The 49954-nt window shown below is 71.0% G+C and carries 47 protein-coding genes; 25 read left to right on the top strand and 22 right to left on the bottom strand.

What is annotated here, in order from left to right; all coding sequences use genetic code 11:
* Window positions 1-402: 402 nt before the first annotated feature.
* Window positions 403-951, top strand: a complete 549-nt coding sequence (locus MKW14_RS38335; protein ID WP_240871065.1) for a TetR/AcrR family transcriptional regulator — start codon at window positions 403-405, stop codon at window positions 949-951.
* A 21-nt stretch (window positions 952-972) separates the two neighbouring features.
* Here MKW14_RS38335 and MKW14_RS38330 read toward each other — a convergent pair whose 3' ends face one another.
* Both MKW14_RS38330 and MKW14_RS38325 read right to left on the bottom strand, forming a co-directional pair.
* Window positions 973-1893, bottom strand: a complete 921-nt coding sequence (locus MKW14_RS38330; RefSeq protein ID WP_276623123.1) for a DeoR/GlpR family DNA-binding transcription regulator — start codon at window positions 1891-1893, stop codon at window positions 973-975.
* Between the two features lie 190 nt (window positions 1894-2083).
* Window positions 2084-3532, bottom strand: coding sequence for an NAD(P)H-quinone dehydrogenase (locus MKW14_RS38325; protein WP_240871058.1), 1449 nt, complete (start codon window positions 3530-3532; stop codon window positions 2084-2086).
* 107 nt (window positions 3533-3639) lie between these two features.
* On the opposite strand from MKW14_RS38325, the gene MKW14_RS38320 reads away from it, so the two are divergent.
* From MKW14_RS38320 to MKW14_RS38305, 4 genes are all read left to right on the top strand, one after another.
* Window positions 3640-4077: a gamma-glutamylcyclotransferase family protein gene (locus MKW14_RS38320; protein WP_240871057.1), complete on the top strand. Its 438-nt coding sequence runs from the start codon at window positions 3640-3642 to the stop codon at window positions 4075-4077.
* A 52-nt stretch (window positions 4078-4129) separates the two neighbouring features.
* Window positions 4130-4408 (top strand): type II toxin-antitoxin system RelE family toxin, encoded by a 279-nt coding sequence (locus MKW14_RS38315; protein WP_240871055.1) that lies wholly within the window; start codon window positions 4130-4132, stop codon window positions 4406-4408.
* A gap of 335 nt (window positions 4409-4743) precedes the next feature.
* Entirely contained in the window at window positions 4744-5568 is an 825-nt protein-coding gene (locus MKW14_RS38310; RefSeq protein WP_240871054.1) for a purine-nucleoside phosphorylase, read from the top strand.
* A 323-nt stretch (window positions 5569-5891) separates the two neighbouring features.
* Entirely contained in the window at window positions 5892-7559 is a 1668-nt protein-coding gene (locus MKW14_RS38305; RefSeq protein WP_240871053.1) for a phospho-sugar mutase, read from the top strand.
* A 57-nt stretch (window positions 7560-7616) separates the two neighbouring features.
* Here MKW14_RS38305 and MKW14_RS38300 read toward each other — a convergent pair whose 3' ends face one another.
* Entirely contained in the window at window positions 7617-8288 is a 672-nt protein-coding gene (locus MKW14_RS38300) for a PH domain-containing protein (protein ID WP_240871052.1), read from the bottom strand.
* Between the two features lie 223 nt (window positions 8289-8511).
* Here MKW14_RS38300 and deoC point away from each other — a divergent pair, with 223 nt between their 5' ends.
* The 5 genes from deoC (at window position 8512) to MKW14_RS38275 (ending at window position 12465) form a co-directional block, all read left to right on the top strand.
* Entirely contained in the window at window positions 8512-9504 is a 993-nt protein-coding gene (gene deoC, locus MKW14_RS38295) for a deoxyribose-phosphate aldolase (protein ID WP_240871064.1), read from the top strand.
* Between the two features lie 5 nt (window positions 9505-9509).
* A complete protein-coding gene (locus MKW14_RS38290) occupies window positions 9510-10982 on the top strand; it encodes an aldehyde dehydrogenase family protein (protein ID WP_240871051.1) in 1473 nt (490 codons plus the stop codon).
* Window positions 10975-11862, top strand: coding sequence for an aldehyde dehydrogenase family protein (locus MKW14_RS38285; RefSeq protein WP_240871050.1), 888 nt, complete (start codon window positions 10975-10977; stop codon window positions 11860-11862). The genes MKW14_RS38290 and MKW14_RS38285 overlap by 8 nt, the downstream gene beginning before the upstream one ends.
* Window positions 11863-11962: 100 nt before the next feature.
* Complete coding sequence (locus MKW14_RS38280; RefSeq protein ID WP_133049980.1) at window positions 11963-12217, top strand: type II toxin-antitoxin system prevent-host-death family antitoxin; 255 nt, start codon at window positions 11963-11965, stop codon at window positions 12215-12217.
* Window positions 12214-12465, top strand: coding sequence for a type II toxin-antitoxin system RelE family toxin (locus MKW14_RS38275; RefSeq protein WP_240871049.1), 252 nt, complete (start codon window positions 12214-12216; stop codon window positions 12463-12465). The genes MKW14_RS38280 and MKW14_RS38275 overlap by 4 nt, the downstream gene beginning before the upstream one ends.
* Before the next feature lie 61 nt (window positions 12466-12526).
* On the opposite strand, the gene MKW14_RS38270 is transcribed toward MKW14_RS38275, so the two are convergent.
* Window positions 12527-12934, bottom strand: a complete 408-nt coding sequence (locus MKW14_RS38270) for a hypothetical protein (protein WP_240871048.1) — start codon at window positions 12932-12934, stop codon at window positions 12527-12529.
* A 127-nt stretch (window positions 12935-13061) separates the two neighbouring features.
* On the opposite strand from MKW14_RS38270, the gene MKW14_RS38265 reads away from it, so the two are divergent.
* Complete coding sequence (locus MKW14_RS38265; RefSeq protein WP_240871047.1) at window positions 13062-13697, top strand: uridine kinase family protein; 636 nt, start codon at window positions 13062-13064, stop codon at window positions 13695-13697.
* Window positions 13698-13888: 191 nt separating this feature from the next.
* Here the strand turns inward: MKW14_RS38265 and MKW14_RS38260 are convergent, their stop codons facing one another.
* A complete protein-coding gene (locus MKW14_RS38260; protein ID WP_240871046.1) occupies window positions 13889-14668 on the bottom strand; it encodes a SigE family RNA polymerase sigma factor in 780 nt (259 codons plus the stop codon).
* A 255-nt stretch (window positions 14669-14923) separates the two neighbouring features.
* Between MKW14_RS38260 and afsQ1 the strand changes: the two genes are divergently transcribed.
* From afsQ1 to MKW14_RS38235, 5 genes are all read left to right on the top strand, one after another.
* Window positions 14924-15601, top strand: a complete 678-nt coding sequence (gene afsQ1, locus MKW14_RS38255; protein ID WP_013001223.1) for a two-component system response regulator AfsQ1 — start codon at window positions 14924-14926, stop codon at window positions 15599-15601.
* A complete protein-coding gene (locus tag MKW14_RS38250) occupies window positions 15598-17160 on the top strand; it encodes an ATP-binding protein (protein ID WP_240871043.1) in 1563 nt (520 codons plus the stop codon). Before afsQ1 ends, MKW14_RS38250 begins: the two co-directional genes overlap by 4 nt.
* On the top strand, window positions 17157-17762 hold the full coding sequence (locus tag MKW14_RS38245; RefSeq protein ID WP_240871039.1) for a hypothetical protein: 606 nt from the start codon (window positions 17157-17159) through the stop codon (window positions 17760-17762). The genes MKW14_RS38250 and MKW14_RS38245 overlap by 4 nt, the downstream gene beginning before the upstream one ends.
* Before the next feature lie 118 nt (window positions 17763-17880).
* The gene (locus MKW14_RS38240) at window positions 17881-18432 is read left to right on the top strand and encodes a VanZ family protein (RefSeq protein ID WP_240871037.1); all 552 of its coding nucleotides are present in this window, start codon (window positions 17881-17883) and stop codon (window positions 18430-18432) included.
* Between the two features lie 98 nt (window positions 18433-18530).
* Window positions 18531-18734: a PspC domain-containing protein gene (locus MKW14_RS38235; RefSeq protein ID WP_133049972.1), complete on the top strand. Its 204-nt coding sequence runs from the start codon at window positions 18531-18533 to the stop codon at window positions 18732-18734.
* A gap of 95 nt (window positions 18735-18829) precedes the next feature.
* Here the strand turns inward: MKW14_RS38235 and MKW14_RS38230 are convergent, their stop codons facing one another.
* Complete coding sequence (locus tag MKW14_RS38230; protein ID WP_240871034.1) at window positions 18830-19108, bottom strand: ATP-binding protein; 279 nt, start codon at window positions 19106-19108, stop codon at window positions 18830-18832.
* A 140-nt stretch (window positions 19109-19248) separates the two neighbouring features.
* Window positions 19249-20406: an adenosine deaminase gene (locus MKW14_RS38225; protein WP_240871032.1), complete on the bottom strand. Its 1158-nt coding sequence runs from the start codon at window positions 20404-20406 to the stop codon at window positions 19249-19251.
* 297 nt (window positions 20407-20703) lie between these two features.
* On the opposite strand from MKW14_RS38225, the gene MKW14_RS38220 reads away from it, so the two are divergent.
* Window positions 20704-21465 carry an alpha/beta hydrolase gene (locus MKW14_RS38220; protein ID WP_240871030.1) on the top strand — a complete coding sequence of 254 codons (762 nt, stop codon included), beginning with the start codon at window positions 20704-20706 and terminating at the stop codon, window positions 21463-21465.
* 21 nt (window positions 21466-21486) lie between these two features.
* Here the strand turns inward: MKW14_RS38220 and MKW14_RS38215 are convergent, their stop codons facing one another.
* Window positions 21487-22449, bottom strand: coding sequence for a LysR family transcriptional regulator (locus tag MKW14_RS38215; protein WP_240871029.1), 963 nt, complete (start codon window positions 22447-22449; stop codon window positions 21487-21489).
* Window positions 22450-22511: 62 nt separating this feature from the next.
* Here MKW14_RS38215 and MKW14_RS38210 point away from each other — a divergent pair, with 62 nt between their 5' ends.
* Window positions 22512-23783, top strand: coding sequence for an MFS transporter (locus MKW14_RS38210; protein WP_240871028.1), 1272 nt, complete (start codon window positions 22512-22514; stop codon window positions 23781-23783).
* A 130-nt stretch (window positions 23784-23913) separates the two neighbouring features.
* Window positions 23914-24942 (top strand): sigma-70 family RNA polymerase sigma factor, encoded by a 1029-nt coding sequence (locus MKW14_RS38205; protein ID WP_240871026.1) that lies wholly within the window; start codon window positions 23914-23916, stop codon window positions 24940-24942.
* Here the strand turns inward: MKW14_RS38205 and MKW14_RS38200 are convergent.
* On the bottom strand, window positions 24826-25170 hold the full coding sequence (locus tag MKW14_RS38200; protein WP_240871022.1) for an STAS domain-containing protein: 345 nt from the start codon (window positions 25168-25170) through the stop codon (window positions 24826-24828). The genes MKW14_RS38205 and MKW14_RS38200 overlap by 117 nt on opposite strands.
* A 235-nt stretch (window positions 25171-25405) precedes the next feature.
* Here MKW14_RS38200 and MKW14_RS38195 point away from each other — a divergent pair, with 235 nt between their 5' ends.
* Window positions 25406-26326 carry an AEC family transporter gene (locus MKW14_RS38195; protein WP_240871019.1) on the top strand — a complete coding sequence of 307 codons (921 nt, stop codon included), beginning with the start codon at window positions 25406-25408 and terminating at the stop codon, window positions 26324-26326.
* Between the two features lies 1 nt (window position 26327).
* Here MKW14_RS38195 and MKW14_RS38190 read toward each other — a convergent pair whose 3' ends face one another.
* From MKW14_RS38190 to MKW14_RS38155, 8 genes are all read right to left on the bottom strand, one after another.
* Window positions 26328-26912 (bottom strand): Uma2 family endonuclease, encoded by a 585-nt coding sequence (locus MKW14_RS38190; protein WP_240871017.1) that lies wholly within the window; start codon window positions 26910-26912, stop codon window positions 26328-26330.
* 120 nt (window positions 26913-27032) lie between these two features.
* Window positions 27033-28316 (bottom strand): thymidine phosphorylase, encoded by a 1284-nt coding sequence (locus MKW14_RS38185; RefSeq protein ID WP_240871015.1) that lies wholly within the window; start codon window positions 28314-28316, stop codon window positions 27033-27035.
* 75 nt (window positions 28317-28391) lie between these two features.
* Window positions 28392-28793: a cytidine deaminase gene (locus tag MKW14_RS38180; protein ID WP_240871013.1), complete on the bottom strand. Its 402-nt coding sequence runs from the start codon at window positions 28791-28793 to the stop codon at window positions 28392-28394.
* Window positions 28790-30076 (bottom strand): ABC transporter permease, encoded by a 1287-nt coding sequence (locus tag MKW14_RS38175; protein ID WP_240871011.1) that lies wholly within the window; start codon window positions 30074-30076, stop codon window positions 28790-28792. The genes MKW14_RS38180 and MKW14_RS38175 overlap by 4 nt, the downstream gene beginning before the upstream one ends.
* Window positions 30076-31203, bottom strand: a complete 1128-nt coding sequence (locus MKW14_RS38170; protein ID WP_240871008.1) for an ABC transporter permease — start codon at window positions 31201-31203, stop codon at window positions 30076-30078. The genes MKW14_RS38175 and MKW14_RS38170 overlap by 1 nt, the downstream gene beginning before the upstream one ends.
* Window positions 31200-32693 (bottom strand): ABC transporter ATP-binding protein, encoded by a 1494-nt coding sequence (locus tag MKW14_RS38165; protein ID WP_240871006.1) that lies wholly within the window; start codon window positions 32691-32693, stop codon window positions 31200-31202. The genes MKW14_RS38170 and MKW14_RS38165 overlap by 4 nt, the downstream gene beginning before the upstream one ends.
* Before the next feature lie 421 nt (window positions 32694-33114).
* Window positions 33115-34176, bottom strand: a complete 1062-nt coding sequence (locus MKW14_RS38160; protein WP_240871003.1) for a BMP family lipoprotein — start codon at window positions 34174-34176, stop codon at window positions 33115-33117.
* 289 nt (window positions 34177-34465) lie between these two features.
* On the bottom strand, window positions 34466-35686 hold the full coding sequence (locus tag MKW14_RS38155; RefSeq protein ID WP_240871063.1) for a M20 family metallopeptidase: 1221 nt from the start codon (window positions 35684-35686) through the stop codon (window positions 34466-34468).
* Between the two features lie 229 nt (window positions 35687-35915).
* Here MKW14_RS38155 and MKW14_RS38150 point away from each other — a divergent pair, with 229 nt between their 5' ends.
* Entirely contained in the window at window positions 35916-36572 is a 657-nt protein-coding gene (locus tag MKW14_RS38150) for a class I SAM-dependent DNA methyltransferase (RefSeq protein WP_240871062.1), read from the top strand.
* Window positions 36573-36784: 212 nt separating this feature from the next.
* Here the strand turns inward: MKW14_RS38150 and MKW14_RS38145 are convergent, their stop codons facing one another.
* From MKW14_RS38145 to MKW14_RS38130, 4 genes are all read right to left on the bottom strand, one after another.
* Entirely contained in the window at window positions 36785-37852 is a 1068-nt protein-coding gene (locus MKW14_RS38145; RefSeq protein WP_240871061.1) for a hypothetical protein, read from the bottom strand.
* Between the two features lie 130 nt (window positions 37853-37982).
* The gene (locus MKW14_RS38140; RefSeq protein WP_240871001.1) at window positions 37983-38921 is read right to left on the bottom strand and encodes an N-acetylneuraminate synthase family protein; all 939 of its coding nucleotides are present in this window, start codon (window positions 38919-38921) and stop codon (window positions 37983-37985) included.
* 14 nt (window positions 38922-38935) lie between these two features.
* A complete protein-coding gene (locus MKW14_RS38135) occupies window positions 38936-40201 on the bottom strand; it encodes a cytidylyltransferase domain-containing protein (protein WP_240870999.1) in 1266 nt (421 codons plus the stop codon).
* A gap of 161 nt (window positions 40202-40362) precedes the next feature.
* Window positions 40363-41709: a DUF6716 putative glycosyltransferase gene (locus MKW14_RS38130; protein ID WP_240870995.1), complete on the bottom strand. Its 1347-nt coding sequence runs from the start codon at window positions 41707-41709 to the stop codon at window positions 40363-40365.
* Window positions 41710-41907: 198 nt separating this feature from the next.
* Between MKW14_RS38130 and MKW14_RS38125 the strand changes: the two genes are divergently transcribed.
* From MKW14_RS38125 to MKW14_RS38115, 3 genes are all read left to right on the top strand, one after another.
* Window positions 41908-42894 carry a glycosyltransferase family 2 protein gene (locus tag MKW14_RS38125; protein WP_240870994.1) on the top strand — a complete coding sequence of 329 codons (987 nt, stop codon included), beginning with the start codon at window positions 41908-41910 and terminating at the stop codon, window positions 42892-42894.
* Window positions 42894-44240, top strand: a complete 1347-nt coding sequence (locus MKW14_RS38120; RefSeq protein ID WP_240870992.1) for an alpha-2,8-polysialyltransferase family protein — start codon at window positions 42894-42896, stop codon at window positions 44238-44240. Before MKW14_RS38125 ends, MKW14_RS38120 begins: the two co-directional genes overlap by 1 nt.
* 202 nt (window positions 44241-44442) lie before the next feature.
* Entirely contained in the window at window positions 44443-47106 is a 2664-nt protein-coding gene (locus tag MKW14_RS38115; protein ID WP_240870991.1) for a glycosyltransferase family 4 protein, read from the top strand.
* Window positions 47107-47231: 125 nt separating this feature from the next.
* Here MKW14_RS38115 and MKW14_RS38110 read toward each other — a convergent pair whose 3' ends face one another.
* Entirely contained in the window at window positions 47232-48812 is a 1581-nt protein-coding gene (locus tag MKW14_RS38110) for an acyl-CoA mutase large subunit family protein (RefSeq protein ID WP_240870988.1), read from the bottom strand.
* A 234-nt stretch (window positions 48813-49046) separates the two neighbouring features.
* Between MKW14_RS38110 and MKW14_RS38105 the strand changes: the two genes are divergently transcribed.
* Window positions 49047-49862 carry a L,D-transpeptidase family protein gene (locus MKW14_RS38105; RefSeq protein WP_240870986.1) on the top strand — a complete coding sequence of 272 codons (816 nt, stop codon included), beginning with the start codon at window positions 49047-49049 and terminating at the stop codon, window positions 49860-49862.
* Window positions 49863-49954: the final 92 nt, after the last annotated feature.

Genomic DNA, 49954 nt, shown 5'->3' with positions numbered 1-49954 from the left:
CGCGTCCATCAGCTCCGGCGCCGCGATCTGCGAGATCAAGGACTGACGCCTCGCGGTCCACACGAGGCGCCCGGCGGACTGGAACCCCAGCCCCCGGGCGCCTCGCCTTTCCCGAACCCCGCCCGCGCTCTCCTCTCCCCGCCCCCGGCCGACACACCTTTCCGAGCCCGGCCGCTCCCCCATCCCTGCTCCCGACCGGCGCACCCTTTCCCGATCCCCGCCGCTCCCCCATCCCTGCTCCCGGCCACTCCCCCATCCCCGCCCCCGACCGGCGTACCTCGGTGGCATGCTGGACGCACGAGGAAGCACCGCGGGGAGCACATGGAGGGCATGGTGACCACGACGTCGGCGCGGACAGCGGACACCGGCGGCACGGGAACGCCGCCCACCGCCCCGCGCCCCATGCGCGCCGACGCCCGCCGCAACTACGACCGCCTGCTCACCGAGGCCCGCGCGGCCTTCGCGACCCACGGCACGGACGCGTCCCTGGAGGACGTGGCCCGCCGCGCCGGAGTGGGCATCGGCACCCTCTACCGCCACTTCCCCAACCGCCACGCCCTGCTGAGCGCGGTCTTCGAGGACGCCGTCAACGACCTGCTCTCCCGGGCGAGGGAACTCCGGACGGCCCCGGAACCGTGCACGGCGCTGGTGACGTGGCTGCGGGAGGTCGTGGCGCACGCCGGTGAATACCGGGGACTGGCCAGGGCGTTGATGTCCGTGTCATCGGACCGGGCCTCTGCCCTCGCCCGTTGCAGCACCCCCATGCGCGAGGCGGGTGAGGCCTTGCTGACCCGGGCTCAGCAGGCGGGCAGAATCCGCGCGGACGTCGAGATGGGCGACCTGCTCCAGCTGACCCACGCGATCGCACTGGCGGCGGAGGAGTCACCGGCGGACCCACAACTGCCGGACAGGTTGCTCGATCTGACCCTGAGAGGCTTGAAAGACGCCTGAGGACAAGGGCCGCCGAGGGGCCTATCGCCGCCGCATGTCCGCGACGCGGGCCCGCTCAACCCCGGCGTCCCCCAGCACCGTCGCCGTCCTGAGACCGGACCCGGGAACCTGCCGCCGCTGTCCCGGCAGGGCCCGCGCCTGACGCGGGGGGACCGCATCGCCTCCCGGGTTCCCGGAACCTCCGGCCGCCCCCGCCACGGCGATCTGCACACCCTGGTCCGCCAAGGCCTGCAACTCCGTCGCCGCCCGGTCGTCGTGGGCCGGGGGCTCGTCCGTCACGAGCCGGGTGATCACGTCCGTAGGCACGGTCTGGAACATCGTGTCCGTACCGAGCTTGGTGTGATCGGCGAGCACCACGACCTCCGCGGCCGCCTGGACCAGCGCCCGGTCGACGGAGGCCGACAGCATGTTGGACGTGGACAGCCCGCGCTCGGCCGTGAGACCGCTGCCGGACAGGAAGGCACGGGAGACCCGCAGCCCCTGCAGGGACTGCTCCGCCCCACTGCCCACCAGGGCGTAGTTGGAGCCGCGCAGGGTCCCGCCGGTCATCACGACCTCCACCCGGTTGGCATGGGCCAAGGCCTGGGCGACCAGCAGGGAGTTGGTGACGACGGTCAGGCCGGGCACCCGGGCGAGCCGGCGGGCCAGCTCCTGGGTGGTCGTACCGGCCCCCACCACGATGGCCTCGCCTTCTTCGACGAAGCTCGCGGCGAGATCGGCGATGGCCGTCTTCTCGGCGGTCGCGAGATGGGATTTCTGCGGAAAGCCGGACTCCCGCGTGAACCCGCCCGGCAGTACCGCACCGCCGTGCCGGCGGTCGAGGAGTCCTTCTGCCTCCAGTGCGCGCACGTCCCGCCGTACGGTCACTTCAGAGGTCTGGACGACGCGGGCGAGCTCACGGAGCGACACGGCCCCGTTCGCTCGCACCATTTCGAGGATCAATTGGCGACGTTCTGCAGCGAACACGAAACTGACAGTAATGCCAACGACCGTCTGCTTTCAGCTGTTTGCGCCGAATAGCAGAAGTTGTTCGCACGCAGGCACGCCAAGTGGTATAGGGCCTACCCATCCCGCCTATGCCGCACGCACGCTCGACAACTCCCCGTGACCAGCGGGGAATCGCTTTCGGCCGTCAGACCTCGCCACCGCTCTTGCGGGTGTGGAGCTGACGGGCGACCTCCGCGATCGACCCCGAAAGGGAGGGGTACACGGTGAAGGCGTTCGCGATCTGTTCGACCGTCAGATTGTTGTCGACGGCGATCGAGATCGGATGGATCAGTTCCGAGGCGCGCGGAGAGACCACGACACCACCGACCACGATGCCCGTGCCCGGCCGGCAGAACAGCTTCACGAAGCCGTCCCGGATGCCCTGCATCTTGGCCCGCGGATTCCGCAGCAGCGGCAGCTTCACCACGCGCGCGTCGATCTTCCCACCGTCCACGTCCGCCTGGGTGTACCCCACCGTGGCGATCTCGGGGTCGGTGAAGACGTTCGACGACACGGTCTTCAGGTTCAGCGGGGCCACCGCGTCACCGAGGAAGTGGTACATCGCGATGCGCCCCTGCATGGCAGCGACGGAGGCGAGGGCGAACACGCCGGTCACGTCACCGGCGGCGTACACACCGGGAGCCGTGGTCCGCGACACCTTGTCGGTCCAGATGTGCCCGGACTCCCGCAGCCTGACCCCGGCCTCCTCGAGCCCCAGCCCGGCACTGTTCGGAATGGCTCCGACGGCCATCAGGCAGTGCGACCCGCTGATCACCCGCCCGTCCGACAGCGTGACCTCCACCCGGTCACCGACCCGCTTCGCGGCGGCGGCCCGGGAGCGGGCCATGACGTTCATGCCGCGGCGGCGGAACACGTCCTCCAGCACCGCGGCCGCGTCCGGGTCCTCGCCGGGCAGCACGCGGTCCCGCGAGGACACCAGGGTCACCTTGGACCCGAGCGCCTGGTAGGCGCCGGCGAACTCGGCGCCGGTGACACCCGAGCCGACCACGATGAGCTCTTCCGGCAGCTCGTCGAGGTCGTAGACCTGGGTCCAGTTCAGGATGCGCTCGCCGTCGGGCTGGGCGTCGGGCAGTTCACGGGGATGACCGCCGGTCGCGATGAGCACGGCGTCCGCCGTCAGCGTCTCCTCGCTGCCGTCGGCCGCGGAGACGACGACCTTCCGGGACCCGTCGAGGGCCTGCATGCCCTCCAGCCGCCCGCGCCCGCGCATGACCCGGGCCCCGGCGCGCGTCACGGAGGCGGTGATGTCGTGCGACTGGGCCAGCGCGAGCCGCTTCACACGCCGGTTGACCTTCCCGAGATCGACCCCGACCACCCGGGCGGCCTGCTCCAGGGGCGGGGTGTCGTCGGCGACGATGATCCCCAGCTCTTCGTATGAGGAATCGAAGGTGGTCATCACCTCGGCCGTGGCAATGAGAGTCTTCGACGGCACGCAGTCGGTCAGCACCGACGCCCCGCCCAGACCGTCGCAGTCGACGACGGTCACCTCCGCGCCGAGCTGGGCGGCCACCAGGGCCGCCTCGTATCCGCCTGGTCCGCCACCGATGATCACGATCCGAGTCACGTACCCCATTGTCCCGCACCGTTCAAGGTGCTACTGCCCGGGGCCGTGGCAACGGGTTGGGCAAGGGGCGCCTGTTCCCTGTGAGCCCCCTGTTCCTCCTGCCGTACCCTCTCCCCATGTCGCTCTACGCCGCGTACGCCGGCAACCTCGACGCGCGGCTGATGACCCGCCGCGCCCCGCACTCGCCGATGCGCGCCACGGGCTGGCTGAACGGCTGGCGGCTGACGTTCGGGGGCGAGCACATGGGCTGGGAGGGCGCCCTGGCGACCATCGTCGAGGACCCCTTCTCCCAGGTCTTCGTCGCCCTCTACGACATCGCGCCGCCCGACGAGGACTCGCTGGACCGCTGGGAGGGCGTGGGCCTCGGCATCTACCGCCGCCTGCGCGTCCGCGTCCACACCCTGGAGGGCGAGGAGCCGGCCTGGCTCTACGTCCTCAACGGCTACGAGGGCGGCCTCCCCTCGGCCCGCTACCTGGGCGAGCTCGCGGACGCGGCGGAATCGGCCGGGGCGCCACACGATTACGTGATGGAGCTGCGCAAGCGGCCGTGCTGAGGAGCCCGACCCTTAGACTCGGCCGCGACCAATGCACGAACGGGAGAGCGCGATGGGCCCCACGTCCACGTATCAGGTCTACTTCACCGAGCAGGCCGCGGCTGCCCGCGATCGGCTCGACGACCAACAGCGCGCCGCATTCGACAAGGGCATCTCGCTCCTTGCCCGCGACCCCTTTCCGGACCTGTCCCGACCGATAAGCGCCACAGGCGACGACAGGACGATCCGGCTGACGCAGAACATCCTCGTCGAGTACACCATCAGCATGGGCCGATTGCTGATCTTCATCGTCGAGGTCTTCAACGACAAGGACGTCTTCGTCACCGATTGACATGCTCCTCGCCCTGAAGGGCGAGGATTGTGGCCTTTCCCACCGGTTGCTGTGCCGCTACGCGGACTCCGCCGGGGTGGGCCGTCATGACGCTTCGCGTCATGAGGGACGAATGCGCCATCTCCGGCTCCGCCGGAGCAGACGCGGCGACGCTCCGCGTCGCCATCATCAGATTCGCTTCACCCCCGGCGTGAACGCCGAGGCATTGCGAATGAATCCCGGTAGCGCCGCCTGGCTCATGTGGAGCGCTTCGTTGGAAACGACAAGACAACGATCGCCATCCCGTCCGCTCCGTCATCTACGCGCGTAGGCAGAGACCGGCTACCCTCAGTCGCGTGAACGCATCTCTTCTTCCGGACGACATCCAGGGCGACCCGCACGCCGCCGCCGACGCCGCCGCCGCGCGCCTGCGCGAACTGACCGGCGCCGAGACCCACGACGTCGCCCTCGTGATGGGCTCCGGCTGGGCCCCGGCCGTGGACGCCCTCGGCACCCCCGACGCCGAGCTCCAGGTCACCGAGCTGCCCGGTTTCCCGCCCCCGGCGGTGGAGGGCCACGGCGGCAAGATCCGCTCATACGCCATCGGCGACAAGCGCGCCCTGGTCTTCCTGGGCCGCACGCACTACTACGAGGGCCGCGGTGTCGCGGCGGTGGCTCACGGCGTCCGCACCGCGGTCGCCGCCGGCTGCAAGACGGTCGTCCTCACCAACGGCTGCGGCGGCCTCCGCGAGGGCATGCGCCCCGGCCAGCCGGTCCTGATCAGCGACCACATCAACCTCACGGCCACCTCCCCCATCATCGGCGCGAACTTCGTCGACCTCACCGACCTCTACTCCCCCCGCCTGCGCGCCCTGTGCAAGGAGATCGACCCCACCCTGGAGGAGGGCGTCTACGCCCAGTTCCCCGGCCCGCACTACGAGACCCCGGCCGAGATCCGCATGGCCCGCGTCATCGGAGCGGACCTGGTGGGCATGTCGACGGTCCTGGAGGCGATCGCCGCACGCGAGGCAGGCGCCGAGGTCCTGGGCATCTCCCTGGTCACGAACCTGGCGGCGGGCATGACGGGCGAGCCCCTGAACCACGAGGAGGTCCTGCAGGCAGGCCGCGACAGCGCGACCCGCATGGGCTCCCTGCTGGCGCAGGTCCTGGGCCGCCTGTAGAAGGTCGCCGACGGGGGGGGTGCCACGTACGGCCGTAGGCGCCTGCGGGCCCGCAGTGGCCGGTCGCGCAGTTCCCCGCGCCCCTTTGGGGCGCGTTGCAGTCGCCGTACGTGCGAAGGGGACGGGGTGGGGGGTGTCCGCCCGCAGTGTCAGGCGTCAACAGACTGCACCGCATGACGAACAGCACCGCCCGACCGAGGACGGACACCCCCCGCCCCGGCCCCGACCCACAATCGAACCGTAGGCGCTACGCCCGCCCCCACCGACCCCGCACAGGCGCCGCAGGCATCCGCACCCGCACCACACGAGACCGGAGACCGACCGTGCACGACGACCTCATCGCACAGGCCAAGACCTGGCTCGCCGAGGACCCCGACCCGGACACCCGAGCCGAACTGGCCAAGCTCCTCGAGACCGGCGACCGCCAAGACCTCGCCGACCGCTTCGACGGCACCCTCCAGTTCGGCACCGCAGGCCTCCGCGGCGAACTGGGCGCCGGCCCCAACCGCATGAACCGCTCGGTCGTCATCCGCGCAGCCGCCGGCCTCGCCGCGTACCTGAAGAAGCACGGCACCCCCCACGGAGGCAGCGACGCCGGCCTCGTCGTCATCGGCTACGACGCCCGCCACAAGTCCGCCGACTTCGCCCGCGACACCGCCGCCGTCATGACCGGCGCCGGCCTCAGAGCGGCCGTCCTCCCCCGCCCCCTCCCCACCCCCGTCCTGGCCTTCGCCATAAGGCACCTGGGCGCGGCCGCCGGCGTAGAGGTCACCGCCAGCCACAACCCGCCCCGGGACAACGGCTACAAGGTCTACCTCGGCGACGGCTCCCAGATCGTCCCGCCCGCGGACGCGGAGATCGCCGCGGAGATCCAGGCGATCACGTCCCTCAAGGACGTCAAACGTCCCGACACCGGCTGGGAGACCCTCGACGACACGGTCCTGACGGCCTACCTCGCCCGCACGGACGCCGTCCTGTCCCCCACCTCCCCCCGCACCGCCCGCACGGTCTACACGGCGATGCACGGCGTGGGCAAGGACACCCTCCTCGCCGCCTTCGCAAGGGCCGGCTTCCCCGAACCGGTCCTCGTCCCCGAGCAGGCCGACCCGGACCCCGACTTCCCGACCGTCGCCTTCCCCAACCCGGAAGAGCCCGGCGCCATGGACCTGGCCTTCGCGAAGGCCCGCGAAACCACCCCCGACCTGGTCATCGCGAACGACCCCGACGCGGACCGCTGCGCGGTGGCGGTCTCCGAGAACGTTTCCGAGAACAACGCCGACAACACCTGGCGCATGCTCCGGGGCGACGAGGTCGGCGCCCTCCTGGCCGCCCACCTGGTCCGCCGCGGAGCACAGGGCACCTTCGCCGAGTCGATCGTCTCCTCGTCCCTCCTGGGCCGCATCGCCGAGAAGGCGAAGCTCCCCTACGAGGAGACCCTGACCGGCTTCAAGTGGATCGCCCGCGTGGAGGGCCTGCGCTACGGCTACGAGGAGGCCCTCGGCTACTGCGTGGACCCGGACGGCGTACGGGACAAGGACGGCATCACGGCGGCCCTGCTGATCACGGAACTGGCCTCGCAGCTGAAGGAGGAGGGCCGCACCCTCCTCGACCTCCTCGACGACCTCGCCGTGGAACACGGCCTGCACGCGACCGACCAGCTGAGCGTCCGCGTCCAGGACCTGTCCCTCATCGCGGACGCGATGCGCCGCCTGCGCGAACAACCGCCCACGGAACTCGCGGGCCTGCCCGTCACCAGGGCGGAGGACCTCACACAGGGCACCGCCGCACTGCCCTCCACAGACGGCCTCCGCTACACCCTCGCCGGCGCCCGTGTCATCGTCCGCCCGAGCGGCACGGAACCGAAGCTGAAATGCTACCTAGAGGTGGTGATCCCGGTCGAGAACCACAAGGCCCTCCCGACGGCCCGCGCCAAGGCAACAGACCTCCTCACGCTGATCAAACGAGACCTCTCGACGGCAGCCGGCATCTGACGCACCGAGAGCCACCTACTGAACCTCACCCGAGGGGCACCCACCCAAGGGCGCCCCTCACCCCACCGCCAGCAGAATGGCCAGCAGCAGCGCCCCGGCCAGCGCCGGCCCCACGACCTCGTACGCCCAGCGAACCGTGACCTCGCCCCGCGCGCTCTCCGCCTCGCCCCTGGTGTCGAGCAGTTCGCGCAGATCGTCCATGATCTTGTCGGTCTCGGCGCGCGCGGGCCCCTCCGGCGCGGCGGTGCCGCGCGTGTAGCCGCCACCGCCCAGCGCGCCCGTACCGCCGAAGCCGCCGAAGCCGCCCCGGCGTGGCCGTCCGCTCGCCTCCGCGGAGCGCTCGGCCGCCGACCTGGCCTCCTGACGGGCCGCCCGCTTGCGGGCCCGCAGGGAGACGGGGACGGCCCACAGCTGGTACTTGGTGCCGGACTTGGCGACGACCTCGTTCGAGTAGCCGGACCGCAGCGCGGCGGCCTCGCCCCAGGGGACGACGATCACGCGGAAGGGGTTGCGGATGCGCAGCCGTTCCTCGTTGGCGTAGACGGCGGGGCGGAGGGTGAAGGCGACGACCAGCGGCACGACGAGGATCAGGGTGGCCAGCGCGAGCCAGGGGGTGCGGCCGTGGCCGGCGACGACGGCGTCGACGCCGAGCCAGACGGCGATGGCCAGCAGCAGGACACCACCGGCGATGCCGGCGGAGGATCGGTAGATCCGGTCGGGGCTCGTCATGCTGCGATTGTGCCTCAGCCTCACACACAGCAGTTCCTCGACTGCACCCAAAGCCGCCCTCCCCAGCCCACCCAGAGCCGCCCTCCCCAGCCCACCCAAAGTCGCCCTGCAGTAGCCCGCCCAGAGCCGGCCTCCCCAGCCCACCCAAAGCCTCCCGCTTCGTCCGCAGCCGTCCCCGGGGCTGTACAGCCGCTACGCGCGTAGATATGCTCGTCTGGTGACCATGCCCACCAACGCACCCTCCCCCACTGCCGAAAGCGTGGGCGGTGCCCCCATCGCCCACGCACTGACGGACGTCACGGCGTCCCACGCGACGCTGCGCCGCTTCCTGCACGGGCTGCCCGGCGTCGACGCGGTCGGCCTGGAGGCGCGGGCCGCCTCGCTCGGGACCCGTTCCATCAAGACGACCGCGAAGGCGTACGCCATCGACCTCGCCATCTCGATGGTCGACCTGACGACGCTGGAAGGCGCGGACACCCCGGGCAAGGTCCGGGCGCTCGGCGCCAAGGCGGTCCGCCCCGACCCGACGGACCGTACGACCCCCTCGACCGCGGCCGTCTGCGTCTATCCCGACATGGTGCCCGCGGCGAAGGCGGCCGTCGCCGGCTCCTCCGTGAAGGTCGCCTCCGTCGCCACCGCCTTCCCGGCCGGCCGCGCGCCGCTGTCCGTGAAGCTCGCCGACGTGCGGGAGGCGGTCGCCGCGGGCGCCGACGAGATCGACATGGTCATCGACCGCGGGGCCTTCCTCGCGGGCGACTACCTCAAGGTGTACGACGAGATCACGGCCGTGAAGCAGGCCTGCGGGTCCGAGGCCCGGCTCAAGGTCATCTTCGAGACCGGCGAGCTGTCGACGTACGACAACATCCGGCGCGCGAGCTGGCTCGGCATGCTGGCGGGCGCCGACTTCATCAAGACGTCCACGGGCAAGGTCGCGGTCAACGCCACGCCCGCCAACACCCTGCTGATGCTGGAGGCCGTGCGCGACTTCCGCGCGCAGACCGGCGTCCAGGTCGGCGTGAAGCCGGCCGGCGGCATCCGCACCTCCAAGGACGCCGTCAAGTTCCTCGTGCTGGTCAACGAGACCGCCGGCGAGGACTGGCTGGACAACCACTGGTTCCGCTTCGGCGCCTCCTCGCTCCTGAACGACCTGCTGATGCAGCGTCAGAAGCTGGCCACCGGCCGCTACTCCGGCCCCGACTACGTGACGGTGGACTGATCACCATGGCACCCGCATCCGCATCCGCATCCGCCCCCGCATCTGCCTCCGCGTTCGAGTACGCCCCGGCACCCGAGTCCCGCGCGATCGTCGACATCGCGCCCTCGTACGGCCTGTTCATCGACGGCGACTTCACGGAGGCCGCCGACGGCAGGGTCTTCAAGACTGTCTCCCCGTCCACCGAGGAGGTCCTCTCCGAGATCGCCCAGGCCGGTGCCGAGGACGTCGACCGCGCGGTGAAGGCCGCCCGCAAGGCCTTCGAGAAGTGGTCGGCGCTGCCCGGCGCCGAGCGCGCCAAGTACCTGTTCCGCATCGCGCGGATCATCCAGGAACGCTCGCGCGAGCTCGCCGTCCTCGAAACCCTCGACAACGGCAAGCCGATCAAGGAGACCCGCGACGCGGACCTCCCCCTGGTCGCCGCGCACTTCTTCTACTACGCGGGCTGGGCGGACAAGCTCGACCACGCGGGTTTCGGCGCGAACCCGCGACCGCTGGGCGTCGCCGGCCAGGTCATCCCCTGGAACTTCCCCCTCCTCATGCTGGCGTGGAAGATCGCCCCGGCGCTCGCCACGGGCAACACGGTGGTCCTGAAGCCCGCCGAGACGACCCCGCTGTCCGCCCTGTTCTTCGCGGACATCTGCCGCCAGGCCGGCCTCCCCAAGGGTGTCGTCAACATCCTTCCCGGTTACGGCGACACGGGCGCCGCGCTCGTCGCGCACCCGGACGTGAACAAGGTGGCGTTCACCGGTTCCACGGCCGTCGGCAAGGAGATCGCCCGGACGGTCGCGGGCACCCGCAAGAAGCTCACCCTCGAACTGGGCGGCAAGGGCGCCAACATCGTCTTCGACGACGCCCCGATCGACCAGGCGGTGGAGGGGATCGTCAACGGGATCTTCTTCAACCAGGGCCAGGTCTGCTGCGCGGGCTCCCGTCTCCTCGTCCAGGAGTCGATCCACGACGAGCTGCTCGACTCCCTCAAGCGCCGTCTGTCCACGCTCCGCCTCGGCGACCCGCTGGACAAGAACACGGACATCGGCGCGATCAACTCCGAGGAGCAGCTGGCCCGGATCACCCGGCTCGTGGAGCAGGGCGAGGCGGAGGGCGCGGAGCGCTGGTCGCCCGCCTGCGAGATCCCCTCCTCCGGTTACTGGTTCGCCCCGACGCTGTTCACGAACGTCACCCAGGCGCACACCGTCGCCCGCGACGAGATCTTCGGCCCGGTGCTGTCGGTCCTCACCTTCCGTACGCCGGACGAGGCGGTGGCCAAGGCGAACAACACGCCGTACGGCCTGTCCGCCGGCATCTGGACGGAGAAGGGCTCGCGCATCCTCGCGGTCGCGAACAGGCTCCGGGCGGGCGTCGTCTGGTCCAACACGTTCAACAAGTTCGACCCGACCTCGCCGTTCGGCGGTTACAAGGAGTCGGGCTTCGGCCGCGAGGGCGGCCGCCACGGCCTGGAGGCATACCTCGATGTCTGATCGCCTGTCTGTCTTCAAGACCTACAAGCTGTACGTCGGCGGGAAGTTCCCGCGTTCCGAGAGCGGCCGGGTGTACGAGGTGACCGACTCGAAGGGCAACTGGCTGGCCAACGCACCGCAGTCCTCCCGCAAGGACGCCCGTGACGCGGTGGTCGCGGCCCGCAAGGCGTTCGGGGCCTGGTCCGGGGCCACCGCCTACAACCGCGGTCAGGTCCTCTACCGGGTCGCGGAGATGCTGGAGGGCCGCAAGGCGCAGTTCGTCCACGAGGTGGCGGACGCGGAGGGACTGTCGAAGTCCAAGGCGGCGGAGCAGGTCGAGGCGGCGATCGACCGCTGGGTCTGGTACGCGGGCTGGACGGACAAGATCGCGCAGGTGGTGGGCGGCGGAAACCCGGTCGCGGGGCCGTACTTCAACCTCTCCTCGCCCGAACCGACGGGTGTGGTGGCCGTACTGGCCCCGCAGGAGTCGTCCTTCCTCGGCCTGGTCTCCGTCGTGGCGCCGGTGATCGCGACGGGCAACACGGCGGTGGTGGTGGCCAGCGAGAAGTCCCCGCTTCCGGCCCTGTCCCTGGCCGAGGTCCTGGCCACGTCGGACGTGCCGGGCGGCGTGGTCAACGTCCTGTCCGGCCGTACGGCGGAGATCGCGACGCCGCTGGCGGCCCACCAGGACGTCAACGCGATCGACCTCGCGGGCGCGGACGAGGTCCTGGCGAAGGAACTGGAGATCGCGGCGGCGGACAACCTGAAGCGGGCCCTTCGTCCACAGCCTGTGGACAACTGGCTCGCCACCCCCGGCACCGACCGCCTGACGGCGTTCCTGGAAACCAAGACGGTCTGGCACCCCACGGGCTCCCTGGGCGCCTCGGGCTCGTCCTACTGACCCCCACGAACCGAGCCGCGCCTCCCCTCCGACCGGGGGAGGCGCTGCCCCCTAGTTCAATAAATTGCCCACTAGATGAACCATGTGCGAGAATCTGAACATGGTTGAGATCGCCATCAGCGCAGCACGCTCCCAACTCGGCGACCTGGTCCGCCGCGCCGCCCACGGCCGCGAGACCATCGCCCTCACCGACCACGGGCACGTGGCCGCCCTTCTCGTGTCGCCGCAGGTGATAGAGGACTTCGAAGACGCCCTGGCGGTAGCGGACTACCAGCGGCGCAAGGCGGAGGGAACTCTCGGACCAGGCATCCCCATGGCCGAGGTTCGTCGACGACTGGGGCTCGAACAGCAGTGAAGTACGAGATCGTCTTCGAGCCGCACGCCCTCGACTCGGCAGCCCGGTTCCTGAAAGAAGATCCGCACGGCCTCGCCCTGGTCCTGGACACCATCGACAAGCTGGCCGATGACCCGCGCCCGGCCGCGTCGACTCCGTACGGGTCACCCGACATCCGCCGTCTCCGCATCGGCGACTACCGGGTCCTGTACGTCATCGACAGCGAAGTGATCCACATCATGGTCACCCACCTCGGCCGCACCGCCTGACCGGCAGAAGCCGAGAGCCGCGCCCCCCTTCACCCAGGGAAGCGCGGCTCTTCGGTGTGGGTCAGTGGTTCAGGAGGGTCGTCACCTGGCCCACGACCGGGATGCTGCCGATGGACTGGGCCTCGGCGATCGGGCCGGTCAGGGCCTGGGAGGCGACGGGCTGGAAGTCGCCGAGTTGGGTGGCCACGCCGTTGTCGAGGGGGTCGACGCCGGTGCCCGCGAGGGGGTTGGGCTTGAGGCCGGCGAGGGGACCGGTGACGTAGCCGACCATGCCGGTGACGGCCTGGAGGCCGGACTGGGGGTCGACGCGGCCGAGCGAGGTCGGCCGGGTGTGCACCCCCTCGTCCAGCACCGGCGCGGTGTTCGCGGAGGCCGTCGCGGCCCCCGCGCCGAGCGCCACCCCTGCCGTGGCGAGGGCGACGAGGGCGCGCTGGGCGGTCGGGGTCGGGGAGGACGTGTGTCGGGCCATCGCTGGTGCCACCTTCTGAGGCGCAGGGTGATCAGGTCGACACGAAGGGTAGTTGAGGTGTGACGCACGCTCCAAAGCCGACCCGCGGGGTCGATCAGGCGTACGGAATACGTCAAACTGGTGTCCCGTGAGCATCCATCTCCCCTCCCCCGCCCGCGTCGTGCTGCTGTGCGGCCCCTCGGGCTCGGGCAAGTCCCTGGTCGCCGCCCGCTCCGGCCTCCCCGTGCTGCGCCTCGACGACTTCTACAAGGAGGGCGACGACCCGACACTGCCGCTGGTGGCGGGAAGCTCCGACATCGACTGGGACCATCCGGACTCCTGGGACACGGACGTCGCGGTCGCGGCCATCGAGGAGCTGTGCCGCACGGGCCGTACGAAGATCCCGGTCTACGACATCTCCCTCTCCGCCCGCACCGGCGAGGAGACCGTCGACATCGGCCGCACGCCCCTCTTCATCGCGGAGGGCATCTTCGCCGCCGAGATCGTCGACCGCTGCCGGGAGTTGGGCCTGCTGGCCGACGCGCTGTGCCTGAACCGCGGTCCGGTGCGCACGTTCCGCCGCCGCTTCCTGCGCGACCTGAAGGAGGGCCGCAAATCGGTGCCCTTCCTGCTGCGCCGCGGCTGGCGTCTGATGCGCCAGGAACGCACGATCATCGCCCGCCAGACCTCCCTCGGCGCCCACCCCTGCGACAAGGACGAGGCCCTCGGCCGCCTGGCCGCGGCAGCGGTCGGCCGCCGCCCGGCAGCGACCCCGACCTCCTGAGCCGAGTATGGGTGAGCGCACGTGAAAGCGGGGCTGGACGGACCCCCCGGCCCTCCAGCCCCGCTATCCCCCGTTCCCCCGTGGTGGTGCTTCCCCCGTGGGTCCAACCCCCGTTGGTCCCCCGTGACCCCCGTTTCCCCCGTGGGTCCCCCCGGTTACCGCTCCCCCGTGACCTGCTTCCCCCCCGGCCCTCAGGCGACGAGCTCCCCGAAGGCGTTCTCCTCGTCACGGCCGAAGCTGAGGACCTCGTCCTCGCGCAGCCGGCGGAGCGACCGCCAGATGCTGGACTTCACCGTGCCGACACTGATGTCGAGGATCTCCGCGATCTCCGGGTCTGTGCGGCCCTCGTAGTAGCGCAGGACCAGCATCGTCCGCTGGAGTTCGGGGAGCCGGGCCAGCGCCTGCCACAGGACCGCGCGCAGTTCGGTGCCGCGCATCGCGTCCGTGTCGCCGGGCGTCTCCGGCAGTTCCTCGGTCGGGTACTCGTTCAGCTTGCGGCGGCGCCACGCGCTGATGTGCAGGTTCGTCATGGTGCGGCGGAGGTAACCCCCGACCGCGGCCTTGTCGCTGATCCGGTCCCACGCCCGGTACGTCGAGAACAACGCGCTCTGCAGCAGGTCCTCGGCCTCGAAACGGTCACCGGTCAGGTGATAGGCGGTGGCGTACAGGGAGGCGCGGCGCTCCTGGACGTAGGCGGTGAACTCCGCCTCCGACAGCGAACGACGCTCCCCCGTGTCCTCCCTGTACGCGCTTCCCCCGTGCGGTTCCCCCGTGAAACCGTCAACCACCGTCATGTACGCGGTGTGCTGACGCCCGGCGCCGCGAGCGCACCCCCGCCCTCCCCCACGCTCGAATCCGCTCGCGCGGGAGGGACCCCCATCTGCTCCGGACTCCTTGGAACCCCGGCCCCCGTTCACGTCGTGCAGGCGCGTGATCACTGCGCTATTGCTGGTGCTGTGCAGCGTGTTCATCTCGCGCCCCCCGTCGTGGACTTCCGGTGTTCTGCTTGCTCAGGCGGTGGATCTCTGCGGTGCTGCCTTGCCTGTGCCGAAAAGCTTGCCCGCGCACCTTCATGGCCGTGTCCGCCGACTGTCACAGACCTGTCACAGGGGTCGGTCGCAGCGGACGCACAGTCCGGTCACAGAGAAGAGCGGTACGGGCACCCAGTCGTACAGGTGCGTTGCAGGAGTCGAAACACCACCCCGCCATGGGCCAGAATGACCCCCGTGCCTTCCCTGTTGCTGATCGAGGACGACGACGCCATCCGCACGGCCCTGGAGCTCTCACTGACGCGCCAGGGACACCGTGTGGCCACCGCTGCCACCGGTGAGGACGGCCTGAAGCTGCTGCGCGAGCAGCGGCCGGACCTGATCGTGCTGGACGTGATGCTGCCCGGCATCGACGGGTTCGAGGTGTGCCGGCGCATCCGGCGCACGGACCAGTTGCCGATCATCCTGCTGACCGCGCGCAGCGACGACATCGACGTGGTCGTCGGGCTGGAGTCCGGCGCCGACGACTATGTCGTCAAGCCCGTGCAGGGGCGGGTGCTCGACGCCCGGATCCGGGCCGTGCTGCGGCGCGGCGAGCGGGAGGCGAACGACGCGGCGACCTTCGGCAGCCTCGTCATCGACCGCGCGGCCATGACCGTGACGAAGAACGGCGAGGACCTGCAGCTCACCCCGACCGAGCTGCGGCTGCTGCTGGAGCTCAGCCGGCGGCCCGGTCAGGCGCTCTCCCGCCAGCAGTTGCTGCGGCTGGTGTGGGAGCACGACTACCTCGGCGACTCCCGGCTGGTGGACGCGTGTGTCCAGCGGCTGCGCGCCAAGGTCGAGGACGTCCCCTCGTCCCCGACGCTGATCCGTACCGTGCGGGGCGTGGGCTACCGGCTGGACACGCCTCAGTGACACCAGCGCAAGGGGGGGTTCGCGGCTGGGCCGCGACCCGCAAGGGACATCTGTCACGCCTGCGGTTCACTAGTCTGCGGCTGAGGCTGGTCGTGGTGTTCGGGCTGGTCGCGCTCACCGCCGCCGTCTCCGCGTCCGGCATCGCGTACTGGCTCAACCGCGAGGCCGTGCTCACCCGTACCCAGGACGCCGTGCTCGGCGACTTCCGGCAGGCCATGCAGACCCGGGCCGGCACGCTGCCCCCGCACCCCACGCAGGACGAACTGCAGCACACCGCGGGCCAGATGGCGAACAGCAGCCAGCGCTTCAGCGTGCTGCTCGTCGCCCAGGACGCCGACGGCCGCACGGTGTACGGCAGTTCGGGCGCCCTGGACGGCTTCTCGCTGCAGGACGTGCCCGCGTCGCTGCGCGCGGCGGTGAACAAGCGGCAGCAGGTCGACTCCGGCAACAAGTACGCGTACCACCTGTACTGGCAGCGGATCGTGGACCACGGCACGCCCTATCTGGTGGCCGGCACGCGGATGATCGACGGCGGGCCGACCGGCTACATGCTGAAGTCGCTGGAGCCGGAGGCCAAGGACCTCAACTCGCTCGCCTGGTCGCTGGGCATCGCCACCGGTCTCGCGCTGGTCGGCTCCGCGCTGCTCGCGCAGGCCGCCGCCTCGACCGTGCTCAAGCCCGTGCAGCGGCTGGGGGCCGCCGCGCGCCGGCTCGGCGAGGGCAGGCTGGACACCCGGCTGAGGGTGTCCGGGACCGATGAACTCGCCGATCTGTCACGGACGTTCAACGACGCGGCCGAGGCGCTGGAGAAGCGGGTGGACGACATGGCCGCGCGGGACGAGGCGTCCCGGCGGTTCGTCGCCGACATGAGCCACGAGCTGCGTACTCCGCTCACCGCGATCACCGCGGTGACGGAGATCCTGGAGGAGGAGCTGGAGGCCGGGTCCGGGTCGATCGATCCGATGATCGAGCCGGCCGTGCGGCTCGTGGTCAGCGAGACCCGGCGGCTCAACGACCTCGTCGAGAACCTCATGGAGGTCACCCGCTTCGACGCGGGTACGGCCCGGCTGGTGCTGGACGACGTGGACGTGGCCGACCAGATCACCGCGTGCATCGACGCCCGCGCCTGGCTGGACGCGGTCGACCTGGACGCCGAGCGCGGCATCCACGCCCGGCTCGACCCGCGCCGGCTGGACGTCATCCTCGCCAACCTGATCGGCAACGCCCTCAAGCACGGCGGCTCCCCGGTGCGGGTGTCGGTGCGGACCGCGGACGACCACGTGGTGATCGCCGTACGGGACCACGGGCCCGGCATCCCCGAGGACGTCCTGCCGCACGTGTTCGACCGGTTCTACAAGGCGAGCGCCTCGCGGCCCCGCTCCGACGGCAGCGGCCTCGGTCTGTCCATCGCGCTGGAGAACGCGCACATCCACGGCGGCGAGATCACCGCCGCCAACTCGCCCGACGGCGGCGCGGTGTTCACGCTGCGGCTGCCGCGCGACGCCTCGGCGCTGGCGCAGGAAGCGGCCGAGGGCGACGCGAAGAAGGGGGAGGCGTGAGGAACGTACGCCGGCTGACGGCGCTGTCCCTGCTGGGTGTGGTGCTCACCGGGTGCGGCATCCGCTCCACCCAGGTACCGACCGACTTCGGCGCGGCGCCCTCGCGGGTGCTGTGCTCGCTGGCCGGGCCGGACGTCTCCACGCAGGCCTCGCGCGGGCTGCCCGTGCAGGTGTTCCTGCTGTGCGGCTCCTCGCTGGTGGCCGTCGACCGGGCGGTGCGCGTCCCGGACGGCACGGCGGACACGCGGCGGCGGGTGCTGGTGGCGCAGGGGCTGCTGGACCAGCTCGCGGCGACGCCGTCGCCGGCCGAGAAGGAGGCCGGGTACACGACGGACGTACGGGGCGGCATGACGGTCGGCGGGCCGCGCCCCGGCGATCCCGACGACGCCCTGCGGCTGAGCACCGCGCCCGGCGACCTGACCTCCTACGCGCTGGCGCAGCTGGTGTGCACGTTCTCCGACTCGGCCGCCGCCGAGGGCGACGGCTCGGTCATCCTGGGCGGCCCCGGCAAGGAGCCGCCGCGCCGCTACGCGTGCACCGGCGACCTCCGCTCCCGGCCGGGCAGCGAGACACCGCCGTCCAGCGAGGTCACGGGCGGCTGAGGCCCGGCGCGGCCCCGCGCGGGTGAACGGGGTCTGGAACGCGGGTGTGGCACAGGCCTCGTACAGGTACGTCGGCGGACCCGGAACCGATCGTGCCGGGCGCCGCGTCTTGGGTGGCGTGCAGCGTCAAGGCTCCATCGGCGGCAGCGCCGCGATCCGCATCCGTGTGACGGGAGGTGTCCTCCTCGTCGCACACCTCGCGTTCGTCGCCTGGCTCACGCTGCGTCCGCTGGACGTGCCCTGGGTGCAGCCGCCCAATCTGCGCCCCCTGGCCGGCATCCGGGCCGACCTGACGCTGGGGTGGCCGGCGGCGGCCCACCGCATCGCCGAGGGCGTCGCCCTGCTCGCCCCGCTCGGGGTCCTGCTCCCGATGACCCACGGCAGGCTCGGCGCCTCCCCGCTCGCCTCCCTGGTCCGTACGGTGGCCGCGGGCGCCTTTGTCTCGCTGGGCATCCTGATCCTGCAGACGGGGGTGCCGGGCCGGGTCCCGGACATCGACTCGCTGCTGCTCAACACGGTGGGGGTGGCCCTCGCCCACCTCGCCGTCGTCCCCGCCTCCCGGGTCCGGCTCCGTCGCAGGTCCGAACGGCGGGAGCGGGCGGCCCTCCGCCAGGAGGAAGCGGCTCAGGGTCCGACCCCGACGTTTCCCAGGGTCGGGATGGCTCCGTAGTGTGACGTTTTGCGAGCTTCGGGTACGTAGCGTCGAAGGCAGTCGGGGAGGCCGTACGGGCCCCTCGGAACCAGCCGTACAACGCGAAGGAGCCGCACATGTCCGCCCTCGTCCGCCCCACCAACGGCCGCATGATCGGCGGAGTGTGCGCCGGTCTGGCCCGTCGCTTCGGCACCTCCGCGACCACGATGCGGGTGATCTTCCTGCTGTCGTGTCTGCTGCCGGGCCCGCAGTTCCTGCTCTACATAGCGCTGTGGATCCTGTTGCCCTCGGAGGGGAAGGCGGCCCGCACCGCCTGGTAGTCCCGGAGCATGTACGCCGACGGGGCGCGCCCCGTGTCCAGGAGGTGCGCCCCGTCGGCGTGTTCGGGCGGGCCGGTTCAGCCCGAGCGGGATGTTCAGCCGAGCGGGAGGCCGTTCATCGCCAGGCCGTGGGTGGGCAGGCCGGTCTGGCCCACGGGGAGCCCGCCGAGCAGTCCGGCGACGGGCGCGACCGCCTCGCCGGCACCCGGCAGCGCCTTGGAGACGTTCTCCGTCGGCAGCGTCCTGGTGACGGTGTCCAGCGCCCCGGAGGTGTCCGGGAGCGCGGGGGCGGCGTTCGCGGCGCCGGCACCGACGGCGGCGAAGGCGGCACCGAGAGCGGCGACACCGAGGGTCTTGGCAGCAGACTGCTTCATGAAATGCGTCCTCGAAATGGGATGAGGGAGAATGCGAGCGGTCCACGACCGTAAACATGCCGACCCGCCCGCCGCAAACATCGAAATGCGGACGGGCTGTGAACACCCGCCCGCACTCCCCGCACCCCGCTGTCCCCCGATCAGCCCTCGATGTCCGCGGAACCGCTGGTGGAGGCCGTTTGCTGGAACAGCCATTCGGACTTGAGCTCGGCATATCCGGGCTTGACGACGTCATTGATCATCGCCAGTCGTTCATCGAAAGGAATGAACGCTGATTTCATCGCATTGACGGAGAACCACTGCATGTCGTCGAGCGTGTAACCGAACGCGTCGACAAGGTGCTCGAATTCCCGGCTCATGCTGGTGTTGGACATCAGCCTGTTGTCGGTGTTCACGGTCGCCCGGAAGTGCAGCCGCCTCAGCAGCCCGATCGGGTGCTCGGCGTAGGAGGCGGCGGCGCCGGTCTGGAGGTTGGAGCTGGGGCACATCTCGAGCGGGATGCGCTTGTCCCGTACGTAGGACGCGAGCCGGCCGAGCTTCACCGTGCCGTCGGCGTGCACCTGGATGTCGTCGATGATGCGCACCCCGTGCCCGAGCCGGTCCGCGCCGCACCACTGCAGGGCCTGCCAGATCGACGGCAGCCCGAAGGCCTCGCCCGCGTGGATGGTGAAGTGGTTGTTCTCGCGCTTGAGGTACTCGAAGGCGTCGAGGTGCCGGGTGGGCGGGTAACCGGCCTCCGCGCCCGCGATGTCGAAGCCGACGACGCCGAGATCCCGGTAGCGGTTGGCGAGTTCGGCGATCTCCAGGGCGCGGGCGGCGTGCCGCATCGCGGTGAGCAGGGCGCCGACGCGGATGCGCCGGCCGTTCTCGCGGGCGGTCCGCTCCCCTTCCCGGAAGCCCTCGTTGACGGCCTCGACGACCTCTTCGAGGCTGAGCCCGCCGTCGAGGTGCTGTTCGGGCGCGTAGCGCACCTCCGCGTAGACGACCCCGTCCTCGGCGAGGTCCTCGGCGCACTCGCGGGCGACCCGGACCAGGGCGTCCCGGGTCTGCATCACACCGACGGTGTGGGAGAAGGTCTCCAGGTACCGCTCCAGGGAGCCGGAGTCGGCGGCCTCGCGGAACCAGACGCCGAGCCGGCCGGGATCGGTCTCCGGGAGACGTGAGTAGCCCGTGTCGCGGGCGAGTTCGACGATCGTCCCCGGGCGGAGGCCGCCGTCGAGGTGGTCGTGCAGCAGAACCTTCGGCGCCCGGCGGATCTGGTCCGGCGTCGGGGTGTTCGAGATGGTCTGGCTCGTCATTTCCGCACTGTACCTCCTACGCGCGTAGACGACTCGGTGTACAACTCCGTCGATACGTAACGGTGACCGCATCACCTCTGGCGAGAGGGTCACCTCGCCCCCGATGCACTCAGGCCGATCTGCGCGCCGAGGGACGGCGCCTGCTCGCCGCAGGGACTGCGGAGAGATAAAACGCCTGCGGAGCCCACATAACACCGCGCACGTCGCGGCGGCGGGCGATGAAACAGGAACCACGTGGCGGAGCAGCCGCCCGCAACCCTGGTCATCAGGCCAGGGAGGAGTCCAAACTGTTCTGTCATGGCACACCAAGCGACGCCGGTTCGACGGGCCCGGCTGGGGAGGGCACTCGGCCCGGAGCCGACGGCGGTGAGCGGAGCGGTGCTGCTGCTCCCCGGCGGCGACGAGGAGTCCGACCGCAGACCGTCCACCGTGCTCGCCACGGCCTCCGTACGGACGCTGGGCCGCCGGCTGGCCCGCGCGGGCCGGGAGCAGGGCCTCGCCGCGCATGTCGTCCACTACCGGTACCGGGGGTGGAACGGCAGCGAGGCGCACCTGGCGCAGGACGCCTCCTGGGCCGCGGACGAGGTCGTACGGCGCTACGGCGACGTCCCCGTCTGCCTCGTCGGGCTCGACATGGGCGGCCGGGCCGCGCTCCGGGCGGGCGGGCACGAGGCCGTCAACTCCGTGGTGGCGATCGCCCCTTGGCTTCCCGAGGACGACGTGGCGGCCTCGCCCGAACCGGTGAAACAGCTCGTCGGGCGGCAGGTGCTGATCGTGCACGGCACCAACGACGACGTGTGCGACCCCGAGTTGTCCTTCCGGCTGGCGGCCCGGGCGAAGAAGGCGAACCGGGAGGTGTGCCGGTTCGAAGTGCACTCCGACGGACACGGGTTGCACCAGTACCGGGCGGAAGTGCAGGCGCTCGCCGAGGACTTCGTGATGGGCGCGCTGTTCGGCGGGGTGGTCTCGCGGCCCGTCCAGGACGCGCTGGCGGCTCCGCCGCCGCTGGGGCTGCGGATGCCGCTGGCCGTCGGGTTCGGAAAATCGTTGGGCCGGTGAGCTGGTCGTTGGGCCGGTGATCTAGGAGGGGAGCAGGCCGCCCCTCCTGGACAGCAGGAACTTCTTGAAGGCCGCCACCGGGGGTGTGTCCGGATGGCCGTCGAGCCAGGCCACGCCGATCTCGCGGGCCGCCCTCGGGGACGTGACGGTCAGCTCCACGACCCCGGGGCGGGGGAAGGCCGGTGGGGGCAGCAGGGCGACGCCCAGGCCCGCCGCGACCAGGCCCCTGAGGGTCTCCGCCTCCTCCCCCTCGAAGGCGATCCGGGGCCTGAAGCCGGCCTCCTTGCACAGGTCGTCCGTGATGCGGCGCAGGCCGTATCCCGGTTCCAGGGTCACGAAGGTCTCGTCGGCGGCTTCCGCGAGGCGGACGCGTCTGCGGGCGGCGAGGCGGTGGTCGGCGGGGACGACCAGACGCAGTTTCTGTTCGTCGAGGCGGCGGGCGACGAGGTCGGGGGCGTCCGGGACGGGCGAGGTCAGACAGAGGTCCAGCTCGCCCGCGCGGAGTTTCTCCAGCATGGCCTCGCCGTAGTTCTGGACGAGGCTGAAGCGGACGCGGGGATGGTCGACGCGGAAGGCCTGGATGAGGCCGGGGACGGTTTCCGCGCCCATGGTGTGCAGGAAGCCGAAGGCGACCTTGCCGCTGGTCGGGTCGGCGTCGGCGCGTACCTCGTCGGCGGCCCGTTCGATCTCGGCGAGGGCACGCTCGACGGAGGCGAGGAAGGTGCGGCCGGCCGGGGTGAGGGAGAGGGTGCGGCCGTGGCGGGCGAACAGGTCGACGCCGAGGTCCTGTTCGAGGCGGACCATCGCGCGGGAGAGCGTCGACTGGGGGACCTGGAGTTCCTGGGCGGCGCGGGTGACGTGCTCGGTGCGGGCGACGCCGGCGAAGTGGGCGAGGCGCGGGGCGAGCAGCATCGCCATGTCCGCGGTGTCTTGTGTGTCACTGGTCGGTGACAGGCGGGCCTGTGAACTCGGTTGATGCACCATGGGAACGATTATGGGGATTCCGTGCATTGGACGGATGAGCGGGGCGTACGTAGCTTCGAGGCATGTCTCCCGCCAGTACCGGGGCGTCCACCGCCGTGGGCGCCACCAGGCCCGTCCCCGTCGTCGACTCCCGTATGGCCCCAGGTGGGCCCGGCTATCGCCGGATGAGTTTCGCGCTGTTCCTCGCCGGGGTCGCGACCTTCGCGCTGCTGTACTCCACGCAGGCCCTGCTGCCGCTGATCTCCGGTGAGTTCGGGGTGGCGGCGAGCGAGGCGAGCTGGACGGTGGCGGCGGCGACCGGCGGACTGGCGCTGTTCGTGCTGCCGATGAGCGCGCTGTCGGAGCGGTTCGGGCGCCGTACGGTGATGACCGCCTCCCTCGCGGTGGCGGTGACCGTGGGACTGCTGGTGCCGTTCGCTCCCTCGCTGGGCGTGCTGGTGGTGCTGCGGGGTCTGCAGGGCGCCGCGCTGGCCGGGCTCCCGGCGTCCGCGACGGCGTACCTCGCCGAGGAGGTCCGGCCGAAGGCCCTGGTCACGGCGATCGGGCTGTTCGTGGCGGGCAACAGCGTCGGCGGGATGAGCGGCCGGGTCGTCACCGGCTGGGTCGCGCAGGAGTGGGGCTGGCGGGTCGCGGTGGGCGTCATCGGGGTGATCGCCGTCGTCTGCGCGGCCGCCTTCCGGATGCTGCTGCCGGCGCCGGCCCACTTCGTCGCCGGTTCGCTGCGGCCGCGGGTCCTGGCCCGGACGGTCCGCGACCACCTCTCCGACCCGCTGCTGCGCCGGCTGTACGCGATCGGCGCGCTGTTCATGACGGTGTTCGGCGGGGTCTACACGGTCATCGGCTACCGCCTGACGGAGGCCCCCTTCTCGCTCCCCCAGGGCATCATCGGGTCGATCTTCCTGGTGTACCTGGTGGGCACGGTCTCGGCGTCGACGGCCGGGCGGCTGGTGGGCCGGCTGGGCCGCCGCGGGGCCCTGTACCTGGCGGGCGCTACGACCGCCACGGGGCTGCTGGTGTCGCTGGCGCCGTCGCTGCCGCTGGTCCTGCTGGGCCTGGTGCTGATCACGGCGGGCTTCTTCGCGGGCCACGCGGTCGCCTCCTCGGCCGTGAGCAAGACGGCCACGACCGGGCGCGCGCAGGCGTCGGCGCTGTACCAGTCGGCGTACTACGTCGGCTCCAGCGCGGGCAGCACGGTGGGCGCGACGGCCTTCCACGCCGGGGGCTGGGCCGGGACGGTCGGCGTCGGACTGCTGGCGGTCCTGGGGGTCGTGACGATCACGGTGTTGGGCACGCGGGCGGCGAGGGTCGCCGCGCGCCGCCCGGTCACGGCGTAGCCCCTTTCCGCCCACCCCCTGCCACCTGCGCCTTTCCCCGCTCGACACGCCATTGTCAGTGCCCTGCGGTAGCTTCCGAAGTGCTGGGCGCAAAGGCGCGACACAGAACGGCCACAGGGGTGGGTGGACGATGAGTGAGAGCACGGCGGGGACCGCGACGGCGGACCTGGACCTCAAGCTGGAGAAACACCGCGTCGAGCTGACCGGCTACTGCTACCGCATGCTCGGCTCGTCCTTCGAGGCCGAGGACGCGGTGCAGGACACCATGGTCCGCGCCTGGCGGAGCTACGAGAAGTTCGAGGGCCGCTCCAGCCTGCGTTCCTGGCTCTACCGCATCGCGACCAACGTCTGCCTCGACATGCTGACCGCCGGCAACAAGCGCGCCCGCCCGATGGACCTCAGCGAGTCGACCCCGCTCGCCCAGGCCGCCCTCTCCCCCCGCCCGGACAACACCTGGCTCGAGCCGATGCCGGACAACCGTGTGCTGCCCACGACCGACGACCCGGCGGAGGCGGCCGTCGCCAAGGAGTCCGTGCGGCTGGCCTTCATGGCGGCGCTGCAGCAGCTGCCCGCCAAGCAGCGCGCCGTGCTGATCCTGCGCGAGGTGCTGGCCTGGAAGGCGAGCGAGGTCGCGGAGCTGCTCGACACCTCGGTCGCCTCGGTCAACAGCGCGCTGCAGCGGGCCCGGGCCACCCTCGCCGACCGCGAGCAGGGCGACAAGACGGCCTCGGCGGCCGTCTCCGACCCTCTCGACGAGGAGCAGCAGAAACTCCTGGAGCGCTATGTGGCGGCCTTCGAGGGCTACGACATGACCGCTCTGACGGCCCTGCTGCACGAGGACGCGGTCATGACGATGCCGCCGTTCGACCTGTGGCTGACCGGCCACGACGACATCACGGGCTTCATGACCACGCTCGGCTCCGCCTGCGAGGGCTCCCGGCTGGTGCCGGTCCAGGTCAACGGCCTGCCCGGGTTCGCCCAGTACAAGCCGGACCCGGAAGCGGGCGGTTACGCGCCCTGGGCGGTGCAGGTGCTGGAGATCTCAGACGGCCGGCTCACCGGGTTCCACTTCTTCCTCGACACCAAGCGGTGGTTCCCGCTGTTCGGGCTGCCCCTCCACCTCGAAGCGGAGCCCGACCAGGTCGAGCAGGGCGCGTAGGGAGGGCGCCGGGTCCCGCAGCCGGATCCGTCCGCCGGCCCGCCGGGCGGCCAGCTGGAGCCGGGCCAGCAGGTCCACGGCGGCCAGCCCCGGAGGCCCGATGCCGGCGACGTCGACCACGACCACTCCCGCCCCGCCGGCCTCCAGCAGCGCCCGTACGTCCTCGCACAGCCCCGCCGCCTCGTCACGGGTGACGGGGCCGGGCAGCACGAGTACGGCGGGTGTCATGGCGTCCACGACCGGTTAGACCGGGCGGGCGGGTGGAACTCATCGGAGCGCACCGCCCACGAGGCGTGTCCACGGCGCACCGGACGGCGTCACGGCCGGCATCACGACGGTCGGCATCACGACGGTCGGAATCACATTGACCGCCCGCCGTCCCGCCCCGGAGGGTTGCCTGTATGCGCCACCGACCAGCACCGCCCCGGATACCCGACGTCCCCCTGCCCGTCCAGGAGGCGCCGTGCAGGGGGTGTTGACGGGATTCGCGGTGATCGCGGTCGTCATCGGGGTGGGGTACGTCATCGGCAGACAGGGGCATCTCGGCGAACACGGCCGGGAGGTGCTGACCAAGCTCGCCTTCCATGTGGCCTCCCCCGCCCTGCTGTTCACCACGCTCGCCCGGGCCGACCTGTCGGTGGTCTTCTCCAGCCGGCTGCTGGTGACGGCGATGAGCACGGCCGCCGCGGCGGGCGTCTTCGTCGCGGTGGGTGCCGCACGGGACTGGGGCGTGGGCCGCACCACCATCGGCGCGCTGTGCTCCAGTTACGTCAACTCGGGCAACCTCGGCATCCCGATCGCGGTGTACGTCCTCGGTGACGCCTCGCTGGTCGCGCCCGTCCTGCTCTTCCAGCTCATCGGAGTCACTCCGGTCGCCCTGACGATCCTCGACCTGTCCGGCAAGGGTGAGAAGGGCCCGCTGTGGCTGCGCCTGCTGACGCCCCTGCGCAACCCCATCGCGGTGGGCTCGCTGGCGGGCGTCGCGGTGTCGGCGCTCGGCGTGCAGGTTCCGGCCCCCGTCATGGACCCGCTCACCCTGATCGGCAACATGTCGGTCCCGGCGGTCCTGCTGGCCTTCGGCATCTCCCTGTGCGGCAGCACGATGCCGGGACGGGGCGCGGAGAGGGGGCCGGTCCTGCTCTCCGTGGCGCTGAAGGCGGTGGGCCAACCGGCGGCGGCCTGGGCGCTGGCGACCGGCGTGTTCGGACTGCGGGGCCACCAACTCCTCGACGTGGTGGTGACGTCGGCACTCCCGGCGGCGCAGAACCTGTACACGTACGCGAGCCGCTACCGGGTGGCCGAGGGCCTGGCGCGGGACTCGATCCTGCTGTCGACGTTGCTGTCGGTGCCGGTGCTGGTCGTTGTCGCCGCGTTGTTGGGGTGACTTAGGTCTCGGGGAACTCGCTGGTGTCGATGACGAGGTCGAAGGGCGCGGGGAGAGTGAGCAGTTCGCCGAACTTGGCAACGGCGAGCGGGCGGTAGACGTCTCCGTGCGGCTCTCCGTAGAGCGTCGCGGTGGGGCCCTCGGGAGCCCAGCGGTCGACCAGGAGGTAGAGCGGGATGCCCGCAGAGGCGTAGGCGGCCGGCTTGCTCACACGGTCGTGGCGGGCGTTCTTCCTGGACGTGACCTCCACGACGAGTTCGGCGACGGCGCCCGGCAGATAGGTGTCCGCCTTGGTGCACTCCTGGACCGGGGCCACCAGGATGTCCGGGATGAACATGCCCAGCCGCGAGGGGACGGCGATGGCCTGTGTCTGGAAGATCTCCCAGTCCTCGGGGATCACGGAGTACAGGCGACGCTGGATGCGGGCCGCGATCACGTTGTGACGGGGTGCGGGAGCAGGTGACACGGTGATGATCCCCTCGATGATCTCCACCTTGCTGCCCTCGGGCCAGTCCATCTCCTCCCAGAACCGGACGAGGTCGTCCCAGCTCTGCTCGGGGTCGTGGCCCACGGTGAGTGCGCTCATGGCGGTCTCCCTCGGTTGCGTCACCGATCCCAGCATGCCGAACGGGACCGGTGGCGGTCCACCGATCCCGTTCACTCGAAAGGGCCGCAACATCAGCGGCCTCCGGCCGCGGGCCCCTGGTCAGGCGATACGTTCCAGCACCACCGGCGACGCCGAGTAGGCCGTCCCCGCCGCCCCGATGTCGTACGAACCCTCCACCGCCCGGAGCGCGTACTCGAAGCGTTCGGGGGTGTCGGTGTGGAGGGTCAGGAGGGGCTGGCCCTCGGTGACCTGGTCGCCGGGCTTGGCGTGCATCTCCACGCCCGCGCCCGCCTGCACCGGGTCCTCCTTGCGGGCGCGCCCCGCGCCGAGGCGCCAGGCGGCGACGCCGATGTCGTAGGCGTCGAGGCGGGTCAGGACGCCCGTGGACGGGGCCTTGACGACGTGCTGCTCACGCGCCACCGGCAGCTCCGCGTCCGGGTCGCCGCCCTGGGCCGCGATCATGCGGCGCCAGACGTCCATCGCCGAGCCGTCGGCCAGGGCCTTCGCCGGGTCGGCAGCGCGGACGCCGGCCGCGTCGAGCATCTCGCGGGCCAGCGCGAGGGTCAGTTCGACGACGTCCGCGGGACCGCCGCCCGCCAGGACCTCGACCGACTCGCGGACCTCGAGGGCGTTGCCGGCGGTGAGGCCGAGCGGGGTGGACATGTCGGTGAGGAGGGCGACCGTCTTCACGCCGTGGTCGGTGCCGAGGCCCACCATCGTCGAGGCCAGTTCGCGGGCGTCGTCCAGCGTCTTCATGAAGGCGCCCGTGCCCACCTTCACGTCCAGGACCAGGGAGCCCGTGCCCTCCGCGATCTTCTTGGACATGATGGAGGAGGCGATCAGCGGGATCGCCTCGACGGTGCCGGTGACGTCACGGAGGGCGTAGAGCTTCTTGTCGGCGGGGGCCAGGCCGTCGCCCGCCGCGCAGATCACCGCGCCGGTGCCGTCCAGCACCGACAGCATCTCCTCGTTGGAGAGCAGTGCGCGCCAGCCGGGGATCGACTCCAGCTTGTCCAGGGTTCCGCCGGTGTGGCCGAGGCCGCGGCCCGAGAGTTGCGGGACGGCGGCGCCGCACGCGGCGACCAGGGGGGCCAGCGGGAGGGTGATCTTGTCGCCGACGCCGCCCGTGGAGTGCTTGTCGGCCGTCGGGCGGGACAGGGCGGAGAAGTCCATGCGCTCGCCGGAGGCGATCATCGCGGCCGTCCAGCGGGCGATCTCGCGGCGGTTCATGCCGTTGAGGAGGATCGCCATGGCGAGCGCGGACATCTGCTCGTCGGCGACCTCCCCGCGGGTGTACGCGTCGATGACCCAGTCGATCTGCTCGTCGCTGAGTTCGCCGCGGTCCCGCTTGGTGCGGATGACGGAGATGGCGTCCATGGCCATGGCGTGCGGTCCTTCCGTGGTTCAGAAAGTGTGCGGCCCCTCCGCTCGAGCCAAGGGGGAGGGGCCGTACGGGAGTTACCTGGTGAGATGGTCCGGGCCGAAGGCCTGGGGCAGCATCTCGGAGAGCGGGAGGATGCCCGCCGGGGTCTCCAGGAGCAGGTCGGAGCCCCCGAACTCGTACAGCAGCTGACGGCAGCGGCCGCACGGGACCAGGATCTCGCCCCGGCCGTCGACGCACGTGAAGTGCGTCAGCCGGCCGCCGCCGGTGCGCTGCAGCTCCGAGACCAGCCCGCACTCGGCGCACAGGCCGAGGCCGTAGCTGGCGTTCTCGACGTTGCAGCCGGAGACCGTGCGGCCGTCGTCGACCAGGGCGGCGACGCCGACCGGGTAGCCGGAGTAGGGGGCGTAGGCGTGCGTCATGGCCTCGCGGGCCAGCTCGCGCAGCGCCTCCCAGTCGACGGCGGCCGGCCGGGTCACTTGCCCTGGCCCTTGCGGTAGCGCATGCCGTCGGCCTTCGGCATCCTCAGGCGCTGCGCGGACAGCGACAGCACGAGCAGGGTGACGACGTACGGCGTGGCGCCGACGAAGTCGCTCGGGACCTCGTCGGTGACCAGGTACCAGAGCAGGACGAGCGCGCCCACGAAGAGGCTGATGCCGCCCTGCCAGTGGGCCTTCTTGTACATCTTCCAGCCGGCCATCGCCACGAGCAGCACGACCAGCAGGAGCAGCAGCGCGTGCACGGTCTGGCCGCCGTTGCGCAGCTGCAGCGCGTCGGAGTAGCCGAACAGGCCCGCGCCCATGGCGAGTCCGCCGGGCCGCCAGTTGCCGAAGATCATGGCCGCGAGACCGATGTAGCCGCGGCCGCCGGTCTGGCCCTCCAGGTAGATGTGCGAGGTGACCAGCGCGAGGAACGCGCCGCCGAGGCCGGCCAGGCCGCCGGAGACGGCGACGGCCGCGTACTTGTACTTGTAGACGTTGACGCCGAGGGACTCCGCGGCGACCGGGTTCTCGCCGCAGGAGCGCAGCCGCAGACCGAACGGCGTGCGCCACAGCAGCCACCAGCTGCCGATGAACAGCGCGAAGGCCAGGATCGTGATCACGGACAGGTTGGTGACCACACCGCCGAGGATGCCGGCGATGTCGGAGATCAGGAACCAGTGGTGCTTCTCGACGGACTGCAGGGCGTCGGACAGGCCCGGGATGTCGAAGTTGGGCAGCGAGCCCACCGGCGGGGACTGCTTGGGGTTGCCGCCGGCGTCGGCCGCCTTGCCGTTGGTGAAGAACAGCTTGGCGAGGTACTGGGTGGTGCCCAGCGCGAGCAGGTTGATCGCGACACCGGAGACGATGTGGTCCACGCCGAAGGTGACGGTGGCGACTGCGTGCAGCAGTCCGCCGAGGACGCCGAAGCCGACGCCGCACAGCAGGCCGAGCCAGGGGCTGGACTGCCAGCCGATCCAGCCGGCGCCGAAGGTGCCGAGGATCATCATGCCCTCGAGGCCGATGTTGACCACGCCGGAGCGCTCGGACCACAGGCCGGCGAGTCCGGCGAGGCCGATCGGCACGGCGAGGCTCAGCGCGGCGCTGACCTGTCCGTCGGAGGTGAGCTGGTTCGCCCCGGTGATGACGCGGACCGCGGCGACGAGCAGCAGGGCGCCGGCGACGATCATGAGGATCTGGCCGAGCGGACGGCCCGACCGGGTGCGTTCGGTGTCCGCCTTGGGGGCCGCGGGCGGCGGCGTGTCGGTCATCGTGGCACTCATCACGCCACCTCCTGCTTCTCGGTCGGGGCGGCGGCCTGGGCGGCGAGTTCGGCGCCGACCCGCTGCTGCTGGCGCTTGAGGCCGTAACGTCGTACGACCTCGTAGGCGATCACGACGCACAGGACGATCACGCCCTGGATGACGCCGAGGATCTCCTTGTCGTAGCCCTGGAACTCCAGGTGGTTGGTGGTGCGCTCCAGAAAGCCCCACAGCAGGGCGCCCAGCGCGATGCCGATCGGGTTGTTGCGGCCGAGCAGGGCGATGGCGATGCCGGTGAAGCCGATGCCGGTCGGGAAGTCGTTGCTGAACTGGTGGCTGTCGTTGAGCAGGGTCGGCATGCCGATCAGACCGGCGATGGCGCCGGAGATGAGCATGCTGGTCGCGATCATCTTCTTCACGGACACACCGCTCGCGGCGGCCGCGCTCTCGGACTGGCCGACGGTGCGCAGGTCGAAGCCGAACCGGGTGCGGCCGAGCACGAACCAGTACGCGACGCCGACGAGCACGGCGATGAAGATGAAGCCCCACAGCTCGCCCGCCGGGCCGGTGTTGATCTGGAAGAAGTACGCGTCCGAGTGCAGCGGCTTGGTGGAGACGACCGTGCCGCCGGCCTGGAGTTCGGCGAGCTTCCCGGGCTGGAGGAGGTAGGCGATGATCGCGGTGGCGATCGCGTTGAGCATGATCGTCGAGATGACCTCGCTGACGCCCCGGGTCACCTTCAGGACGCCCGCGATGCCCGCCCACACCGCGCCGGTGCCCATCGCGCACAGGATGATCAGCGGGATGGAGATCCAGCCGGGCGTGGTCAGCGCGCCGCCGAGGACGGCGGCGAAGAAGGCGGCGATGCGGTACTGGCCGTCGACGCCGATGTTGAACAGGTTCATGCGGAAGCCGATGGCCACCGCGACACCCGCCAGGTAGTACGTCGTCGCCTTGTTGAGGATGTAGACCTGGCTGTCGCTGGCGGTGCCGTAGGTCACCATGTCGCTGAAGGCGTCGAACGGGTTCTTGCCGGTGGCGAGGATGACCAGGGTGGTGACGACGAGCGCGGCGACGATCGCGAGCAGCGGGGCCGCGATGCCGAGGAGCAGCCGCTCCTTGTCGATGCGTTGGGTCAGCTTGTTCATCGGGCGTCGTCCTCTGTGTGCTCCAGGTGGCCGGTGGCCGCACCCGTCATGGCGGAGCCCAGCTCCTCGGGGGTGATGGTGGCGGGGTCGGCGTCGGCGACCAGTCGGCCGCGGTACATCACCCGCAGGGTGTCGGACAGGCCGATGAGCTCGTCCAGGTCGGCGGAGATCAGCAGCACCGCCAGGCCCTCGCGGCGGGCCTCGCGGATGTGGTCCCAGATCGCGGCCTGCGCGCCGACGTCCACGCCCCGGGTGGGGTGGGCGGCGATGAGCAGCTTGGGCGCGTGGCTCATCTCGCGGCCGACGATCAGCTTCTGCTGGTTGCCGCCGGAGAGGGAGGCGGCGGTGACGTCGATGCCGGGGGTGCGGACGTCGTACGCCTCGATGATGCGCTCGGTGTCGCCGCGGGCGGCCCTGATGTCGAGCAGCTGGCCGCGGGAGTTGGGCTTCTCGGTGACGTGGCCGAGGATGCGGTTCTCCCACAGCGGGGCTTCGAGGAGCAGGCCGTGGCGGTGGCGGTCCTCGGGGATGTAGCCGACGCCGGCCTCGCGGCGGTGGCGGGTGGGGACGTGGGAGATGTCGGTTCCGTCGAGGGCGATCGTGCCGGAGTTCAGGGCACGGATGCCCATGATGGCCTCGACCAGTTCGGACTGGCCGTTGCCCTCGACGCCGGCGATGCCGAGGACCTCGCCCTTGTGGATGGTGAAGGCGATGTCGTCGAGGACGGTCCGCTCGACGCCGTCGAGGTCGGTCTGGGCCAGGCGCAGGCCGTCCACCTTCAGCAGCGGGACGTCCGTGACCGTGGACTCCTCGGTCTCCGGCGTGGGCAGTTCGCTGCCGACCATCAGCTCGGCGAGCTGTTTGGTCGTGGTGCCGGCCGGCTTCACCGTGCCGACGGTGGTGCCGCGGCGGATGACGGTGATCTCGTCGGCCACGGACAGGACTTCGCCGAGCTTGTGGGAGATGAAGATGACGGTGAGGCCCTCGGCCTTGAGCTCGCGCAGGTTGTCGAAGAGGGCGTCGACCTCCTGCGGGACGAGGACGGCGGTGGGCTCGTCGAGGATGAGGGTCTTCGCGCCGCGGTAGAGGACCTTGAGGATCTCCACGCGCTGGCGGTCGGCGACGCCGAGCTCCTCCAGCAGGACGTCGGGGCGCACGTTGAGCCCGTACGCGTCGGACAGCTCCTTGATCTTGCCGCGGGCCTTGGCGCCGATGCCGTACAGCTTCTCCGCGCCCAGGACGACGTTCTCCAGGACGGTGAGGTTGTCGGCGAGCATGAAGTGCTGGTGCACCATGCCGATGCCGCGGGCGATGGCGTCGGCGGGGTTGTGGAAGACGACGGTCTCGCCGCCCACGGTGATGGTGCCCTCGTCCGGCTGCTGCATGCCGTAGAGGATCTTCATCAGGGTGGACTTGCCGGCGCCGTTCTCACCGCACAGGGCGTGGACGGTTCCCGTGCGGACGGTGATGTCGATGTCCTTGTTGGCCACGACACCGGGGAAACGCTTGGTGATGCCGCGCAGTTCGACGGCAGCGGGAGGGCTGGACGCGTTGATGGCGCACTCTCCTCGGGGAAAAGGGGCTGCGTAGGGGAGGGCAGGCGTCGGCGACGCTTAGGGCCTGGCCGGCGGATCATGCCGGTGTCGCGGGGCCTGGCACGCCCATCTGCGGCGTTGTCGTCGGTTGCCGACGCTCCGCGTCGGCGCCCTCCTCCGCCTTGCAGCTGGACGCACCAGGCCCCGCTCACCCGCGTTGACAAGGTACCGCTGCTGGGAACCGGCCTGATCCGCCGGCCAGGCCCTGGCGCGGCAACTCCGTGCTACACGCGTAGAGTTGACACATTGTTATGGCTCGGCGAGGGGGTTGGCGTGCGCCCCCTCACCGAGCCTCGGTCCGGCGGGAACCGTCGGGTCAGCTGGTCTTGACCTTGACGGTGCCGTCGACGATCTTCTTCTTCGCGGCGTCCAGCTGGGCCTTGATGTCGTCGATGTAACCACCGCTGGTGGCCAGGCCGACACCGCCCTTGGCGAGGGAGTAGACCTGGTTGCCGGTCAGCGGCTTGCCGTCGTGCACGGACTTGATGAAGTCGTACACACCGACGTCCACGTTCTTGACCATCGAGGTGAGGATCGAGGTCTTGTACGCGGCCAGACCCGGGATGTTGTACTGGTCCGAGTCCACGCCGATCGCCCAGGCGCCCTTGACGCCGTGGACGGCCTCGATCGCGCCGTTGCCGGAGGAGCCGGCCGCGGTGTAGATCACGTCGGCGCCGTTGTCGAGCATGCCGGACGCGGCCTCCTTGCCCTTGTCGGGGCTGGAGAAGCCGGACAGGTCCGAGCCGTGCGTCAGGTACTGCACGTCCACCTTGACCTTGGCGTTGGTGTCGTGCACGCCCTGGACGTAGCCCGCCGCGAACTTCTTGATCAGCGGGGTGTCGACACCGCCGATGAAGCCGACGTGGTCCTTCTTGGTCTTCAGCGCCGCCGCCACACCGGCCAGGTAGGAGCCCTGCTCCTCGGTGAAGGTGATGCTGTCGACGTTCGGGGAGGTCGCGACCGAGTCGATGAGACCGAAGCTGACCTTCGGGAACTGCTTGGCGACCTTGTCGACCGAGGTGGCGTAGGAGAAGCCGACCGCCACGATCGGGTTGTAGCCGGCGCTGGCCAGGTCGGTCAGGCGCTGCTCGCGGTCGGCCTCGGTGTCGGAGGTCTTCGCGGTCAGCTCCTTGATGGAGCCGCCGAACTCCTTCTCGGCCCTGTCGGCGCCGCGCGCGGCGGAGTCGTTGAAGGAGCGGTCACCGCGGCCGCCGACGTCGTAGGCGAGGCCGATCTTGATGCCCTTGCCGCCGCCCGAGGCCGAGGCGGAGGACGAGCTGCTGTTGCTGTCGGACGAGGTGCTGCCACAGGCTGTGGCAGTCAGTGCGAGAGCTGCGGTGGCGATACACGCAGCGGAAAGCTTGGCTACCCGGCGCACGGGAAGGCTCCTTCACCTGACCTGAGCGCCTTGTCGGCGCTTCATGTGAGCACCATGCCAGTGCTCGGGCCCGGACGCCCCTGCGGCGTAGGCTTCGCGGCATCGTAACGCGCGTAGATGTCAGAAAAAGACCTCTTCCGAAGCCGTTATCGATTCGAGGCAAACAGTGTCTGAACTCCGGGTCTTCGGCCCTCACACGCCGTGATTTCGAAGAGTGCACGATTGGCTTACAACCATGTTGCGCCGGGCAGCGCAACGGCCCCCGAAGGGGCCGTCGGTCACCCGCGGGTCACTCCGCCGCGTCCAGCAGGGCCGCCGCCGTGAACAGCTCCACACCGACGGTGATGGCCGACTCGTCGGCGTCGAAGTCGCCCTGGTGCAGATCGCGCACGGTCCGCTCGCCGGGGGTGCGCACCCCGAGCCGGGCCATGGCGCCCGGGACGTGCTCCAGGTACCAGGAGAAGTCCTCGCCGCCCAGGCTCTGCTCGGTGCCCTCGACCGAGAGGTCGCCGCGGCGGGCGGTCATGGCCGCGCGCAGCAGCTCGGTGACGTCCGGGTCGTTGACGACGGGCGGGACACCGCGGACGTAGTTGATCTCCGACTTGGCTCCGTGCAGGTTGGCGACCTCGTCGATGGCGGCGACCACCAGGTCCGGGGCCTGCCGCCAGGCGCCGAGGTCGAGGCAGCGGACGGTCCCGGAGAGCTCGGCGTGCTGCGGGATCACGTTCGGGGCGTGGCCGGACTCGATACGGCCCCAGGTGATGGCGAGACCGGCGCGTGTGTCGACCCGGCGGGCGACCAGCGCGGGCACGTCGGTGACGACCCGGGCGGCGGCGGTGACCAGGTCGGTGGTCAGGTGCGGACGGGCGGTGTGGCCGCCGGGGCCGTCGAGCGCGACCTCCAGACGGTCGCAGGCGGAGGTGATGGCGCCCTCGCGCAGTCCGATGCGGCCGGCGTCCAGCCGGGGGTCGCAGTGCAGGGCGAGGATCCGGCCCACGCCCTCCAGCGCCCCGCACTCGATCGCGTCGGCCGCGCCGCCGGGCAGGACCTCCTCGGCGGGCTGGAACAGCAGCCGGACCGGGCGCGGCAGCCTGCCCTGCCGGTGCATCTCGGCGAGCACGAGGCCGGCGCCGAGCACGACGGTGGTGTGCACGTCGTGACCGCAGGCGTGCGCGCGGTCGGGCACGGTGGAGCGGTAGGCGCACTCGGTCTTCATGTCCGGGATGGGCAGGGCGTCGATGTCGGCGCGCAAGGCCAGCATGGGGCGGCCGCCGTCCCAGTCCCCGATGTCACAGATGAGCCCGGTTCCCAGCGTGAGCACCCGCGGCTTCAGGCCCGCCTTCTCCAGGCGGGCCTTGATCGCGGCGGTGGTACGGAACTCCTGGTTGCCCAGCTCGGGGTGCATGTGCAGATCGCGGCGGAACTCCACGAGCTCGGCACGCAGCGACTCGGGCAGCGTGCCGGGGAGCTCGGCATCCCCGGGAGCGACGGCTTCGGACTCCAGTGACATCAGTTGCTTCACCCTCTAAAGGCTATGACGCCGGGACGGCCGGGCGACCTCGATCAACAAAACTTCAACCCGTCCGGGGAAGAAAATCTGGTCGCTCGACGCATGGGTGCGGTTCGGGATGGGTAAACCTCTTGTTTCTCTACGCATACCACGCCCCGCACACTCAAGTCGGTTCTGTTCATCTGTCGGACGCGGTGTCCTTGTAAGGTGCGGGCCCGTGAGTTCCGAGATGCCGGGTAGCCCGGATTTCCTGCATGCCACCAGGACGTCGTACGACGCGATCGCCCGTCCGTACGCCGAGCAGCTCTCCGACTGGCTCGGGGACAGACCTCTCGACCTCGCGCTGGTCACCGCCTTCGCGGAACTGGTCCGCTCCTCGGGTACGGCGCCGGTGGCCGACGTCGGCAGCGGGCCCGGGCATGTCACGGCGCGGCTGGACGGCCTCGGGGTGCCGGTGTTCGGCGTGGACCTCTCACCGCGGATGGTGGCCCTCGCCCGGGAGGCGCATCCCGGGCTGCGGTTCCACGTCGGTTCGATGACCGCGCTGGATCTGCCGGACGAGACACTGGGCGGGGTCCTCGCCCTGTACTCGCTGATCCACGTCCCGGACGACCAACTCCCCACGGTCTTCACCGAGTTCCACCGCGTCCTGGTCCCCGGCGGCCATGTCCTGCTCGGTTTCCAGACCGGCGAGGAGGACACCCGCCTCCACCTCACGGAGCGCTTCGACCAGCAGATCTCCCTGGACTACTACTGGCGCACCCCGGAAACGGTCACCGACCACCTGACCAAGGCAGGCCTCCACCCCCAGGCCCAGCTCCGCCGCGAACCAGCCCCCGACGAGACCCGCCCCAGGGCCTACGTGCTGGCTCAGAAGGACGCCTGAGCGGGGGGCGGTACTGCGGGGACGCCTCACGGCATGTGGGCGGGCGGCGCGCGGCCTGACCGCTGTGACGCCCAGGAGGGCTGTGTCCGGCCCGAACGGGACGGCCTCGGCCCCTTGGACCGGCCGGGGGCTTTCACGCCCGCAGGACGGGATGCAGGACCACCGGTGCCCCGTCCCGTGGCGGCCCGGCGTCTTTGCACCCGGTGCGACGCTCAGGCCGGTGTGGTCATTGTCTGTAGGCGGGTTACGTCTCGGGCCGTTCCTGTGACGTCCGAGAGGAAGCCCTGGGCTCGGGGGGAGGCTTTTTCCGTCAGCCAGGTGGGGTCGATGTCGCAGACCGCCACGCGGACCTCCGTGCCGACCAGGGCCAGGGGGAGGGTGTGGACGACCGTGGAGGGGAAGCTGAGGATCGTGCGGCCCACCGGGCCCCGGCGGGCGATCAGCTCCAGGGGGAGGTCGGGGCGGACGATCTCCAGCCCCGTCTCCAGCGCCAGCTGGTGGAGTTTCGCGGTGCTCTCGCGACGGTGGGCGAAGTAGCGCGTGGCACCGTGGGCCTTGGCCAGGGTGCGCACCGCCTCCAGGTAGCGGTCGGGGTCCACGACACCGGTCTCCACCAGCGAGGTGCCCACCATGTCGGCGCCCTTGGTGATCCGCGGCGGCCCGAAGCGGAACCGGGTCCAGGAGAAGTCGTTGGCGAGGAGGGTGACACCGGGCGGCGTCTCGTCCATCGGCATCGAGGAGAACACCGTCACCCGGCGCTTGTCGCTGGGCGTCAGCCGGCGCCGTGCCGTGGAGGACACCGGCGCGAAGATCAGGTCGCGCGGGCCCGGCCGCCCGCCCTTGCGGTGCCAGCGCACCAGACGCTCACCCCGGGCGAGCTGCGCCACGAACTCCATCGTCGCCGTGCCGTCGTCGACGACGACCAGGTCACGGGCCCGGGTGATGGTCAGCAGCAGCTGTACGTAGCGGGAGAAGGGATCGCCGAGAACGATCCGGTCGGCGCGGCGCAGCCTCGCCGTGAGACCGCCGATCGTCTGGAACGGGGCCGCGGGCCCGCCCCGGGCCTCCTCCCAGCGGACCTCGTGCCCCTCCTCGCGGGCCAGTTCGGCCATCCGGCGCAGCTGCCCCCGGGTCATGGGGTCGGTCGGGGCCAGCACGACGAGGGTGAGCGCCGCCTCGGGCGCGTGCGCGTGCGCCCACTCCAGCACGTTCAGGAGCTGTACGGGGCTCTCGACGAACGCGAGGGTGTGGGGGCCGGTGTTCCCGGCGCGGGGGCTCATCGACGTACGACCGTCCCGTCGTAAGGCGCTCATGAGGCGCGCGGAGGATGCGGAGTCCGAGCGCCCGGGCCGGAAGCGACCGCGGTGGTCGCGTCCCGGCCCGGTGCGTTCGGGCTCGGTGCTTTCGGGCTCAGACGGACACCGGCTCGCCGGCCGCCGCCGCGATCTCCGCCTCGGCGACGACGCCCGCGACGCGGCGCAGCTTCTTCATCGGGCCGAGCTCGGAGTCGTAGACCTTCTTGACGCCGTCACCGAGGGAGGCCTCGATGGTGCGGATGTCGCGGACGAGGCGCGTGAGGCCCTGCGGCTCGACGGAGGCGGCCTGGTCGGAGCCCCACATCGCGCGGTCGAGGGTGATGTGGCGCTCGACGAAGGTGGCGCCGAGGGCGACGGCGGCCAGCGTGGTCTGCAGGCCCGTCTCGTGGCCGGAGTAGCCGATCGGGACGTTCGGGTACTCGTCCTGCAGGGTGTTGATCACGCGCAGGTTGAGCTCCTCGGCCTTCGCCGGGTACGTCGACGTGGCGTGGCAGAGCAGGATGTTGTCGCTGCCGAGGACCTCGACCGCGTGGCGGATCTGCTTCGGGGTCGACATGCCGGAGGACAGGATGATCGTGCGGCCGGTGGAGCGCAGGGCGCGCAGCAGCTCGTCGTCGGTGAGGGAGGCGGAGGCCACCTTGTGGGCGGGGACGTCGAACTTCTCCAGGAAGGCGACGGCCTCGGTGTCCCACGGGGAGGCGAACCAGTCGATCCCCTTCTCCTTGCAGTACTCGTCGATCTGGCGGTACTCGTCCTCGCCGAACTCCACGCGGTGGCGGTAGTCGATGTAGGTCATCCGGCCCCAGGGGGTGTCGCGCTCGATGTCCCACTGGTCGCGCGGTGTGCAGATCTCGGGCGTGCGCTTCTGGAACTTCACGGCGTCACAGCCGGCCTCGGCGGCCACGTCGATGAGCTTGAAGGCGTTCTCGAGCTCGCCGTTGTGGTTGATGCCGATCTCGCCGCAGATGTACACGGGGCGGCCCGGGCCGGCCTCGCGCGAACCGAAGCTGCGGATGCGGGAGTTGGTGCTCATGGCGTGAACTGTCCTTACGTGTCGAGGGAGTCGAGAGAGGGGCCGAGGATCCAGCTGGCGATCTCTCGGATCGCGCCGTCGCCACCGGGGACGGTGGTGACCGCACGGGCGGCGCCGCGTACCACGTCGTGGGCGCTCGCGACCGCCACGGGCCAGCCCACGAGGGCGAAGCACGGGAGGTCGTTGACGTCGTTGCCGACGTAGAGCACGCGCTCGGGCGCGATGCCCTGCTCCTCGCACCACTGCTTCAGTGCGAGGTCCTTCCGGTCGATGCCGTGCAGCACGGGAATCTGCAGCTTCCGTGCGCGTGCGGCGACGACCGGGTTCTGCTCCGTGGAGAGGGTCAGCATCTTCAGGCCGCTCCTGCGGAGGGCCGCGACGCCGAGTCCGTCCCCGCGGTGCACGGAGACGAACTCCTTTCCATCGGCGTCGACCAGCACCCGGTCGTCTGTCTGGGTGCCGTCGAAGTCCAGTACGACCGCGTCGACGTCGTCGGCGGTCGGCAGCGAACCGGGCCGGTCCGCGTCGAAGAGGGGCGCCAGGGCGCGGGCCCGGGCGAGGTCGTGCGGGTCATCGATCTCCAGCACGCGCGCGGGGTCGGTGCGGACGAGTTCCGTTCGGCCGAAGAAGCGGTGCTGGTGCTTGCGGAAGCCGGGGGCGTCCATCGCGTAGGCGGCGCCGGTCTCCAGGAGGTCCTGGGGGCGGTCCTGACGGCGCGGGCGGAAGGACTTGTCGTGGTTGACGCCGTAGCCGCCGCCGGTGGCCGCGTCGGCCTCGGAGACGGTGCCGGCGGCGACCTCGTCCTCGGCGTCGCGCCAGATGAACCCGTGGAAGGGGGCGACGGTCACGGCGGTGTCGGCGCCGTTCTCGACGACCGCGGACGCCACCCCGTCGATGTCCTCGCGGACGATGAACGGGCTGGTGCACTGCACGAACACCACCACGTCGACGGCCGCGCCGTGCAGCGCCTCGTGCGCGTCCATGGCGTGCAGCACGGCGGCCTCGGAGGTCGCGGTGTCCCCGGCGATGGCGGCCGGCCGCAGCACGACCTCGGCGCCGGCCTCACGGGCGGCGGCCGCGATGGCCCGGTCGTCGGTGGAGACCACGACATCGGTCACGAGACGGGTCGCGAGACACTCCCGCACCGCCCGCGCCACCAACGGCACCCCGCCGACCGGGGCGAGGTTCTTCGCGGGCACACCCTTGGAGCCCCCGCGAGCGGGAATCACGGCGAGCACACGACGCACGGAGGCCCCGGCGGTGGCCGGCGAGTCGGACATGGGTTGCACTCCTTGTGCAGAGTTCGCTGAGGTCTGATGGGCGGCGGAGCCGCCCTGAAGGGGCGCGGGGCTGTGTTGATCAGCGGCTCCGCCGCGGGGCGCGACCGGCCGAGACGGCGCCGCACCCGCCACACGGTCCGAGGAGGCACCCCGGCTGGCGCTCACAACTCCCCCATCCGCCGAATAACGGGCGCCACCCGCTGCACCCCGTGCCGATAGGCACCACGAGCGGCCCGTCGCACGATCTGCCGGACAGGCCCCGGCTCCTTGTCGGCCGCCGGCGCCCCCGGCAACACGCTGCCGTCGGGCGCGAGATGATGGCGGGCGAGAATGCCGGGGAGGTAGCCGGGCGCCGTCTCGCGTGTGTAGTACGGCGTAATGGGCCCCAGCCCCCCGGGCTGCGCAAGGAGTTTGGCGATCCGCTCCCGCGCCGCGTCGAAGGCGCTCGCGTAGGAGCCGTCCGCCACGACACCCTGCCGGGCCACCCACTCCGCGTCCGGCACCGGCCGGTGCCCCGCGTCCAGCTGGTCCCAGGAGGCGAGACAGCCGGAGCCGACGAAGTGGTGGTTGCCCAGCATCTCGCGCACGCCGAGGTCGGTCAGGATCACCGTCGGGATGCGCCGGTGCAGGGACTCCAGCGCGGCCGTCGAGCTGATGGTGACCAGCAGGTCGGTGCGGTCGAGGACCTCGCCCATGTTCCCGTACACCAGGCGGAAGTTGGCCGGCGGGTCGAGCCGCTGGACCAGCTTCTGGTAGGGCAACTCCTCGATGTGCGTGGTGTGTTCGCCCGGCCGGGAGCGCAGCTTGAGCAGCACCTCGCGCTCGGGGTGCAGCCGGGCGTGCCGGATCAGCCGGTCGAGCAGGTACACCCGGTCCCTGCGGTTGTCCGGGACGGACGGCTGGACGGCGAACACCACGGTGTACGGGTCGTGTTCACCTTCGTAGGCCGCTCCGCCGAGGAAGGGCAGTGCCACCTCGGTCACCGACGAGGCGTCGGCGCCCACCCCCTCGTACACCGCCCGGAAACGCTCCGCGTCCTGGCGGGAGTTGGCGAGGACGAGATCGGCGCCGTGCCGCAGCAGCAGGCCGTCGGCGAGCTTCTCGTAGACCACGCCGACGTAGCCGGTGACCACGACGGGACGCGAACCGCGGCCCTCCCACACGCGCCCCAGACCGTGCAGCATCGCCTGCACGCCGCCGCCGACGAGCGCGAGCACGACGACGTCGTACTCCTGCTCGGCCATGGCGCGCAGGAACTCGACGGCGGTGACCTCCCGCAGGGAGTCGGCTCGCACGCCCACCTCGGCCAGCTGGCGCGCGGTCGGCGTGGCACGGCCGCGCAGCAGGAATCCGCTCAGCTCGAGACCGACTTGCGCGTCCTCGCCGGGTGCGGCTTCCATGGACGTGCCCGGAGCGATCCGCGCGGCGGTCAACGCACCCCATTTCCAGCGGGTGTCGGAGTCCGCGAGCACGGCGATTCGCGTGGGCTTCGATGAACTTGGTGGCACGTCGAAGACGCTAGGAAGCAATTCCTAGGCGCGGCCCAACCGCACTTGTCCAAAAAGTTAACAGCACCCCGCCGAGAGCCGAACTGGCCCGCGAAATCGCCGGAAGCACAGGGGATGCACCGTTCCGACACACGGAGTTCACCCCCTGTACGGGCATCGGAAAAGTACCCAGCTGAGCGGCCTCATAGGCTCTCAGCCGTGCCAAAGCTTTCCGTGATCGTGCCGTTCTACAACGTGCAGCAATACGCCCCGGACACCCTCAGAAGCCTTCGACTGAACGCCCGCAAGGATTTCGAGTTCGTACTGGTCGACGACCATTCGAAGGACGAGACTCCGGCGATTCTCGAACGCGCGGCCGACGAGCTTTCCGATGTCGCGCAGGTGCGTTATATCCGCCATGAGAAGAACGGGGGACTCGCCACCGCGCGCAACACCGGCCTGGACGCGGCGCGGGGCGAGTACCTCACCTTCCTGGACGGCGACGACTGGCTGGCTCCCGGCTACTTCGCCGACCTGGTGGCGGCCATCGAGGGGCTGGGCTGCGACTTCGTACGCACCGACCATGTGCAGGCGACCGCCCGCGCGCGCACGGTGCAGAGGGTGCCGATCGGGCGGCGCTGGGAGGTGTTCGACCCGCGCGCGGCGATACTGCCCGCCAACCGCTCGACCTCCGTGGACTACGCCTTCGCCTGGGCCGGCGCCTATCACCGCCGGCTGCTCGACCAGGGCCTGCTGCACTTCACGGACGGGCTGCGCACGGCCGAGGACCGGCCGTGGATCTGGAAGCTGCACCGCGAGGCGAAGTCGTTCGCCGTGGTGAGCCTGCTCGGTGTGTTCTACCGCCGGGGGGTCGCCTCCTCGCTGACCCAGATCGGCGACGCCCGCCAACTCGACTTCATCCGCGCCTTCGACCAGGTGATCGAGGAGACGGCGCAGGACCCGGACGCCGACCAGCTGCTGCCGAAGGCCGTGCGCACGTACTGCGCGATCATCGCCCACCATCTCTCGGACGAGGAGAAGTGGGAGCCGTCGGTGCACCGGCAGCTGCGGACGATGAGCGCGGCGGCGATCAAGCGGATGCCGCAGGACATGCTCGGTGACGTCCTGGAGACCATGGACTTCCACCGCTCCACCAAGCTGCGGCGACTGCGCCGCCGGGTCACCACTGCGAAGGCGGCCGCCTGATGCCCCGTACGACTCGTGTCTTCTGCGTCTCGACGCTGTACGGCGCCGCCACCCTGGCCGCCGCGCTGGACTCGGGGTGCTTCCCGGAGCGGGAGGGGGAGGAGGAGGCCCGGCGGCTGCTGCTGGTGTTCAACAACTCCTCGACGCCGGAAGTGACGTCGCCGGTCGACGAGATGCCGGGTTTTGAGCCGCTGCGCCGCCACTTCGACGGCACAGTGTCCTTCAACGAGGCGATCCGCCCCTTCCATCCCGGCGCCTGGATCCCGCGCCCGGACGACGTCCCGCTCTTCGAGCGCTATCTGCGCATGCTGTGGGAGCTGGGCGAGGACCGGGTGGAGCTGGTCCTGGAGTCCCTCCAGGTCGCCCCGGCGCTGTCCGTGGCCCAGCTGTTCACGGACGCCCCGATCCATGTCTACGCCGACGGCCTGATGAGCTACGGCCCCACCCGCAACAAACTCGACCCGCTGGTCGGCACCCGGGTGCGCCGGCTGCTCCACCTCGACCTGGTACCGGGTCTGAAGCCGCTGCTGCTCACCGAGTTCGACGTCCCCGCGCAGCTCCTGCCGACCGAGGCCTTCCGCAAGGTCATGGGTGAACTGACCGCCGCCGTACCGGAGTTGCCCGCGCTGCCGGACAACGCGGCGCTGCTGCTCGGGCAGTACCTGTCCGCGCTGGACATCCTCTCCCCCGAGGACGAGGAGAACCTGCACGTGCGGATGATGCGCGGGGCCGTCGAGCGCGGTCACCGCGCGATCGTGTTCAAGCCGCACCCCACCGCGCCGGCCCGCTACAGCCGCGCCCTGGAGGCGGAGGCAGAGAAGCTGGGCGTCGAGCTGACCGTCCTGGACCTGCCCGTCCTCGCCGAGGTGCTGTTCGAGAAGTCGCCGCCCGCACTGGTCGTCGGCTGCTTCTCCACCGCGCTGTTCACGGCGTCGGCGTTCTACGACCTCCCGGTCGCCCGCATCGGCACCGAGCCGCTCCTGGAGCGGCTGACGCCGTACCAGAACAGCAACCGCGTCCCGGCGGTGCTGGCGGACGCGCTGATCCCGGACCTGGAGGGCCGCAAGGGCGAGGATACGATCCCCGCGCGGACACTGGACGGCCTGGTCAAGGCGGTCGGGTTCGCCATGCAGCCGCAGATCCACCCGTCGCTGCGCCGGGACGCGGAACGCTATCTGGCGAAGAACCTCACGGCGCGCACCAAACGGTACTTCAGGCGGCGCCGGCTGACCTCGCTGGGTCTGCCGGGCGGCATCCCGGAACGGCTCGCGTTCCTGCCGAACAACTCCACCGCGCGCCGAGTGGTGCGGCGCGCACGGGCGTTGAAGAAGGCCGTCAAGCGCTGACCCGGGCCCGGCCCACGCAGCTCCTTGCGGTCGCACGGTGGCGACACCGCGCGACCGCAAGGAGCTTCTTGCTTTTTTGGTCCCTTTTGGCCTCCCGCATAGGAACGCCATAGGGCCGCATCCTCAGTTGTTCACCGATGGTTCCCCCGAAGTTCGATTACGGAGGGAACCTGGTCGTATTTCATGCCCTCTTATGAAGGTTATGCGCATCGCCGTCTTCGTCGAGAACCGCAACGGTGTCGGTCTCGCGGCGGAGATCATGAAGGCCCCCGGAGCCCACGCCCACTCGTTCCACCTGGTCACCGCCGACCGGGACGGAGATGTGGCGGGCTGGATCGAACAGGAGGCCGCGGCCCGTTTCGACGATCTCAAGGTGCACAACCTCTTCCAGGTGGACGAGCCGCTGAGCGCCGCCGAGTTCCTCGAGGAGGTGGGCCGCCGGATGCGTGCGTTCACCGAGCAGGAGCGCATCGACCGGCTGGTGTTCTTCAACGACCAGTCGCAGCGCGGCCGCCGGGTCGCCGGGGAACTCGGCCGGACCCTGCCGCTGGTCCTCGTCCAGGACGGGCACCTCGACTTCCACTTCAAGAAGACCGACGCGGGCCTGCGCGACCAGAACTGGTACTACGGCTCCTCCTCCCCCGCCGCCGTCTGCGTCTGGGGTCCGGCGACCGCGCACCACCTGCTGTTCCGCTCCGCGGACGCCGACGCGCCGGTCCACATCACCGGCGCGCTCGGCCACAGCGACGACCCGCTGCTGCTGCGCGCGGCCCGCTCCACCACCCACCGGCACGCGGGGCGCCCCGGGGACCCGCTGCGCATGGTCGTCCTCGACCAGCCGCTCAGCGACCAGCGCAAGCTCTCCCGGGGCGACCACCGCGAGCAGCTGACACAGCTGTGCGAAGCGCTCACCGCCTTCGGCGAGGTGGAGATCAAGCCGCACCCCTCCACCCTGCGCGGCCACCTCGAATGGCTGCGGACCCTGCCCGACGTGACCGTGCTGGACGAGAGCGCGCTGCTGGAGGCCGAGGCCCTCGACGGCTACGACCTCGCCATCACCTTCTTCTCCACCACCTATCTGCAGACCCTGCGCGCGGGCACCCCGCTGGTCCTGTTCAGCCCGCCCGCGCTGAACATCGTCTTCCCGACGATCAACCACCCGCTGCTGCGCAACGTCGGCACGGTCGGCGAACTCGTCGACGTCGCCGCCGACCTGCGGCGCTCGGGCAAGTTCACGGCCAACGCGCACGGCGAGCCGGTCGAGCACTTCATCACCTTCCACGACGACGTCCCGGCCCGTGTGCTGCGCCGCATCGAGGAGGCCGAGATCCCCGTCGAGCGGCCGGCGCCCCGCTGGTCCGCCCCCGAGGACGGGCCGCGGGGCCACCTCTCGCGCGCCGAGCGCGCCCTGAAGGCGGTCGAGGGCCGGATGAACCGGCCGCGCTCGCTGGCGATCCTGGGCCTCGGCTTCTCCTACGTCACCGGCGTGGCGATCCCCGTGCTCACCTACACCCAGGCCCTGCTCGCGCAGTCCCCGGTCGACATCCGCTACTTCGACCTCGGGGTGTACTCGCGCACCGAGGACGTGCTGGCCGACCTGGAGGGCACCGAGGTCGTCCTGATCAACAGCCTCGCCCCGTTCTGGCGTTCGCCGCTCGCCAACGAACTGACCGAGGCGCTGGTCGCGTTGGGCAAGTCCGTGGTGCTCTACGCCCACGAGACCGAGTACGTCATGAACTTCGAGGGCGAGCAGCACGCGCTGCGGCACGCCGAGATGCTCAAGGTGCTGCCGAAGATCAAGGTGCTGTGCGTGTCCACCGCGCAGGCCGACATGTTCCGGCAGATCGGCGTGAGCGACCCGGTCGTCGTCTACAACACCGTGCCGCTCGACACCCACCGCGCCCGGGCCCGGCGGACGCCGGGTGAGCGGCCGCGGATCGTGATGGTCGGCTCGATGCAGGACCGCAAGGGGCTGGACCTGTTCTCGCGGGTCGCGGAACTGGCGTACGCGCAGGGGCTGCCGTGGCGGTTCGCCTGGATCGGCCACAAGACCTGGCGGATCGGTCCCTCGACGCTGCTGTCGGACCGCGTCGAGTGGATGGGAGCGCTCTCCCGGGACCGGGTGCGCGAGGAACTCGCCGCCTCCGACGTCTTCTTCCTCTCCAGCGTGGACGACCCGATGCCGCTGTCGGTGGTCGAGGCGGTGCAGCAGCGGCTGCGTGCCGTCACCTACCACCGGGTGGGCTCGCGCGAGGTGCTGGAGGGCGTGCCCGGCTACCGCTCCTTCACCGAGTACACGCCGGAGGCGGCGCTGGACGCGCTGCGGCAGGTCCTGGACGAGGCGGTCTCGGAGGAGGAGTACCAGGACGTCGAGGCGCTGTTCGACATCTCCGCCTTCACCGCCCGGATGACGACGGCACTGGGCCTGGCCGGCCCCGAGGACGTGGCACCCACCGCGGCCCCCGCGGAGCCGGACGACGAGACCGCCTACGGCGAGGGCCCCTTCTCCGCGGTGCTCTCCCGGCACGGCAAGTACCTCGCCGAGGACTTCACCCGGCACTTCACCGCGGGCAAGCACGACGACGCGCTGCGGGTCGGCACCGAGATCCTGCGCCGCCGGCAGCCCGTGGACGTGCTGATCGGCATGGCCGAGATCCGCTCCGGGCGCGGCGACGTCGACGAGGCGTGCCGGCTGCTGTCCGCCGCCGCGATCGCGGGCGGCGACCGGATGCGGGTGTGGTCGGAGATCTACCGGGTGGCCGGCGGCCTCGGCGCGCGCGGCAAGGCGATACGGCAGCTCGCCCGCAAGGAGGCGATCCGGATCGACCTCGCCAACCGCTCGGCGCGGCTGCTGAAGTCCGACTGAGGGCGACGAACCGCGTGGGGTGAGGTCCTGACGAGCGCGTCGGGGCCTCACCCCTTCGGCGCGTGCTCCTGGTCCGCCCGGATCGGCCTGAGCCGACCCTGCGCGCTCGTCGGCGACCGTGCTGGTCAGAAGGCGTCCGAGGGCACGTAGGTGCCCCAGACCTCCCGCAGCGCGTTGCAGACCTCGCCGACCGTCGCGCGGGCGCGCAGGGCGTCCTTCATCGGGTAGAGGACGTTGTCCTCGCCCTCGGCCGCCTTCTTCAGGGCGTCCAGGGCCGCGTCCACCGCCTGCTGGTCGCGCTCGGCGCGGAGCTTCGCCAGGCGTTCGGCCTGCTGGGCCTCGATGGCGGGGTCGACGCGCAGGGGCTCGTAGGGCTCCTCCTCGTCGAGCTGGAAGCGGTTGACGCCGACCACGACCCGCTCGCCGGAGTCGGTCTCCTGGGCGATGCGGTAGGCGCTGCGCTCGATCTCGTTCTTCTGGAAGCCGTGCTCGATGGCGGAGACGGCCCCGCCGAGGTCCTCGACCTTCTGCATCAGCTCCAGCGCCGCGGCCTCGACGTCGTCGGTCATCTTCTCGATGACGTAGGACCCGGCGAAGGGGTCGACCGTCGCCGTCACGTCCGTCTCGTAGGCCAGGACCTGCTGGGTGCGCAGCGCCAGGCGGGCCGACTTGTCGGTCGGCAGGGCGATCGCCTCGTCGAAGGAGTTGGTGTGCAGCGACTGCGTGCCGCCGAGCACCGCCGCCAGGCCCTGGACGGCGACCCGGACCAGGTTCACCTCCGGCTGCTGGGCCGTCAGCTGCACGCCCGCCGTCTGCGTGTGGAAGCGCAGCATCAGCGACTTGGGGTTCTTCGCGCCGAACTCGTCCCGCATCACGCGGGCCCAGATGCGCCGTGCGGCACGGAACTTGGCGACCTCTTCGAGGATCGTCGTCCGGGCCACGAAGAAGAAGGACAGCCGGGGGGCGAAGTCGTCGACGTCCATGCCCGCCGCCACCGCCGTGCGCACGTACTCGATGCCGTCCGCGAGCGTGAACGCGATCTCCTGCGCGGGAGACGCGCCCGCCTCCGCCATGTGGTAGCCGGAGATCGAGATGGTGTTCCACTTCGGGATCTCGGCCTTGCAGTACTTGAAGATGTCGGCGATCAGACGCAGCGAGGGCTTGGGCGGGAAGATGTACGTCCCGCGCGCGATGTACTCCTTCAGCACGTCGTTCTGGATCGTGCCGGTCAACTGGTCGGCGGAGACGCCCTGTTCCTCGGCGACCAGTTGGTACAGGAGCAGCAGCAACGACGCCGGCGCGTTGATCGTCATCGACGTGGAGACCTTGTCCAGCGGGATCCCGCCGAACAGCACCCGCATGTCGTCGACCGAGTCGATGGCCACGCCCACCTTGCCGACCTCGCCGTGCGCGATCGGCGCGTCGGAGTCGTGGCCCATCTGGGTGGGCAGGTCGAAGGCGACCGACAGACCCATCGTGCCGTTGGCGATCAGCTGCTTGTAGCGGGCGTTGGACTCCGTCGCCGTACCGAAACCGGCGTACTGGCGCATGGTCCAGGGCCGGCCGGTGTACATCGACGGATACACGCCCCGCGTGAAGGGGAACTCGCCCGGCTCGCCCAGCTTCTCCGCCGGGTCCCAGCCCTCCAGGCTCCCAGGCCCGTAGACCGGCTCGATGGGCAGTCCGGACTCCGACTCGCGCGCCATGGTGTGATGCCTCCCGCTGAGCTACTGGCCAGTACAGACCGACCCTCCTGCGGAGCGTAGCGGTGCCCGTGCAACCGGTGCAGGGGAGCACGCTGGGAGCTTCCTCACAGGTGTTCTGCGGCCTCCGTCACAACCATGCACCGCCGTTCGCGAGGCGTCACCCGCGGGCAGCATGTCAGGTGACACACGGGCGCATCGGTGAGACGTCGGGGGTCGGCTTTGCGTACTACGGGCATGGGCACCAAGGCCGCCGTCGGTGCGGCGCTCGTGGCTCTGGTGAGCGTCTGGGGCTGCACCGTGCAGGGAGGCGACGGCAAGGGCGGATCGCCGGTGCGCATCGTGCTGCCGAGCAGCGCCCCGCCGACCGCGGAGTCCGACGGCGGGCGGAGCACGCCCCCCGCCACCTCCGGCTCCACCACCGCCGTGCTGTGGTCCCGCGGCGACTCGGGATCGGGCGTGCGCGAACTCCAGGCGCGGCTGCGGCAGGTCGACTGGCTCTTCGACGGCCCGACGGGGTCGTACGACGACCTGACCGAGGCCGCGGTCAAGGGGTTCCAGGGCAAGCGGGGGCTACCGAGAACCGGTGAGACGGACACCGTCACCTGGCAGCGGCTGAAGAAGATGACCCACGAGCCGGGCACGTGGGAGCTGTACCTGATGGGCGGGCAACCCGCCGGCGCCCCCGATCCGCGCTGCGCGACCGGGCGTGTGCTGTGCATCGACAAGACCACCCGCACCCTGCGCTGGATGATCGACGGCCGGACCGTCTCCGAGATGTCGGTCCGCTTCGGCGCCGTCGGCACGCCCACCCGGGAGGGCGTGTTCCACGTGTACTGGAAGTCCCGCGACCACTGGTCCACGCTGTACGACTCCCCGATGCCGTACGCCATGTTCTTCAGCGGCGGCCAGGCGGTGCACTACTCGTACGACTTCGCGGCCCGCGGTTACGCCGGCGGCTCGCACGGCTGTGTCAACGTCCGGGACGAGGCGGCGATCTCGAGCCTGTACGCGCAGGTGCGCGACGGCGACAAGGTCGTCGTGTACCGGTGAGGCACAGGGAAGGGGAGGTGTGGGGCGGGGGGGGGGGCCGGGGGGCCGGTGGCCCCCCCCCCCCCGGGGGGCCCCCCCGGGGCCCGGGGGGA

It is taken from the genome of Streptomyces gilvus, assembly GCF_022513565.1.
Taxonomy (GTDB): Bacteria; Actinomycetota; Actinomycetes; order Streptomycetales; family Streptomycetaceae; genus Streptomyces; species Streptomyces gilvus.
Note: the sequence above shows the minus strand (reverse complement) of the source record. Positions and strands in the feature narration are given on the sequence as shown.

What these genes read in the sequence shown, in the direction of transcription:
- MKW14_RS38300 (WP_240871052.1), bottom strand. Translation starts at nt 8,288, where the DNA reads ATGACGAGCCCCGACCGGATCTACCGATCCTCCGCCGGCATCGCCGGT.
- MKW14_RS38260 (WP_240871046.1), bottom strand. Translation starts at nt 14,668, where the DNA reads ATGAACACGCTGCACAGCACCAGCAATAGCGCAGTGATCACGCGCCTG.
- MKW14_RS38280 (WP_133049980.1), top strand. Translation starts at nt 11,963, where the DNA reads ATGGTTGAGATCGCCATCAGCGCAGCACGCTCCCAACTCGGCGACCTG.
- MKW14_RS38105 (WP_240870986.1), top strand. Translation starts at nt 49,047, where the DNA reads ATGGGCACCAAGGCCGCCGTCGGTGCGGCGCTCGTGGCTCTGGTGAGC.
- MKW14_RS38215 (WP_240871029.1), bottom strand. Translation starts at nt 22,449, where the DNA reads ATGGTGCATCAACCGAGTTCACAGGCCCGCCTGTCACCGACCAGTGAC.
- MKW14_RS38205 (WP_240871026.1), top strand. Translation starts at nt 23,914, where the DNA reads ATGAGTGAGAGCACGGCGGGGACCGCGACGGCGGACCTGGACCTCAAG.
- MKW14_RS38120 (WP_240870992.1), top strand. Translation starts at nt 42,894, where the DNA reads ATGCCCCGTACGACTCGTGTCTTCTGCGTCTCGACGCTGTACGGCGCC.
- MKW14_RS38335 (WP_240871065.1), top strand. Translation starts at nt 403, where the DNA reads ATGCGCGCCGACGCCCGCCGCAACTACGACCGCCTGCTCACCGAGGCC.
- MKW14_RS38135 (WP_240870999.1), bottom strand. Translation starts at nt 40,201, where the DNA reads ATGTCCGACTCGCCGGCCACCGCCGGGGCCTCCGTGCGTCGTGTGCTC.
- MKW14_RS38140 (WP_240871001.1), bottom strand. Translation starts at nt 38,921, where the DNA reads ATGAGCACCAACTCCCGCATCCGCAGCTTCGGTTCGCGCGAGGCCGGC.
- MKW14_RS38290 (WP_240871051.1), top strand. Translation starts at nt 9,510, where the DNA reads ATGGCACCCGCATCCGCATCCGCATCCGCCCCCGCATCTGCCTCCGCG.
- MKW14_RS38110 (WP_240870988.1), bottom strand. Translation starts at nt 48,812, where the DNA reads ATGGCGCGCGAGTCGGAGTCCGGACTGCCCATCGAGCCGGTCTACGGG.
- MKW14_RS38315 (WP_240871055.1), top strand. Translation starts at nt 4,130, where the DNA reads ATGGGCCCCACGTCCACGTATCAGGTCTACTTCACCGAGCAGGCCGCG.
- MKW14_RS38220 (WP_240871030.1), top strand. Translation starts at nt 20,704, where the DNA reads ATGGCACACCAAGCGACGCCGGTTCGACGGGCCCGGCTGGGGAGGGCA.
- MKW14_RS38325 (WP_240871058.1), bottom strand. Translation starts at nt 3,532, where the DNA reads ATGGGGTACGTGACTCGGATCGTGATCATCGGTGGCGGACCAGGCGGA.
- MKW14_RS38225 (WP_240871032.1), bottom strand. Translation starts at nt 20,406, where the DNA reads ATGACGAGCCAGACCATCTCGAACACCCCGACGCCGGACCAGATCCGC.
- MKW14_RS38235 (WP_133049972.1), top strand. Translation starts at nt 18,531, where the DNA reads ATGTCCGCCCTCGTCCGCCCCACCAACGGCCGCATGATCGGCGGAGTG.
- MKW14_RS38115 (WP_240870991.1), top strand. Translation starts at nt 44,443, where the DNA reads ATGCGCATCGCCGTCTTCGTCGAGAACCGCAACGGTGTCGGTCTCGCG.
- MKW14_RS38155 (WP_240871063.1), bottom strand. Translation starts at nt 35,686, where the DNA reads ATGTCACTGGAGTCCGAAGCCGTCGCTCCCGGGGATGCCGAGCTCCCC.
- MKW14_RS38175 (WP_240871011.1), bottom strand. Translation starts at nt 30,076, where the DNA reads ATGAGTGCCACGATGACCGACACGCCGCCGCCCGCGGCCCCCAAGGCG.
- MKW14_RS38285 (WP_240871050.1), top strand. Translation starts at nt 10,975, where the DNA reads ATGTCTGATCGCCTGTCTGTCTTCAAGACCTACAAGCTGTACGTCGGC.
- MKW14_RS38170 (WP_240871008.1), bottom strand. Translation starts at nt 31,203, where the DNA reads ATGAACAAGCTGACCCAACGCATCGACAAGGAGCGGCTGCTCCTCGGC.
- MKW14_RS38185 (WP_240871015.1), bottom strand. Translation starts at nt 28,316, where the DNA reads ATGGCCATGGACGCCATCTCCGTCATCCGCACCAAGCGGGACCGCGGC.
- MKW14_RS38320 (WP_240871057.1), top strand. Translation starts at nt 3,640, where the DNA reads ATGTCGCTCTACGCCGCGTACGCCGGCAACCTCGACGCGCGGCTGATG.
- MKW14_RS38230 (WP_240871034.1), bottom strand. Translation starts at nt 19,108, where the DNA reads ATGAAGCAGTCTGCTGCCAAGACCCTCGGTGTCGCCGCTCTCGGTGCC.
- MKW14_RS38270 (WP_240871048.1), bottom strand. Translation starts at nt 12,934, where the DNA reads ATGGCCCGACACACGTCCTCCCCGACCCCGACCGCCCAGCGCGCCCTC.
- deoC (WP_240871064.1), top strand. Translation starts at nt 8,512, where the DNA reads ATGCCCACCAACGCACCCTCCCCCACTGCCGAAAGCGTGGGCGGTGCC.
- MKW14_RS38210 (WP_240871028.1), top strand. Translation starts at nt 22,512, where the DNA reads ATGTCTCCCGCCAGTACCGGGGCGTCCACCGCCGTGGGCGCCACCAGG.
- MKW14_RS38190 (WP_240871017.1), bottom strand. Translation starts at nt 26,912, where the DNA reads ATGAGCGCACTCACCGTGGGCCACGACCCCGAGCAGAGCTGGGACGAC.
- MKW14_RS38200 (WP_240871022.1), bottom strand. Translation starts at nt 25,170, where the DNA reads ATGACACCCGCCGTACTCGTGCTGCCCGGCCCCGTCACCCGTGACGAG.
- MKW14_RS38145 (WP_240871061.1), bottom strand. Translation starts at nt 37,852, where the DNA reads ATGAGCCCCCGCGCCGGGAACACCGGCCCCCACACCCTCGCGTTCGTC.
- MKW14_RS38150 (WP_240871062.1), top strand. Translation starts at nt 35,916, where the DNA reads ATGCCGGGTAGCCCGGATTTCCTGCATGCCACCAGGACGTCGTACGAC.